The following is a 57,671-nucleotide window of genomic DNA, read 5'->3' as shown; positions in this document are numbered from 1 at the left end:
CTCGCCATAGCTTAACTGCTTCTTTCCCCATCACAAAATCGGATAGTGGAATGGCGTTGAGAGTGATAAAAAAAGTTGAAGATTTACAAAGATTTTTGGTTGTTGCGAGGTGCGTAACTTGATGCAAAACAAGTATTTTCCCCTATGACCACTTTTGTGGTGTGGTTTTTATTGATTTAAATCAAAGAATCAAGGGTGTTCGAGGGGTATATATACACTCAAGCAACAATGGTTTTACCAATTGGCCGGAAAGTGGCTGGTTAGAAGCGAATATAAAGAGCCTAGGGAGGCATCAAATGATTACAGGTATCCAGATTACTAAAGCTGCAAACGACGACCTGCTGAACTCATTCTGGCTGCTCGACAGCGAGAAAGGTGAAGCACGCTGCCTGTGTGCAAAAGGCGGTTTCAAAGAAGATGACGTGGTTGCCGTGAGTGCGCTGGGCGACATCGAATACCGTGAAATTCCGGTTGAAGCAAAACCAGAAGTCCGCGTAGAAGGTGGTCAGCACCTGAACGTGAACGTTCTGCGTCGTGAAACGCTGATGGACGCCGTTGAGCACCCGGAAAAATACCCGCAGCTGACCATCCGTGTGTCTGGCTATGCAGTACGCTTCAACTCTCTGACGCCGGAACAGCAGCGCGACGTTATCGCGCGTACTTTCACCGAAAGCCTGTAATTTCTCAGGGGTGGGAAAACGTGGCGTTGGGGTAACCCAGTACTCATGACAAATCCCCCGCAGGGTGCCTGCGGGGGATTTTTTTTATCTGGACTGCTCGCGTCCCACCAGAAGAGTGGTGAGGGTGAAGGAAAGCACTAGCGCGATGGCAACGCCGGAAATCGCAAAGATAAAGTACGGGCCAATATAGGCGGGCAGGCTGAAAATGCTCGACAAAATATAGCCATACAGCCGCACGCCGAAGAAAGCAATAAACGCGGAAGCCAACGAACTTGCTACCGTAGCGGCGATAAACGCTTTCTTGTAGCGGGTGAGTACGCCAAACAGCGCCGGTTCCGTAATGCCCAGCAGTGCGGAGATAGCAGCGGAGAGCGTGACCGTGCGGTTGTCTTTATTCAGACGCCAGATGGCGAAGGTCGCCCCGGCAATGGCCATGTTGGCCATGAACATCATTGGCATCAGCATGTCATAGCCGCGGTCGCTGAAGTTTTGCAGCGCGATGGGGGTCATCGCATGATGCATCCCGGTGAGGATCGCCACCGGACGAATAGCGCCCACCACCAGCCCGGCAAAGCTTGCCGACACGCCAAACAGCCCTTCGATAAACCACGCCAGCATTTTACCCAGCCAGATTCCAATAGGCCCAATTACCACCAGCGCGGCCAGCGCGGCGAGAAACAGCGTCAGCGTGGGGGTAAAGACGGTTTTCAATACGTCGGGCATGATCCTGTCGACCGCCTGGTGAATGTATTTCAGCGCCAGGATGGAGAAAATCACCGGGATAACGCTGGAGGCGTAGTTGAACACCGATACCGGAATGGCGTTAAACAACCACAACGCGGAGGCGGCATCGGCCTGATGTGCAGCCAGCGCTTTCGCGGCGTCGATAAGCGTAGGGTACATCAAGCAGGCGGCGACGGCGGCGGCCAGATATTCGTTGGTTTTAAAGATCTTCGCCGCCGAGACGGCAAGGAAAAACGGCAGGAAATAAAATACGCCGCTGGCAATGAGATCGATGATCATTACCGTATCGCTTTTGGTCGACACCACTTTTAGCGCAATCAGCCCGGCAAGCAGACCTTTGATCATCCCGGCGCCAGCGATGGCGGGGACTATCGGGCCGAATACGCCGGAGACGGTATCCATAAACAGCGAAACCAGGCTTTTGCGTTCTTTGCTTTTCCCGCTGGTGGCTGCCTGGTTGTTAGCGCCGAGGGCTTCCTGCAGCGCTTCATACCAGCTGTTCACCTTCGGGCCGATAATGATCTGAAACTGATCGCTTTGCAACTGAGCGCCGAGTACGCCGGGCAACTGCTTAATTTCATCCTGCGCCACTTTATTATCATCAATTAAATCAAAGCGCAGCCGGGTCATACAGTGCCAGACTTTATTGATATTCTCCTGCCCACCTACCAGTCGAATAATCCTGCTGATAGCCTCTTGCGTCCCCATAATGGCTCCTGCGGTAAGTTTGTTGTTTTGTTTGTCTCGCTGAATGGTAAGTAAGCGCATCAATAAAAACAAACCAATAAAATATGATTTCAATCACAATTTGCCTTTATAAGGCTCTTATATCGCTACTTGTGATTAAATTGGTTCGTTTTTTTATTGGAAATAAACCCCTTTTTAAACCAAAAAATATATTTAATAAAAAGGTTTACCGAACCGCAAAAATAGAGTGAAGATAATGCCAGTCTTATTATTATTTTCCCAGGGAGCCTTCAGTGAAACCCACGCTGATTACTGCGATTGACTGTTTTATCACACGCCCTGACCGTCACAATCTGGTGACGGTACGGGTGACGACCGACAGCGGCACCGTCGGCTACGGCTGCGCCACCTTCCAGCAGCGCCCGCTGGCGGTGAAAACCATGGTCGATGAATATCTACAGCCGCTGCTGGTGGGGCGCGATGCGAATAATATCGAAGATCTCTGGCAGATGATGAACGTCAACGCCTACTGGCGCAACGGTCCGGTAATGAACAACGCCATCTCCGGCGTGGATATGGCGTTATGGGACATCAAGGCCAAGCTGGCCGGCATGCCGCTGTACCAATTGCTGGGTGGAAAATCACGCGATGCCATCTCGGCCTACACGCACGCCAGCGGCGAAACGCCGGATGAACTGTTTATCTCGGTGGATAAGCTGCTGGAGCAGGGTTATCGCTACATCCGCTGCCAGCTCGGCTTTTACGGCGGTACGCCGCGTGAAATGCAGACGCCAGAAAATCCAACGCCGGGCGCCTGGTTCGATCAGGATGAGTACATCCGCAACACGGTAGAGATGTTCCGCCTGCTGCGTGCGCGCTATGGCCACCGCTTTCATATTCTGCACGATGTCCACGAGCGCCTCTTCCCGCAGCAGGCGCTCCAACTGGCGAAGCTGCTGGAACCTTATCAGCCGTGGTTTATCGAGGACATTTTACCGCCGCAGCAGAGCGCGTGGCTGGCGCAGATTCGCCAGCAAACCTGCGTGCCGCTGGCGATGGGGGAGCTATTTAATAATCCGGCGGAATGGCATGACCTTATCGTTAACCGGCAGATTGATTTTATTCGCTGCCATATTTCGCAGATTGGCGGCATCACCCCGGCATTGAAGCTGGCGGTACTGTGTCAGGCCTTTGGCGTACGTCTGGCATGGCATGGCCCTGGCGACATGACGCCTATCGGCGTGGCGGTGAATACGCATCTGAATATTCATCTGCACAACGCCGCGATTCAGGAATTTATTCCGCGCGCCATCGCCACGGATGCGGTCTTCCCTGGCGGGCCGGTGGTGAACAACGGCTTTATCTATCCACCAATGGAACCGGGTATTGGCGTCGGTTTTGATGAAGCGCAGGCGCTGGCGCATCCAGTGGTCTATCGCCCGCACGAGTGGACGCAAAGCCGTCTGCCGGACGGAACGATGCATACACCGTAACTAAGCCTGCGGCTGCTGGCGAAAAGCGAGGTTGTCGCGGTTATGGGGGATAACGTAGGTGCAGGAGTAGTTGATATCGACGATGTCGCTGATCTCATACACCTGCCCGCCGTCGAGGATCCCCCGGTTATTGATGTGCATGGCCGGGCTGCCTTTTTTACAGCCAAGAAGGGCGGCCTGCTCACGGCTGACGCTAATCGCCCGGTAGCTGGTCAGCAGGTGGGAAATCGGGTAACCCTTCTCCAGTACATACTGCTGTAGCGAGCGTTCAATGACCTCCTGGTTCAGGTCGCTGAACATCGTCGCGGGCATCCGCGAGACTTCAATTTGCGTGGCGACGTTATCGACAAAGCGCAGGCGGCAGAACTGCCAGATAAAATCGTCGTCGGTCAGGCCGAAAATCTGCCGGTCTTCTCGCTCGGGGCGCTTCTTGTGCAGGCTGATCATCCGGTAACGCATCTGGTCGAAGCGTTTTTCGGTGATCGAGTTATAGACCAGTGGATTGCCGCGCGTCTGCTCGTTAATCCAGATGCCAGAGCCCTGCACAATGCGCACTACACCAATGCTGGCGAGTTTTTCCAGCGCCTGGCGGATGGTGAATCGCGATACGCCGTACTCTTCGGCCAACTGACGCTCCGGCGGTAGCTTACGCGGCCCATCACCCGGCTGCTGGTAAATTTTGCTGAGGAGGTCCTGAGTCACGAACTCTTTTTTCTTCATGGCCGCTATCCCTTACCCGTCGATATAAAAATGCCGGGAATAGGTCCCGGCGTTAGTTTTACTCTTCGGTGCTTTGTTCACCGGTCCCGCTGCCGCTAGGCTTGCGGCGCTTACCGACGTTTTTGGCATCGCGGTGACGCACTTTCACGCGCGGTTTATCTTTGTCTTTCGCTTTTTTCTGCTCGGCGCGCTTCGCCAGCACTTTCTTCGACGGCTTGCCGGTCATCTTCTCGCTTGGCGCTCGAGTGGTCGGGCGCAGCCCATCGATAACGCGAGACTTCAGCGGCTCTTCGATGTAGCGGCCAATTTTCAGCATCAGCAGGTGATCGTGCGTTTCCACCAGTGAAATCGCCGTGCCTTTCCGACCCGCGCGGCCGGTACGACCGATACGGTGCAGATAGGTATCGGCGCCGCGCGGCATATCGAAGTTAATCACATGGCTGACGTCGGGGATATCAATCCCGCGTGCGGCAACGTCGGTGGCAACCAGAACGTTTACGCGGCCGTCGGTCAGACGTTTGATGCCTTCGTTACGCTTAATCTGCGGCATTTCGCCTTCGAGATAACAGTTGTTAATTCCAGCCTGACGCAGAATTTCAGCCAGTTCATGCACGCGCTCACGCTTACGCACAAACACGATGGTGCGGGTGGCGTCTTCCTGCTTCAGCAGGTGCTTCAGCAGCTCAACTTTATGTTCGAAGTTATCGGCACGATAGTACCACTGGTGAATCTTCTTACGTTCGCGGGTTGACGGCGTGGCGGATACTTCAACCGGATCTTCCAGCAGACGCTCGGCAAAGTCCTTGATCGCTTCGCCTTCCAGCGTGGCGGAGAAGAGCAGCGTCTGTTTGCGCCAGCGAGTTTCGCCAGCGATGTGTTCGATATCCTGGGCAAAACCCATGTCCAGCATGCGGTCTGCTTCATCGAGGATCAGCGTCTCAACGGCCCGGCAGTCGAAGTTTTCTTCTTTGATGTACTGCAGCAGACGACCGGTGGTGGCGACCACGATGTCCTGGTTTTCGCTGAACACTTCGGCATGGTTCATATATGCCACGCCGCCGGTGATGGTGGCGATGTCCAGATGGGTATTTTTGGCCAGTTCGCGGGCATGATCGGCGACCTGCATTGCCAGTTCACGCGTCGGCGTGAGGATCAGAATACGCGGCGGTCCGGATTTTTTACGCGGAAAGTCGAGCAGGTGCTGCAACGCAGGCAGCAAATACGCCGCTGTTTTACCGGTGCCGGTTGGCGCAGAACCGAGAACATCACGTCCATCGAGCGCAGGCGGAATGGCGGCAGCCTGAATGGCAGTCGGGCGTGTAAAGCCTTTGCTCTGGAGGGCATCCAGCAGGCTTTCGTCAAGTTCAAGTTCGGAAAAAGTCGTTACAGTCATGATTACCTCTGTGTGAGGCGCTGATTATAGACGTTACGGCTCTAATCTTCATCTGTTTGTGCGGCTATCTGTTCTCGGGTATTGTTCATAGCCGAATAGTTATCTGGTTTGGCCCGCAAGGTTACTTATGACGTCTGATTCTAAATCCGCGCTGCGTCGCAACGGATTTACCTTTAAAAAGTTTTTTGTCGCCCACGACCGCTGCGCCATGAAGGTCGGTACTGACGGCATTTTACTCGGTGCCTGGGCGCCGATCGCCCGCGTCAGCCGGGTTCTGGATATCGGCGCGGGTAGCGGGCTGCTGGCGTTAATGCTAGCGCAGCGCACCGATGAGAATGTCACTGTGGATGCCGTAGAGCTGGACGAGGATGCTGCCGCACAGGCGCGGGAAAACGTGGCTGAATCACCGTGGGCCGATCGTATTTCGGTGCATACGGCCGATATTCAGCAGTGGGTGGCCGGGTTGACGACGCGCTATGACCTGATCGTCAGTAATCCACCTTACTACGAGCAGGGCGTTGAATGCGCTACGCCGCAGCGCGAGCAGGCGCGTTATACTACCACGCTCGATCATCAGGCTCTGCTGGCCTGTGCGACGGATGCCATCACCGAAGACGGCTTCTTCTGCGTTGTGCTGCCGGAAAATATCGGCCAGACCTTTACACAGCAGGCCCTGTCGATGGGCTGGCATTTGCGCCTGCGCACCGACGTCGCGGAAACCGAAGTCCGTTTACCGCATCGCGTTCTGCTGGCGTTCTCGCCGCAAGGCGGGGAGTGCTATAGCGACAGGCTAACGATCCGTGGGCCAGAGCAGCAGTACTCAGAAGGCTACGCCGCACTGACCCAGGCGTTCTATTTATTTATGTGAACCAGCGGTGAGAGGATTGACGGCCCGGAGTCCGCAAGCAGCTCCGGGTAGTCGAGCGTATAATGCAGCCCGCGGCTCTCTTTACGCATCATCGCGCAGCGCACGATCAGTTCTGCGACCTGCACCAGGTTGCGCAGCTCCAGCAAATTATTGGAGACGCGGAAACGTGAATAATACTCGTCCAGCTCCTGCTGAAGCATGGTGATGCGGCGCAGAGCACGCTCCAGCCGCTTGGTGGTGCGAACGATGCCGACGTAGTCCCACATAAACAGCCGTAGCTCGTGCCAGTTGTGCTGAATCACAACCAGTTCATCGGAGTTTTCCACGCGGCTTTCATCCCAGGCAGGCAGCGTGTCAATCTGACGGGCATACGGCATGCGTTTGAGAATATCTTCTGCCGCAGACCAGCCGTATACCAGACACTCCAGCAGTGAGTTAGAGGCCATACGGTTGGCACCGTGCAGGCCGGTGTAGCTTACCTCTCCGATGGCGTACAGGCCGTCGACATCGGTACGACCATAGTCATCGACCATCACCCCGCCGCAGGTGTAGTGCGCGGCCGGGACAATCGGCACCGCTTCCTGAGTCAAATCGATGCCCAGACCCAGCAGCTTCTCATAAATCATCGGGAAGTGCTGGCGCACAAAGGCTTCCGGTTTATGACTGATGTCCAGATACATACAATCAACGCCCAGACGCTTCATCTCATGGTCGATAGCGCGGGCGACAATATCACGCGGCGCAAGCTCAGCGCGTTCGTCGAAGTCCGGCATAAAGCGGCTGCCATCCGGGCGCTTAAGGTGCGCACCTTCGCCTCGCAGGGCTTCGGTGAGCAGAAAATTGCGCGCCTGCGGGTGATACAGCGCGGTGGGGTGGAACTGGTTAAACTCGAGGTTGGCCACGCGGCAGCCTGCGCGCCAGGCCATGGCGATACCGTCGCCGGATGAGATATCCGGATTGGTGGTGTACTGATACACCTTTGACGCGCCGCCCGTTGCCAGTACCACCGATTTTGCCGAGCAGGTTTCTACCTTCTCTTTATTGCGGTCCCAGATCCACGCGCCAACAACGCGACGGGTTCCCGGCAGGCCGATTTTATCTGAAACAATCAGGTCGACGGCGTTGCAGCGTTCCAGCACGCGAATGTTCGGATGATTCATTGCCTTACCGACCAGCGTATTTTCGACTTCGCGCCCGGTAGCGTCGGCGGCGTGCAGAATCCGGCGATGGCTATGACCGCCTTCGCGGGTCAGATGGTAGCTCTCTTCGCCGTTCGCCTGAACCTGGGTGTCAAACAGCACGCCCTGGTCGATAAGCCACTGCACGCAGTGTCTGGCGTTACTGGCCACAAACGAGACAGCCTGGCGATCGCAGATGCCCGCGCCGGCAATCAGCGTATCCTCAACGTGCGAGTCCACGCTGTCGGTTTCATCGAAAACGGCGGCAATGCCCCCTTGTGCGTAAAAGGTTGAGCCTTCGCTTATCGGGCCTTTGCTCAGGACGATCACCTGGCTGTGCTCAGCAAGACGCAGCGCCAGTGAAAGACCGGCAGCCCCGCTACCGATAATCAATACATCACAGGAGTGTTCTGGGAGTGAGTTCATCATGATTGTTTAATTTACTAAACACGGTATGGGCAGATTAGCACCATAAAAGCGACATGGGCAGGGTTTTTTTTGATCTTATGTTGTAATGACTAAACATCTTGTGAGGGGACGCGCGGCTCAAGGGGATAAAAAATCTGAATAAACGCAGGGACTATCACCGCTATTTATGATGAAAAAAAGCCCGGGTTACGTTACTCTTCAGTCGATTTGCGTTTTTATTTCGCAACTTACACATCTGTTAACATCGGCAGACTTATAATGACAGACAATGAACGGTCTGCTGCGAAACAAAAAACAAAGCGTAACGGAACTTTACGAAAATCGAACGCTCTAAGCTTATGCTTGCTCATAATGCAGTGTTGGAGTGGCATTCTGATTACGCATGGGAATAGGGTTTGGGGAGACATTACCTCGGATGAGTGAGCAGTTAACGGATCAGGTTCTTGTTGAACGGGTCCAGAAAGGAGATCAAAAGGCTTTTAACCTCCTGGTCGTCCGCTACCAGCATAAGGTTGCGAGCCTGGTTTCCCGCTATGTGCCATCCGGCGACGTGCCGGATGTCGTACAAGAGTCTTTTATTAAGGCCTATCGTGCGCTGGATTCGTTCCGGGGAGATAGTGCTTTCTATACGTGGCTGTACCGCATTGCGGTGAACACAGCTAAAAATTACCTGGTTGCTCAGGGGCGTCGTCCGCCGTCCAGCGATGTAGACGCGAACGAGGCCGAAAACTTTGAAAGCGGCGGCGCTTTGAAAGAAATTTCGAACCCTGAGAACTTAATGTTGTCAGAAGAACTGAGACAGATAGTTTTTCGCACCATTGAAGCGCTTCCGGAAGATTTACGCATGGCAATTACCTTGCGGGAGCTCGATGGCCTAAGCTATGAAGAGATAGCGGCTATTATGGATTGCCCGGTCGGTACGGTTCGTTCACGTATCTTCCGAGCGCGAGAAGCTATCGATAACAAAGTTCAACCGCTTATCAGGCGTTGACGGAAGCGGGATACTGGAAAAGGTATTAGGCATGCAGAAAGAACAACTTTCCGCCTTAATGGATGGTGAAACGCTGGATAACGAGCTGTTGACTGAGTTAACACGCTCGGCAGAGCTGCAGGAAACCTGGGAGAGCTATCACCTCATTCGTGACTCGCTGCGTGGCGATACGAGTGAAGTGCTTCACTTTGATATCTCTTCTCGCGTGATGGCCGCCATCGAAAATGAGCCCGTTCGGCAACCGACCGCGCCGCTCATCCCTGAAGCCCAGCCAGCACCTCATCAATGGCAAAAAATGCCGTTCTGGAACAAAGTTCGTCCCTGGGCCAGTTCGCTCACCCAAATGGGCGTGGCCGCGTGCGTTTCGCTGGCTGTTATTGTCGGCGTTCAGCACTATAATGGGCAACCGGACTCCTCTCAGCCTGAGTCACCGGTGTTTAATACGCTGCCGATGATGGGCAAAGCCAGCCCGGTCAGCCTGGGCGTACCTTCGGAGGCATCCGCAGGTAACGGTCAGCAGCAGGTTCAGGAACAGCGCCGTCGTATTAATGCTATGCTGCAGGATTATGAATTGCAGCGTCGCTTGCATTCAGAACAGCTTCAGTTTGAGCAGGCACAAACTCAGCAAGCGGCTGTTCAGGTGCCAGGCTATCAAACTCTAGGAACGCAATCGCAGTAATGAAGCAACTTTGGTGTGCCATGTCACTTGTGGCTGGTAGCCTGTTCTTCTCCGCAAACGCCTCGGCTGATGTATCGTCCGGGGCGTTGTTGCAGGAAATGAATCTGGCCAGTCAGTCACTCAACTACGAGCTGTCGTTCGTCAGCATTAATAAATCCGGCGTTGAATCGTTACGCTATCGGCACGTGCGTCTGAACGGTCAGCCGCTGGCTGAGCTGTTGCAAATGGACGGCCCGCGTCGGGCAGTGGTCCAGCGCGGCAACGAAATCAGCTACTTTGAGCCGGGCCTCGATCCCTTCACGCTGAACGGCGACTATATTGTCGATTCCTTGCCTTCTCTGGTGTATACCGACTTCAAACGTCTGGCGCCGTACTACGACTTTATCTCCGTCGGGCGCACGCGCATTGCCGATCGCATGTGTGACGTCATTCGCGTCGTGGCGCGTGACGGGACGCGTTACAGCTACATCGTCTGGATCGACAGCGAAAGTAAGCTGCCAATGCGGGTCGATCTGCTGGATCGCGATGGCGAAACGCTTGAGCAGTTCCGGGTGATTGCGGTTATCACCGGCGAACAGGTTAGCGGTATTATGCAGGGGCTGGCGAAAGCGAGCCTGCCGCCGCAGCTGTCGGTGCCAACCAGCAACAACGTCGCGCTGAACTGGTCCGCGAGCTGGGTACCGCAGGGCTTTAAAGAGGTTTCCAGCAGCCGCCGTACGTTGCCGAGCGTCGATAGCCCGGTAGAGTCTCGTCTCTACTCAGATGGCCTGTTTAGCTTCTCCATTAATATCAACCGCGCGGCGGCCAATAGCAGCGATCAAATGCTGCGTACCGGGCGTCGCACGGTCAGCACAACGGTTCGCAACCAGGCCGAAATTACCATCGTTGGCGAACTGCCGCCGCAAACGGCGAAGCGCGTGGCGGACGGCATTCAATTCAAGGGTGCGCCGCAATGATTAAAGAGTGGGCCACCGTCATCGCGTGGGACAACGGCGTGGCGCAGGTGAGCTGTGATGTCAAAGCTTCCTGCAACAGCTGCGCCTCGCGTGCGGGCTGCGGCAGCCGGGTGCTGAACAAGCTCGGGCCGCAAACCAGCCACACCATCTCTGTACCCAGCGCGCAGCCGCTGGTGGCCGGGCAAAAGGTTGAGCTGGGTATCAGCGAAAGCAGCCTGCTCGGTTCCGCCATGCTGGTATATATGTCACCGCTGCTTGGGCTGTTTGTGGTCGCGGCGCTGTTTCAGGTGCTGTTCGGTAGCGATATCGCCGCGCTGTGCGGCGCGGTGCTTGGCGGTGTGGGCGGTTTTTTGGTTGCCAAAGGCTTCTCGCCGCGGCTGGCCGCCCGGGAAACCTGGCAGCCGGTGATTATCAGCGTGGGGCTCCCGCCCGACCTGGTCCGCACGGTATCGCCCTCCGAAATGAGCCAGTGATTACACTGGCTTTATTTTTTTGGAACGCTGCTCGCAGGAAGCGCTATGCTTGCGGGAAGAGCATTTCCTGGTTACGCGGTTGTAGTGTAGAATGCGGCGTTTTCGAACGACAATAATGTCAGGCTCCGTACCGCGGCCTCAAAGTATTCGTAAGGCATAAATATTTTAATATATGAAGAATATACGTAACTTCTCCATCATTGCACATATCGACCACGGTAAATCGACGCTGTCTGACCGCATTATTCAGATTTGTGGCGGCCTTTCCGACCGCGAAATGGAAGCCCAGGTTCTGGACTCAATGGATCTGGAACGCGAACGTGGCATTACCATCAAAGCGCAAAGCGTGACGCTGGACTTTAAATCAGCCGACGGGGAAACCTATCAGCTGAACTTTATCGACACCCCGGGCCACGTCGACTTCTCCTATGAGGTTTCCCGTTCCCTCGCGGCCTGTGAAGGCGCACTGCTGGTGGTTGACGCCGGGCAGGGCGTAGAAGCGCAGACCCTGGCGAACTGCTATACCGCTATGGAAATGGATCTGGAAGTCGTGCCGGTTCTGAACAAAATCGACCTGCCGGCCGCCGATCCTGAGCGCGTAGCGGAAGAGATTGAAGACATCGTTGGCATCGACGCGACCGATGCCGTTCGCTGCTCGGCGAAAACCGGCGTCGGCGTGACCGACGTGCTGGAACGCCTGGTACGCGACATTCCGCCGCCGGAAGGCGATGCGGAAGGCCCGCTGCAGGCGCTGATTATCGACTCCTGGTTCGATAACTACCTGGGCGTGGTTTCGCTGGTGCGTATTAAAAACGGCACCATGCGTAAAGGCGACAAAATCAAAGTGATGAGCACCGGTCAGGTCTATAACGCCGACCGACTGGGCATCTTCACGCCAAAACAGGTTGACCGTACCGAGCTGAAATGCGGCGAGGTAGGTTGGCTGGTGTGTGCGATTAAAGACATCCTTGGCGCACCGGTTGGCGATACCCTGACCCAGGCGCGTAACCCGGCAGACAAACCGCTGCCAGGCTTTAAAAAAGTGAAGCCGCAGGTTTACGCCGGTCTGTTCCCGGTAAGCTCTGACGACTACGAAAACTTCCGCGATGCGCTCGGTAAGCTGAGCCTCAACGATGCCTCCTTGTTCTATGAACCGGAAAGCTCAACCGCGCTGGGCTTCGGCTTCCGCTGTGGCTTCCTCGGTCTGCTGCACATGGAGATCATTCAGGAACGTCTGGAACGTGAATACGACCTGGATCTGATCACCACCGCGCCGACCGTCGTCTACGAAGTTGAAACCACGGCGAAAGAAACTATCTACGTTGATAGCCCGTCCAAACTGCCGCCGCTGAACAACATCTACGAATTGCGTGAGCCAATCGCTGAGTGTCACATGCTGCTGCCGCAGGCGTACCTCGGTAACGTGATTACCCTGTGTATCGAGAAGCGCGGCGTACAGACCAACATGGTTTACCACGGTAACCAGGTGGCGCTGACCTATGAAATCCCGATGGCGGAAGTGGTACTCGACTTCTTCGACCGTCTGAAGTCGACTTCTCGCGGCTATGCGTCGCTGGACTATAACTTCAAACGCTTCCAGGCCTCTGACATGGTGCGCGTTGATGTCCTCATCAACAACGAACGTGTCGATGCGCTGGCGCTGATTACCCACCGCGACAACTCCCAGAGCCGCGGGCGTGAACTGGTCGAGAAGATGAAAGATCTGATCCCTCGCCAGCAGTTTGATATCGCGATCCAGGCGGCCATTGGCACGCACATCATCGCGCGTTCAACGGTGAAGCAGCTGCGTAAAAACGTTCTGGCGAAATGCTACGGTGGCGATATCAGCCGTAAGAAAAAGCTGCTGCAAAAACAGAAAGAGGGTAAAAAGCGCATGAAGCAGATCGGTAACGTCGAGCTGCCGCAGGAAGCGTTCCTTGCCATTCTGCATGTTGGTAAAGACAACAAATAATCTCTAAGGAGTTGGCATGGCGAACATGTTTGCCCTGATTCTGGTGATTGCCACACTGGTGACGGGCGTCCTGTGGTGCGTAGATAAATTTATCTTCGCCCCTAAACGGCGGGAACGTCAGGCGGCGGCGCAGGTTGCCACCGGCGAAGCGCTGGATAAAAAGACGCTGAAAAAAGTCGGCCCGAAACCGGGCTGGCTGGAAACCGGCGCGTCGGTCTTCCCGGTACTGGCTATCGTGCTGATCGTCCGTTCATTCATTTATGAGCCGTTCCAGATCCCTTCCGGTTCGATGATGCCAACGCTGCTGATCGGCGACTTTATTCTGGTGGAAAAATTCGCCTATGGAATTAAAGATCCGATCTACCAGAAGACGATTATTGAAACGGGCCATCCGAAGCGCGGCGACATCGTCGTGTTTAAATACCCGGAAGATCCTCGCCTTGACTACATCAAGCGCACCGTGGGCCTGCCGGGAGATAAGGTCACCTACGATCCGATCGCCAAGCAGGTCACCATTCAGCCAGGCTGCAGCTCCGGCCAGGCGTGCGGTAATGCGCTGCCGGTGACCTATTCCAACGTTGAGCCGAGTGATTTTGTACAGACCTTCTCCCGCAGCAACGGCGGAGAAGCCACCAGCGGCTTCTTCGAAATGCCGCAGGGTGAGCGTAAAGCCGATGGCGTGCGTCTGGATCAACGTCAGGAAACGCTGGGTGACGTTAACCACCGGATCCTGACCGTGCCTATCGCTCAGGACCAGGTTGGGATGTACTACCACCAGTCCGGTCTGCCGCTGGCAACCTGGATCGTCCCGCCGGGGCAATACTTCATGATGGGTGATAACCGCGATAACAGCGCGGACAGCCGTTATTGGGGCTTTGTGCCGGAAGCGAACCTGGTGGGTAAAGCGACCGCTATCTGGATGAGCTTCGAAAAACAAGAGGGCCAGTGGCCGACCGGCGTGCGTTTGAGCCGCATCGGTGGCATTCACTAATCCTCTGTTCGTCTTCACGCAGCGGCCTGGTGTGCGCTGCGTGAATTATTTAGTTTTAATCTATTCAAACTAACGACATCCCTTGTCGTTGCGTATAGAATATCCCCCCGAAGTTTCGGATGTCTCTTATGGGAGACACGGCACACGAAACCGCGTTGGTTTTCCTCAGGTCTGTTTCGTGTGCTGCATTTTTGACGCATTTATTTATTTTGGTATCGCATGAACCCCATCGTAATTAATCGGCTTCAACGGAAGCTGGGCTACACTTTTCTTCATCAGGAGCTGTTGCAACAGGCGTTAACGCACCGCAGTGCCAGCAGCAAACATAACGAACGCTTAGAGTTCCTGGGCGATTCCATTTTGAGTTACGTGATTGCGAACGCGCTCTACCACCGCTTCCCGCGCGTGGATGAAGGCGATATGAGCCGTATGCGCGCGACGCTGGTTCGCGGTAACACGCTGGCTGAAATTGCCCGTGAGTTCGAGCTGGGCGAATGCCTGCGCTTGGGGCCGGGCGAGCTGAAAAGCGGTGGCTTCCGTCGGGAATCCATTCTGGCGGATACGGTTGAAGCGTTAATCGGCGGGGTGTTCCTCGACAGCGATATTCAAACTGTCGAGAAGCTAATCCTCTCTTGGTACCAGACGCGTCTGGACGAAATCAGTCCGGGCGATAAGCAAAAAGATCCAAAAACACGCTTGCAGGAGTATCTGCAAGGCCGCCATCTGCCGCTGCCGTCCTATCTGGTGGTTCAGGTGCGTGGGGAAGCACACGATCAGGAATTTACTATCCACTGCCAGGTTAGCGGCCTGAGTGAACCGGTGGTCGGCACAGGTTCCAGCCGTCGCAAGGCGGAACAGGCTGCCGCCGAACAGGCGCTGAAAAAGCTGGAGCTGGAATGAGCGAAGAAAAAACTTACTGCGGATTTATTGCCATCGTCGGACGTCCGAACGTGGGCAAATCCACACTGCTGAACAAGCTGCTCGGGCAGAAGATCTCTATCACCTCCCGTAAAGCGCAGACGACGCGTCACCGTATTGTCGGTATTCATACTGAAGGCGCGTACCAGGCTATCTACGTTGATACCCCGGGTCTGCACATGGAAGAGAAACGCGCGATCAACCGTCTGATGAACAAAGCTGCCAGCAGCTCCATCGGCGACGTTGAGCTGGTGATTTTCGTCGTGGAAGGCACCCGTTGGACGCCGGATGACGAAATGGTGCTGAACAAGCTGCGCGAAGGCAAAGCGCCGGTGATTCTGGCGGTGAATAAGGTCGATAACGTACAGGAAAAAGCGGATCTGTTACCGCACCTGCAGTTCCTCGGCAGCCAGATGAACTTCCTGGACATCGTGCCTATCTCTGCAGAGAGCGGCCTGAACGTGGACACCGTGGCCGGAATCGTGCGCAAGCATCTGCCGGAAGCGACCCATCACTTCCCGGAAGATTACATCACCGACCGTTCCCAGCGCTTTATGGCCTCTGAAATCATCCGTGAAAAACTGATGCGTTTCCTTGGCGCAGAGCTGCCGTACTCGGTGACCGTTGAAATCGAACGCTTCGTCTCTAACGAGCGGGGGGGTTATGACATCAACGGCCTGATCCTGGTTGAGCGCGAAGGGCAGAAAAAGATGGTGATTGGCAATAAAGGCGCCAAAATCAAAACCATCGGTATTGAAGCCCGTAAAGACATGCAGGAGATGTTCGAAGCGCCTGTTCACCTGGAGCTGTGGGTGAAAGTGAAATCAGGCTGGGCGGATGACGAGCGCGCGCTGCGCAGTCTCGGTTACGTCGACGATCTCTGAGAATAACCCCGATGGAGGGCTGGCAGCGCGCTTTTGTTCTGCATAGTCGCCCCTGGAGCGAAACCAGCCTGATGCTGGACGTCTTCACGGAAGAGTCGGGCCGCGTGCGCCTTGTGGCGAAAGGCGCACGTTCCAAACGCTCCAACCTTAAAGGTGCGCTTCAGCCCTTTACCCCCCTGTTAGTCCGTTTTGGCGGTCGTGGCGAAGTGAAAACGCTGCGCAGCGCCGAAGCCGTTTCGCTGGCGCTTCCCCTTAGCGGCATCACGCTATACAGCGGTCTGTACATCAATGAACTGGTGTCGCGGGTGCTTGAGCACGAAACCCGCTTTTCCGAGCTGTTTTTTGACTACCTGCACTGCATCCAGGCGCTGGCTGGCGCCGCGGGTTCGCCTGAACCGGCGCTGCGCCGCTTCGAGCTGGCGCTGCTGGGGCATTTGGGCTACGGCGTTGACTTCCTCCACTGCGCTGGCAGCGGGGATGAGGTCGAAGACACCATGACCTATCGCTACCGTGAAGAGAAAGGCTTTATTGCCAGCGTCGTGATCGATCACAATACCTTTACCGGGCATCAGCTAAAAGCGCTGGCCAGTCGTGAATTTCCCGACGTGGACTCGCTGCGCGCCGCGAAACGCTTTACCCGTATGGCACTAAAGCCGTATCTTGGGGGGAAGCCGTTGAAGAGCCGAGAATTATTCCGGCAGTTTATGCCTAAGCGTTAACTTATATTGCCTCATGCGCTTTGCTTCTGTAGAGAGAGGGCTGCGTGAGGGGAAAGATCGCAAAAATAAAAACACGAGGATTGTCATGGCTGAATTACTGTTAGGCGTCAATATTGACCACATTGCCACCCTGCGTAACGCGCGCGGCACCGCCTATCCCGATCCGGTTCAGGCGGCATTTATCGCCGAGCAAGCCGGTGCGGATGGCATCACCGTGCATTTACGTGAAGATCGCCGCCACATCACCGACCGCGACGTGCGCATTCTGCGCCAGACGCTGGACACTCGCATGAACCTGGAGATGGCGGTTACCGAAGAGATGCTGACCATCGCCTGTGAAACCAAACCGCATTTCTGCTGCCTGGTGCCGGAAAAGCGTCAGGAAGTGACCACCGAAGGCGGTCTGGACGTTGCCGGTCAGCTCGACAAAATGCGCGATGCCTGCAAACGCCTGGCCGACGCCGGTATTCTGGTGTCGCTGTTTATCGATGCCGATAACGCACAGATTAAAGCCGCTGCCGACGTTGGCGCGCCGTATATCGAAATTCACACCGGCTGCTATGCCGATGCCACCACCGATGCGGAACAGGCAAAAGAGCTTGAGCGCATCGCGAAAGCGGCGACCTATGCCGCCAGCCTGGGGCTGAAAGTGAACGCCGGCCATGGCCTGACCTATCACAACGTCAAAGCCGTCGCGGCGCTACCGGAGATGCACGAGCTGAACATTGGTCACGCGATCATTGGCCGCGCGGTCATGACCGGCCTGAAAGAAGCGGTTGCCGAGATGAAACGCCTGATGCTGGAAGCGCGCGCGTAATGGCGATTCTGGGGCTCGGAACCGATATCGTCGAAATCGCCCGTATTGAAGAGGTCATTGCCCGTAGCGGCGATCGCCTTGCACGCCGGGTGCTCAGCGATAACGAATGGGCCATCTGGGAGACGCACCAGCAGCCGGTGCGTTTTCTGGCTAAGCGCTTTGCGGTCAAAGAAGCGGCCTCAAAAGCGCTGGGTACCGGTATTCGTAACGGCCTGGCGTTTAACCAGTTTGAAGTTTACAACGATGAGATGGGTAAACCGAAGCTGAGGTTATGGGGTGAGGCAAAGCTGCTGGCAGAGCGAATGGGCGTGGCGCATATGCATGTGACGCTCGCCGATGAGCGCCACTACGCCTGCGCGACGGTGATCGTCGAAAGCTAAATTTTATCCGCGTGGTGCAGCACGACGAACTTGTCCCACAGCTGTTCTTCCGTCTCAGGATGTGCCGGATCCTTCAGGATTGTATTCGGGATCGGGCACACTTTCTGACAGGTTGGCGTATCGTAATGGCCGACGCACTCGGTGCAGCGATCGCTGTTGATCTCATAGATGCTATCACCCATCGAAATGGCCTGATTTGGGCATTCCGGTTCGCACATATCGCAGTTGATACATTTTTTGGTGATTAACAGCGCCATCAGGAATTTCTCAGAAACAAAATAAACAGGGCGCGCATTATACGCTCATTTTCCACTCAGGCCATACCTTTTCTGCGGTAATCGCACCGCCGATCACACCAGCTTTTTCACTAGCGCTTCGCTGTGGCGAATACGCTCCGGTGCATTTTCCAGATCCTGCTGAACCAGCCCCATAAACAGCAGGTCGGTTAGCATCATCTGCGCGCTGGTGGAAGAGATGGCAGCGCTGCGCGTTGCCTGCTCTTCGGCAATGGTATACAGGCAGTGGGTTGCGCGCTGTTGTAAGGTATTTGGTGAAAAGCCGGTAATGGCCAGCACCTTGCCACCCACCCGCAGCGTTTCATCGGCGGCGAGATTGATTTCGCGTCGGGCGCCGGAGTAGGACACTGCGAGTAGCAGATCGTCCTGGGTCATCGCCTGGACGGTGGCCAGTAGGGCGTGCATGTCCAGCTCCGCCACGGCGTTAAAGCCAATTTTCATCAACTTCCAGCTAAAGTTGCGCGCCACCAGCCCCGATGCGCCAATGCCGGTCAGGACGATACGTCGCGCGTTACGCAGCAGGTTAACGGTCTCCAGCAACTTGTCTTCGCTGTTGACGTCCAAAGAGGCGTGCATCGCCGCCACGTTGTCCTTAATCAGCTTCTCACCCACCAGGCGCAGCGGATCGTCGCCGCAAATCTGGTTATGTACCGCGACCGAGTGGGGATTCGCGTTGCTGGCCAGCGCTTCGCTCAGCGCCAGCTTCAGCGCGGGGAAGCCTTTAAAACCCAGCTTCTGGGCGAACTTCACGACGCTGGACTGGCTGACACCCGCCTGGCTTGCCAACTGCTGTGAGCTTAAGTGACGCGCCAGATCCGGCTGCACCAGAATAAAATCCGCCAGCTTACGGTCGCTTTGCGCCAACTGGGGGTAACGCTGACGGATACTGATTAAACAATTCATAACAACCTCATGGACGCGATAACTCTGCTGCGCCAGAGCAGCAATCTGCTCGTCGGAAAGAATTATGTATTCTATTATAACGGAATATACCGAATTAAATATTCCATGTGTCGGTAAAAACGCAACTCTTTTCGTGCACCAGCGTCGTTGAGCCGCCGTTTGGCGAAAGCGGGCGGGCAATCTGCTAGTCTGTGGGCTTGCTCAGTGAGGAATACAGGAGGCTTCTTTGACACGCAATTCTCGCCGCGTGGTGTTTTTCGATCTCGACGGCACGCTGCATCAGCAGGATCTGTTTGGCGCGTTCATCCGCTATCTGCTGCGCCGTCTGCCGCTTAATGCGCTGCTGGTGCTGCCGCTGCTGCCGTTTATCGGCATCGCAATGCTGATCAAAGGCCGCGCGGCCCGCTGGCCGATGAGCGTTCTGCTGTGGGGCTGCACCTTCGGGCGGCGCGAAGCGACGCTCAACGCGCTGGAAGCGAGCTTTATTATCTGGTTTCGTGCCACGGTCACGCCGTTCCCGAGGGTACAGGCGCGTTTGGATAGCTATCTCCAGCATCAGGATGCTGACGTCTGGCTGATTACCGGGTCGCCGCAAACGCTGGTGGAGCGGGTCTACGCTGACGCTCCCTGGATGGCTCGGGTGAATCTTATCGGCAGTCAGATGCGGCGCGCTTGTGGTGGACGCGTGCTGTCGGTACGCTGCCTGGGGCATGAGAAGGTGGCGCAGTTAGAGCTGCGTCTGGGCGCACCGCTGCGCTTATACAGCGGATACAGCGACAGTAAACAGGATAACCCGCTACTCTTTTTCTGTGAGCATCGCTGGCGCGTAACCCCGCACGGCGAGCTGGAGCAGCTGGAATAGCGGCGCTGCGCTTTGATGGATATTGTGTATAATGCGCCGCGTTTTATCACCTGGAGTCCCGACGTTGTCTGACATTGAACAGAACCATGAATACTGGATGCGCCATGCGCTGGTGCTGGCTAAACGCGCCTGGGAAGAAGGCGAGGTGCCGGTTGGCGCGGTGCTGGTGCATAACAATCAGGTGATTGGTGAAGGCTGGAACCGCCCGATCGGCCGTCACGATCCTACCGCGCACGCGGAGATTATGGCGCTGCGGCAGGGGGGGCTGGTATTGCAGAACTACCGTTTGATTGACACGACGCTGTACGTCACGCTGGAGCCCTGCGTGATGTGTGCAGGCGCAATGGTCCACGGCCGAATCGGCAGTCTGGTGTTCGGTGCCCGCGACGCTAAAACCGGCGCGGCTGGGTCGCTGATTGACGTGCTGCATCACCCGGGAATGAATCACCGCGTTGAGATGACGGAAGGGGTGCTGGCCGATGAATGCTCGGCGATGCTAAGCGATTTCTTCCGCCACCGCCGCCAGCAGCAGAAGGCACTGAAGCAGGCGGCGAAAGCGGCAAATCTGCCGGCGGAATAACTTATTTATGCTTCGACATTAAGAATGACAGCGCGTCGCTGTGGTTCGGCGTCGGCATAAAGGAAAACAGGCCGTAGTGATTACGGTTTAGCTCATCCGGCGAGACCGCCGGATAGGCCTCGGCAATCGCCATCTGTTCGGTGGCCTTCTTCTCTTTTTCCTGCAAATAGCCTACCAGGCTTATCTGATATTTACGGATATTCTCGACGTAGGCGTAGGCCTCGTGGCCGCGCGCGTAGCCGTAGGTCAGCTTGCTGTACCAGGGTTTCTGGCTCAGCAACGGCAGGCGTTGTTTGACATCAGCCCAGCTATCCGGATTCCCCTTCTGTTTCGCCGTTAGCGCACGGGCATCGAGCATGTGGGCATAGCCCATGTTGTAGGCCGCCAGCGCAAACCAGATTTTTTCTTCCTGCGGCACGCTGTCCGGCACTTTGGTCATCATATCCTGTAAATAACGCATGCCGCCGCTGATACTCTGTTCCGCGTCGGTACGGTCGCTCAGGCCTAAACTTTGCGCGGTATTTTTCGTCAGCATCATCAGCCCACGCACCCCGGTGGGGGAGGTGGCCTGCGGGTCCCAGTGCGACTCCTGGTAGGAAATGGCCGCCAGCAGCTTCCAGTCGATTTCGCTGGCATGCTTCTCAAACAGCGGCCGCAGGTCTGGCAGCACGTTATCCACCGCGCGCAGGAATGAGCGGGTATCCACATAGTCGAAATCATCGCCGTGGCCGAGATACTTCTCTTCAAGGCGAGCCAGCGCCCCGTCTTCATTCATATTATTGAAGAAGTCGAGCATGGCCGCGGAGAGCGTGTTGTCGTTGTCTTTCAGACTAAACCAGGTGACGGGCTGTTCGTCAGTGACGTCGAGGGCAACCGCCAGCTCTGGATGGACGCGCTGGAACAGACCGATAGCGACAGAATCGGCGATGGTGTAGCTGAGCTTGCCATCGATGACCGCCTGCATCAAATCTACCGAGCCGCGCTTTTCGTCTACGTTCCAGCTGAGCTCAGGAAACGTCTTCTCTTTTAAGCTTTGCAGATCGTTGATGACGACCTGGCCCGGCGCGACGGTAAGCTGCCCGGCGGTGAGGGTACCCAGGCTGCGGGGACGCGGGCTGCCGACGCGATAAACCAACTGCTGCGACACGGAATAGTAGGTGGGGCCGGCCTGGTAGTTCTGCACGCGCTCGCTGTTGTAAACCAGCCCCGCGGCCAGCATATCGGCGTCGCCGTGGTCCAGATCGTCAAAGAGCTGGCTAATGTTCTGGCGAACGGTGATTTTCAGCTTAACGCCAAGGTAGTCGGCGAACTGCTGGGCCAGCTCATAATCGAGGCCGTAGTCTTTGCCGTTGACCGTGGTGTAGGTCAGCGGCGACAGTATGGTACTGACGCGCAGCTCCCCCCGCTCCTGAATGGCGGCGATGCGATTCTCTGGTTTGCCAAACCAGGGGATTGAGGGCCAAAGGGCCGCTGCCAACAACAGCGTTACAACGCCGATCAGCAGATAATTAATCTTTAGTTTTTTCAAATAGTTAATTCGCTTTGATACCAGTTTGTTTCCCTGATAACGATGCGGGTTGCTATAGAATGAGCGGCATTTTGCTTAAGATTGCGCCAGTTGGCAACTGATTCGCGAGTCGCGTCACACCGAATGTTAAAGATGGACGATGATTTTATTTCCACGCAAACGGTTTCGTCAGGCCGCAGGATTCTCTATAATAGCCGCCGTTCTCCCCCATTGCGCACACTGAAAGCTGAGAAGACGAGAGACTTATGATGGAAATTCTGCGTGGTTCGCCTGCACTGTCTGCATTTCGTATTAACAAACTGCTGACGCGGTTTCAGGCAGCCAACCTCCCGGTAAGCAATATATACGCCGAGTATGTCCATTTTGCCGACCTGGACGCGCCGCTGACCGAAGATGAGCGGGCCCGACTTGAGCGATTGTTGCAGTATGGCCCAAGCCTGAACAGCCATACCCCTACCGGTAAACTGCTGCTCGTCACTCCCCGCCCTGGCACTATCTCTCCCTGGTCTTCCAAAGCTACCGACATCGCACATAACTGCGGCCTGAATCAGGTGCTGCGGCTGGAACGCGGCGTTGCCTACTATGTTGATGCCGCGAGTCTGACCGCTGAGCAACTCGGCGCGGTGGCGGCAGAACTGCACGATCGCATGATGGAGAGCGTATTTGACTCGCTGCAGGATGCCGAAAAACTGTTTGCTCATCACCAGCCTGCACCGGTTGCCAGCGTGGATCTGCTGGGGCAGGGCCGTCAGGCGCTGATTGATGCCAACATTCGTCTTGGCCTGGCGCTGGCGGACGACGAAATTGACTACCTGCAGGATGCGTTCACCAAGTTGGGTCGCAACCCGAACGACATCGAGCTGTACATGTTCGCCCAGGCGAACTCCGAGCACTGTCGTCACAAGATTTTTAACGCCGATTGGATTATCGACGGTAAACAGCAGCCGAAGTCGCTGTTTAAGATGATCAAAAACACCTTTGAAACCACGCCGGATCACGTGCTGTCTGCCTATAAAGACAACGCCGCGGTGATGGAAGGCTCTGAAGTCGGCCGCTACTTTGCCGACCACAAAACCGGACGCTACGATTTCCATCAGGAGCCCGCGCACATCCTGATGAAGGTAGAAACCCATAACCACCCGACGGCTATCTCTCCATGGCCGGGCGCGGCAACCGGCTCCGGCGGGGAAATTCGCGATGAAGGCGCTACCGGCCGCGGCGCGAAGCCAAAAGCGGGGCTGGTGGGGTTCTCCGTTTCTAACCTGCGTATCCCTGGCTTTGAACAGCCGTGGGAGGAAGATTTCGGCAAACCGGATCGTATCGTGACCGCGCTGGATATCATGACCGACGGCCCGCTGGGCGGCGCAGCGTTCAACAACGAATTCGGTCGTCCGGCGCTGACCGGTTACTTCCGTACCTACGAAGAAAAAGTGAACAGCCACAACGGCGAAGAGCTGCGTGGTTATCACAAGCCGATCATGCTGGCGGGCGGGATCGGCAACATCCGCGCCGATCACGTCCAGAAAGGCGAGATCGTGGTAGGTGCGAAGCTGATCGTGCTCGGTGGCCCGGCGATGAATATCGGCCTTGGCGGCGGTGCGGCCTCTTCAATGGCTTCCGGCCAGTCTGACGCCGACCTCGATTTCGCGTCCGTACAGCGCGACAACCCGGAAATGGAACGCCGCTGTCAGGAAGTGATCGACCGCTGCTGGCAGCTGGGCGATGCCAACCCGATTCTGTTTATTCACGACGTGGGCGCAGGCGGTCTGTCTAACGCCATGCCGGAACTGGTGAGCGACGGTGGACGCGGCGGGAAATTCCAGCTGCGCGACATCCTGAGCGATGAGCCGGGCATGAGCCCGCTGGAAATCTGGTGTAATGAATCCCAGGAACGCTACGTGCTGGCGGTAGCCGCTGACCAGCTTCCGCTGTTCGATGAGCTGTGTAAGCGTGAACGCGCGCCGTACGCGGTCATCGGTGAAGCCACCGAAGAGAAGCACCTGACGCTCAGCGACAGCCACTTCGACAATCAGCCAATCGACATGCCGCTCGACGTTCTGCTCGGCAAAACGCCGAAGATGACTCGCGATGTGCAGACGCTGAAAGCGAAAGGCGAAGCGCTTGCCCGTGAACACATTACGATTGCCGATGCGGTGAACCGCGTGCTGCACCTGCCAACCGTGGCAGAGAAAACCTTCCTTGTGACCATTGGCGACCGTACCGTCACCGGCATGGTCGCGCGCGACCAGATGGTCGGCCCGTGGCAGATCCCGGTAGCCAACTGCGCGGTGACCACCGCCAGCCTCGACAGCTACTACGGCGAAGCGATGTCTATCGGTGAGCGTGCGCCCGTTGCGCTGCTGGACTTCGCGGCTTCCGCCCGTCTGGCGGTAGGCGAAGCGCTGACTAACATCGCCGCGACCCAGATTGGCAACATCAAACACATTAAACTCTCGGCAAACTGGATGTCGGCGGCAGGTCACCCTGGCGAAGACGCGGGGCTGTACGAAGCGGTGAAAGCGATCGGCGAAGAGATGTGTCCGCAGTTGGGTCTGACTATTCCGGTGGGCAAAGACTCCATGTCGATGAAAACCCGCTGGCAGGAAGGCAACGAGCAGCGCGAAATGACCTCGCCGCTGTCGCTGGTCATTTCCGCCTTTGCCCGCGTGGAAGACGTGCGTCACACCATCACGCCGCAGCTGGTCACCGAAGATAACGCCCTGCTGCTGATTGACCTTGGTAAGGGCCATAACGCGCTGGGTGCGACCGCGCTGGCGCAGGTCTACCGTCAACTGGGCGATAAACCGGCCGACGTGCGCGACGTTGCGCAGCTGAAAGGCTTCTACGAGGCGATTCAGGCGCTGGTTGCGCAGCGTAAGCTGCTGGCCTATCACGACCGTTCCGACGGCGGCCTGCTGGTGACCCTGGCGGAGATGGCCTTTGCCGGTCATTGCAGCGTGGAAGCTGACGTGGCAACGCTTGGCGACGATCGTCTGGCGGCGCTGTTCAACGAAGAGCTGGGCGCGGTGATTCAGGTTCGTGCCGCTGACCGTGAAGCGGTAGAAGCGATTCTGGCGGCCAACGGCCTGGCAGACTGTGTACACTTCCTCGGTAAAGCCGTTGAAGGTGACCGCTTCACCCTGACTGCCAACGGTCAGCCGGTATTCAGCGAAAGCCGCACTACGCTGCGTATGTGGTGGGCTGAAACCACCTGGCAGATGCAGCGTCTGCGCGATAACCCAGAGTGTGCCGATCAGGAACACGACGCGAAAGCGAACGATAACGACCCGGGCCTCAATGTGAAGCTCACCTTTGATATCGCAGCTGACGTGGCGGCGCCTTACATTGCGACCGGTGCGCGCCCGAAAGTGGCCGTGCTGCGTGAACAGGGCGTCAACTCGCACGTGGAGATGGCGGCCGCCTTCCACCGTGCGGGCTTTGATGCCATTGACGTCCATATGAGCGACCTGCTGGCCGGCCGTACAGGTCTGGCTGACTTCCAGGCGCTGGTGGCCTGCGGCGGTTTCTCCTACGGTGACGTGCTCGGTGCGGGCGAGGGCTGGGCGAAATCCATTCTGTTCAACAACCGCGTGCGCGATGAGTTTGCCACTTTCTTCCATCGCCCTCAGACGCTGGCGTTGGGCGTGTGTAACGGCTGTCAGATGATGTCTAACCTGCGTGAACTGATCCCGGGCAGCGACCTGTGGCCGCGCTTTGTTCGTAACCATTCTGACCGTTTTGAAGCGCGCTTCAGCCTGGTCGAAGTGGCCAGCAGCCCGTCACTGCTGCTCGCCGGGATGGAAGGCTCACGGATGCCGATCGCCGTTTCTCACGGTGAAGGCCACGTGGAGGTTCGCGATGGTGCACACCTTGCTCAGCTTGAGAGTAAAGGTCTGGTCGCGCTGCGCTTCGTTGACAATTTCGGCAAGGTGACCGAAGCCTACCCGGCGAACCCGAACGGTTCCCCGAACGGTATTACGTCGGTCACCAACGAGAGCGGCCGCGTGACCATAATGATGCCGCACCCGGAGCGCGTGTTCCGCACCGTGGCTAACTCCTGGCACCCGGAAAACTGGGGCGAGGACAGCCCGTGGATGCGTATTTTCCGCAATGCGCGTAAGCAGCTCGGCTAAGACTCACGTTTAACGAATCAAGCCCCTCCTGGTGAGGGGCTTTTTTATCTGCAGGCCGGATAAAGACATTTACGCCGCCATCCGGCAATGTGCGTCGTTCCGCCCGATCAAGAGTGTCGGCAAACCCCGACATTGGTGATGTTATGATGTCGCCAAAAGGAGACATTTAATTCAATGATTTATATGTACTTTTTTGTGATTGATTTTAAGTGTTGCTAATTGGCGACAGTATTACCAAAACCCGCCCAGTGAACTCTCCAGGGTGATTGGTGTATTTTTCATATTTATCAGTGTGTTAATATATTGTTTTGAAATGTGGCACGCATCGTGCATAATAATAACCAGTGGCTCATTCACCTTCTTATGTCAGCCCCTTCGGGACGTGCTACATAAACTTAGAATGACGCACAACAAGGTGCCTGCCGTCCAGCAAATGATAATAGCGCTGCTTTATCAACCATCGGGCGAAACGTTGAGTTAGGCACCGCCTTATTCCATAACAAAGCCGGGCTTATGCCCGGCTTTGTTATTTCTGGCCTTTCCCTCGTCGATATCCTCAGTTAGCATTCCAGTAAGTTGATTCACTGAGATACCTCTTTTGAAACGCCCCTCACTTTCTCCACGCTCGCTTCGCCAACTGGTGACGCTCGCTTTCCTGCTGATTCTGCTGCCGCTGCTGGTGCTGGCATGGCAGGCCTGGCAAAGCTTGAATATGCTCAGCGCGCAGGCCGAACAAACCAACCGCACGACGCTGATTGATGCCCGCCGCAGCGAAGCGATGGCCAACGTGGCGCTGGATATGGAGCGCAGCTATCGCCAGTACTGCGTGCTCGACGATCCGACGCTGGCGAAGGTGTATCAGAATCAGCGTAAACGCTATAGCGACATGCTGGAGGCGCACGCGGGCGTGCTGCCCGACGACACGCTCTACCAGCGGCTACGGCAAAATCTTCACGATCTGACAACCCTACAATGCACCAACAGCGGCCCGGAAAAGCAGGCGGTGGCGAAACTTGAAGCGTTCTCCAGCGCCAACGGTGAGCTGGTGCAGGCCACCCGCACCGTGGTTTTCTCCCGTGGGCAGCAGCTACAGCAGGCGATCGCTGAACGCGGCCAGTTCTTCGGCTGGCAGGCGCTGGTGCTGTTTCTGGTGAGCCTGGCGATGGTGCTGCTGTTCACCCGAATGATTATCGGCCCGGTGAAGGGCATTGAGAGTATGATCAACCGTCTGGGCGAGGGACAGTCGCTGGACGGCGAGGTGATGTTCCGTGGGCCACGTGAGCTGCGTTCTGTTGGCCAGCGTATTATCTGGCTTAGCGAGCGCCTGTCGTGGCTGGAGTCACAGCGCCATCAGTTTCTGCGTCATCTTTCCCACGAACTGAAAACACCGCTGGCCAGCATGCGTGAAGGCACCGAGCTACTGGCGGACCAGGTGGTAGGGCCGCTCAGCGCCGAACAAAAAGAGGTGGTCGCTATCCTGGATAGCAGCAGCCGCAACCTGCAAACGCTGATTGAACAGCTGCTGGACTACAACCGCAAGCTGAGTGAGACGGCCGTTCGCATGGAGTATGTTGCGCTGGCGCCGCTGGTGGATATGGTGGTTTCCGCGCACAGCCTGCCGGCACGCGCTAAAATGATGCACACGCAGGTCGATTTACAGGCGGCAGGCTGCCTGGCAGAGCCCACGCTATTAATGAATGCGCTGGATAATCTGTACTCGAATGCGGTGCACTATGGCACTGAATCCGGTAACATTTATCTCCGTAGCCGCCGGGAAGGTTCGCGTGTCTCTATTGATGTCATCAATACGGGCACGCCAATCCCGGACGCAGAAAAATTAATGATTTTTGAGCCCTTCTTCCAGGGCAGCCATCAGCGCAAAGGTGCGGTGAAAGGAAGCGGCCTGGGATTAAGCCTGGCGCGCGACTCGGTGCGGAAAATGCACGGCGAGCTGCATCTTCTCGACTCCCGTGAGGGTAACGTCTGTTTTCGCATTGAGCTTCCGGCACCAGGGCTCGAAAAAACAACCACATAAATCGATATCGAGTGACTATGCCCCAACTATTAGCACGTACCGGTCGACGGCTCCGCCGGTGGCGTAGCGGCCTGATTGGCGTTGCCTGCCTGATGCTGTCGGGCTGCAACGCCACGCTGCTGCCGCATCATAACGGCGGCAGCGGCGAGGGCAGCGAGCCGCGCCAGCAGGTGGCGGATTACCAGTCGACCGACTGCGATGATATCTGGTCGCTAAACGGCGACACCGCTGAAAATAACCCGCTTTACTGGCTGCGCGGCATGGATTGCGCCGATCGTCTGTCGGCGACGCGCGCGCGCGCCGAGGCCAGCGCGCAGGCTGCCGATCGCTGGCAGGGAGCGCTCAAGCGCGGCATCCTGTTGGCGAACGCGAAAATCACCCCGGCAGAACGCCGCCAGCTGGTGGGCGACATCGATGCGTTAAGCTCGCAAATTCCTTCGCGTATTCGTCCGCTTTACCAGGTATGGCGAGATGGGCAGGCGCTACAGCTGTCGCTCTCTGAAGAGCGTTTGCGCTACAGCAAACTGCAGGAAACCAGCGACGGCCAGCTCGATGCGCTGCGTCAGCAGCAGCAGCAGCTTCAGGCCGAACTGGAGCTCACTACCCGTAAACTGCAAAATCTGACGGATATTGAGCGTCAGCTCTCCAGCCGCAAGCCGGGGGCGGATATCTCGCACCCAGCGGCATCTGATGAGGATAAAAATGAGTAACCGTAAACCCGCGCACCTGCTGTTGGTCGACGACGATCCCGGCCTGTTGAAGCTGCTGGGCATGCGTCTGACCAGCGAAGGTTATCGGGTGGATACCGCAGAAAGCGGCCAGCAGGGGCTGCGCGTGCTGGCAAAAGAGCGCATCGACCTGGTGATCAGCGATCTGCGCATGGACGAAATGGACGGCATGCAGCTGTTCAGCGAAATTCAGAAAGTGCAGCCGGGGATGCCGGTGATCATCCTTACCGCCCACGGTTCGATTCCGGACGCGGTCTCTGCCACCCAGCAGGGGGTGTTCAGCTTCTTAACCAAGCCGGTAGATAAAGACGCGCTCTATAAGGCCATCGACGAAGCGCTGGAGCGCACGTCGCCGGCGAACGATGAGCAATGGCGAGAAGCGATTGTGACCCGCAGCCCGCTGATGCTGCGTCTGCTCGAGCAGGCACAGATGGTGGCGCAGTCGGACGTGAGCGTGCTGATTAACGGCCAGAGCGGTACCGGGAAAGAGATTCTGGCGCAGGCGATTCACAACGCCAGCCCGCGCCGAGCCAAGCCGTTCGTGGCAATTAACTGCGGCGCGCTACCGGAGCAACTGCTGGAGTCTGAACTGTTCGGCCATGCGCGCGGGGCGTTTACCGGCGCGGTCAGCAACCGCGAAGGGCTGTTCCAGGCGGCCGAAGGCGGCACGCTGTTTCTGGATGAAATTGGCGATATGCCCGCACCGCTGCAGGTGAAGCTGCTGCGCGTGCTGCAGGAGCGCAAAGTCCGCCCGTTAGGCAGCAACCGCGATCTGGACATTAACGTGCGGATTATCTCCGCGACCCACCGGGATCTGCCGAAGGCGATGGCGCGCGGCGAGTTTCGCGAAGATCTGTTCTACCGCCTGAACGTGGTCAATCTCAAGCTCCCGACGCTTGCCGAGCGTACCGAGGACATTCCGCTGCTGGCCAACTACCTGCTGCGCCAGGCGGCCGATCGGCATAAGCCGTTTGTCCGCGCCTTTTCCACCGATGCCATGAAGCGGTTGATGGCGGCCAACTGGCCGGGCAACGTGCGCCAGCTGGTCAATGTGATTGAGCAGTGCGTGGCGCTCACCTCTTCGCCGGTCATCAGCGATGCGCTGGTGGAGCAGGCGCTGGAAGGTGAAAACACGGCGTTGCCGACCTTCGTTGAGGCGCGCAATCAGTTTGAACTCAACTACCTGCGTAAGCTGCTGCAAATCACCAAGGGCAACGTCACTCACGCCGCGAGAATGGCGGGCCGCAACCGTACCGAATTTTACAAGCTGCTGTCGCGTCATGAACTGGATGCCAACGACTTTAAAGAGTAGCACCGTACATACGAGTGATTTATGATACGGTGAGCAACCGGTTACGCGATAAAAACGACAGGAACACCATGAAAAAGATTGATGCGATTATTAAACCCTTCAAACTGGATGACGTACGTGAAGCGCTGGCGGAAGTTGGCATCACCGGTATGACGGTAACGGAAGTGAAAGGCTTTGGTCGCCAGAAGGGCCACACCGAACTGTACCGCGGCGCGGAGTACATGGTGGACTTTCTGCCGAAGGTGAAAATTGAAATCGTGGTGACTGACGATATTGTTGATACCTGCGTCGATACCATTATCCGTACCGCGCAAACCGGCAAAATCGGCGACGGTAAAATCTTCGTCTTTGACGTAGCGCGCGTTATTCGTATCCGTACCGGTGAAGAGGATGACGCGGCAATCTAATCCGCAAAACTCATCCTGGGATGTAGGCCGGATAAGCGCAGCGCCATCCGGCGTAACCTGCGCAGCTTGCCGGATGGCGGCATCAATGCCTTATCCGGCCTACTGCCTTAATCACTCGTCGGTCTGTGCTAAAGGTATGCTGGACGAACGCATCAGACGTTTCAACGCAACCGCCACCACGATTAGCGCCACGCAGCCCAGCGTCCATTCCCCCATTTGCGAGAAAAAATGCCCGTAGGCGTCGATAGCCGTTTCGCTAATCTGCGACTCGGTCGTTTTCTGCGCCACTACGCCTGCCAGCCAGTTGGCTACCGAGCCGGTAGCTAACATGTAGATGCCGGTCAACACGCCGGTGACGCCGGGCAGATTGAGGCGGGTAATTTGCGCCATCGCCACCGGGTCGATAAACAGTTCAGCAAAGCCCATCAGCGCCAGGCCGGCAATCATCATCCCCATCGACGCTTGGCCGTGTAGCTGTGCGCCACGCGCGTTCAGGGCCAGCAGCATAAAGCCTGCGGCCATCAATGCCAGACCAAAGGCAAACTTCAACCATACCCGCAGCGTCGAACTGATGCCGCCTTCCGGACGAGCCAGCCAGGCCAATGCCACACCGGCGGACATCACCGCAATGGCGTTAACCGACTGGAAGAGGGCGGTAGGCACCTCAATATTCAACCAGCGGCGGTTGACGAAGCGATCGATAAACAGGCTGATAGAGCTGCCACCCTGCTGGGCCAGCACCCAGAACAGCGTACCGGTTAGCATCAGCAAAACGATTTGCCACAGCGCGCGGCGCTGCTGCGGGAAGCGCAGCATGATGCGGGCGACAATTACCGCCGCGGCGGCGCAGACGATGCCCAGTAAATAACCCGCCGCGTCATTCTCCAGCAGCAGCGTGAAGCACACAGGCGCAAGGCACAGCATTAACAGCAGCCAGCCCCAGGCTGGCAGGGCAAACTTTACCTCACGCAGCGCCGGGCGGTTCACTCCTTGGGTATGACGGAAGTGGCGGTGACCGCTTAAAAAGACCAGCAGGCCAACAAACATGCCCACGCCCGCCAGTGCAAAACCGACGTGCCAGCCGTACCACTGCGCCGCCAGACCGCAGGCGATGGGCGCGGCGATGGAGCCGATATTACCCGCCGCGTACAGCAGCGAGAAACCACCGTCGCGACGCTGGTCGTCGGGCGCATACAGCTCGCCGAGCAGACAGCTGATATTGGACTTAAACAGGCCGTAGCCGCAGATAATAATCGCCAGCGCCAGATACAGACTCCAGATTGCGTCAGACTCGATGCCGAGCACCACGTGGCCGAACGTCATCAGTATCGCACCGGCAATCACTGCCGTTCGGTTACCGAGCAGGCGGTCGGCGAGCCAGCCGCCCAGAATAGGGGTTACATAGACCAAAGAGGCGTAAGCGCTGAAAAGATTGATGGCGTGGCTGTCGTTAAAGCCGAGCTGGTGGGTGAGATAAAGGATGAGGAGGGCACGCATGCCGTAAAAGCTGAAGTATTCCCAGATTTGAATCGCCACGATGTAGTAGATCGCGCGCGGTTGTGAGGGTGTTTTCATGTGAACTCCTTGCGGCGTGAAAAAAGGGAAGCGGCAAGCCGCTTCCCTTACTGCTTTTATTATTTCGTGTTGTTTTCTTTCAGCACTTTTACGGTATAGCGACCGTCAGCCTGGCGATAGGCGCCGTGGATGTCGGTTTCGAAGCCCGGATAATGTGCGCCGATTTCACACAGCATCTGCAGGAACTCGAGCACCGGACGGCTCTGCTCGGTGATTTTCTCACCCGGCATCACCAGCGGTACGCCCGGAGGATACGGCAGGATCATGTTGGCGTTAACGCGGCCCACCATCTCTTCCAGATAGATCTCTTCGGTTTCACCGTGCAGCTCTTTCTGGAAGGCGGCGTATGGGGTCATTTCCATTTCCGGCAGCACTTCAAACGCGCGGAACATCAGGTCCGGCAGGTTGTGATGCTCAACCAGTTTATGAATGTTCTGCGCCAGCTCCTGGATACGCATGTTTTCATAAAACTCCGGCGCTTCGCGGTACAGCGCTGGCAGGATGTTTTTCACGCGTAGGTTCAGGTCGAACGCGCGTTTAAACTCGGTCAGCGCACGCAGCAGACTCAGCGCTTTGGTTTTATCGATACCGATGCTGAACAGGAACAGAAGGTTGTACGGACCGGTTTTCTCAACGATGATGCCGCGTTCGTCGAGGTATTTCGCGACCAGGCTTGCCGGGATACCGAACTCGTCCATGGTGCCGTCTTTCTTCATCCCCGGTGTCAAAATGGTGACTTTTATCGGGTCGAGGTACATGTGCTCGTTATCGATATTTTTGAAGCCGTGCCATGCGCTGTCAGAGCGCAGCGGCCAGCATTCAGGGCCATCGATATGTTCCGGCTGCCAGACATCGAAGAACCAGCCTTCAGACTCGCCTTTCAGACGCTTAATCTCTTTACGGAACTTAATCGCACGTTCGATAGAACCGTTAATCAGGCGTTTACCGGCGTTGCCTTTCATCATCGCCGCGGCGGTTTCGGTGGAGGCCACGATACCGTAGTGCGGAGAGGTGGTGGTGTGCATCATGTAGGCTTCGTTGAAGGTTTCTTCGTTCACGTCACCTTTCACATGAATCATGGAAGCCTGGGAGAACGCCGCCAGCAGCTTGTGCGTAGACTGCGTTTCGTAGATCACTTTACCTTCCACACGGCCGCCGCTCATCCCGCATTTCCCTTCATAAATCGGCGAGAAGTTGGTGTAAGGCACCCAGGCGGAGTCGAAGTGGATGGACTTCACGTCCAGCGTTTTCTTGATGAAATCGGTGTTGTAGAGCAGACCGTCGTAAGTGGAGTTGGTGATAACGGCATGCACCGGCCAGCTGGCATTCGGCGTGGCTTTTACGCGTTTTTCAATCGTGGCGCGCTGGAACTCGCTCTGCGGAATACCGCCCAGAATGCCGTAGGCGTTACGGGTTGGACGGAAGTAGATCGGCGTAATATCGCTCATCATCATCAGATGGGTCAGCGATTTATGGCAGTTACGGTCAATCAGTACGGTGCTGCCCGCCGGCGCGGAGTACATACCAACGATTTTGTTGGCCGTGGAGGTGCCGTTGGTGACCATATAGCTGCGTTCGGCATTAAAGACGCGGGCAATATACTCTTCCGCTTCTTTGTGTGGGCCGGAGTGGTCCAGCAGTGAACCCAGCTCGGAAACGGAAATGGAGATATCGGACTTCATGGTGTTCGGGCCAAAGAAGTCGTAGAAAATGCTGCCGACCGGGCTTTTCTGGAAAGCGGTACCGCCCATATGACCTGGCGTACAGAAGGTGTATTTGCCTTCGCGAACGTATTTGAACAGCGCTTTGGTCAGCGGCGGCATGATGGTATCGATGTACTCATCGGTGTTCTGGCGGATTTTCGCGGCGATATCGTCGGCGGCGCCCAGCGCATACTCGAAGAAGCGAACCTGCATGCGCAGATCGTTCAGACTCACGTCGAGAGTGGAGTAGCTATTAGCAAAAGCGTATACCGGCATGTACTCGTTCATCGCGCTGATTTCTTCGCACAGTTCGAGATTGTATTTATCCCAGTCGAAGATCACGCCGCACAGGCGGGCGTTATTTTCAATCAGCTTCAGCAGGTCTTCACGGTCATTCGGGTAGACAATCTGGAAGTTCAGGCCTTCTAGGGCGCGATGAAGTTCACGAATAGGCTCTTCTTTAAAATAGACGCCCATGTGGTTCATGATAGCAATAACATTCATAGTCATAGTCATGTTTCCAGGTAAAGGAGGCCCTTCCCACCGCGTTAGCGGCAGGGGAGGAAGGGCCTGTAGAAATAGGAGGGGCTAGCGGTTAGTGCGCTTCAGCCGGATTGTTTTCGTTGTCATTGTGCTGACGCTGGTGCATTTTGCGGCCGTAGAACATCAGGATGACCAGGCTGACGATAAAGGTGCCGGACAGCTCGAAGGAGTTGGCGCCCATCAGCGCGATGAAGCAGAATGCGCAGCCGAGCACAGAGCACACCAGGCTTGCTGAGTTACGGATGTTGAAGCCTTCGAAGCGAATCAGGTCAACGCAAGAGTAGAAGTACGGCAGCATGGTCAACAGAACGGCGATACCGGTCAGCTCACCGAACAGGTCGGAGGCTTTACCCCCGCTGGAGTTCATGATGGTGATGATAACCATCAGCGCGGTCATTTTAACGGCGGCCAGCAGCAGACCTTTTTTCGGAATACCGTTGCTATCAACTTCACCGTACACTTTCGGGAAGTTGCCATCGTTGGCCGCGCGCACCCCGGCCTGACCAACCAGCATCATCCAGGAGCCCAGCGAAGTCAGGCACGCAAAGGCGGTGAAGGCAGAAACCAGCGGCGCGGCCCAGCCGCCCAGAATGGTGGAGGCGCTGATGGCGAACGGTGCACCGGACGCTGCCATGACGGAAGCCGGGTACATACCAGAGATAACCTGCGTTGCCGCAATATAGATAACACCGGCGATTGCGGTTCCCAGCATAGTGGCCAGCGGCACGGTACGTTTCGGGTTTTTCACCATACCGGTGCTGACGGCGGCAGATTCCACGCCGACAAACGCCCACAGGCACAGCAGAATACTTTTAATCACCGCGTGTGGATCGGTGCTGGTAGAGGTGTTCCAGTTTGCATGGTAGGTGGCCATATCAAACCAGTGCCAGCCCACCACGGCGGTCAGAACTACCGGGATCAGCACCAGGAAAAGGCCAATAGTGGTCAAACGGCTAACCCAGGCTCCCCCCAGCATGTTGACAAAGGTAAAGACCCACACGATAGCGATACAGGCAATGCCTGCCGGAATAGGATCGTTTAATACCGGGAAGAACGTGGATAAATAAGAGACGGCGGTAATCCCGATAGCCAGGTTACCAATCCAGTTGGCGTGATAATAAAGGACACCAGTCTGGAAACCAAATGCCGGTGATAATTCACCCGCGTAGGCAATTGGCCCACCCTGTTGAGGGTTTTTTGTTGCCAGTCGCGCATAAACATAAGCCAGGGACATTGCCCCGATAATAGAAATGACCCAACCCCAAATAGCAATACCGCCAATGCTGGCGAGGTTCGCTGGTAATAACGCAATACCGCTCCCCATCATATTCCCGGCGACGACGCCGGTACAGGCGAATAGCCCGATCTTTTTGGCAGAACTCATGTTCTTTTCTCCTGAACAGTATTTTTAAGATCGGATCGCGAGGTGAGCTATGGCGAGCGATCCGACCAACTGGCGACCATGTTACTGAGCGGAATAAGGGAAGTCCTAAAGTAAAAGTGAAATAAACACAAACTTGAAAAAGATGAGGTTTTTAGCTTTTGACATTAACATGTCAGGATAAAAACTTTATATCACGAAAAGATAAATTATTAGTAATTACAAGTAGGTATGTGATTTTATTTTTGGAGGGAGATGTTGCCATCTGGTAACAATAAATACCTTATGGCAACATCAATATTACATTTTTGATTGCTTTAGTTAACCGTAAAAATAACCCAATGTCGTTCGCTATGATTCTTTAGGTAGGAAGGTTTGCAGATACGGAACAATTTTTTCTATCGATGTTTGGAATACGCCATTTTCAATCCAGTACAGCGTATTGTCGCCGGGGCGTAAATTAAACGCGGTAATATAAGCATCGGCTGCAAGACGATTCTCGCCTTTCATTTCGTATACCTTTCCTAATATCACGTAGTTCAGCCATGACATTTCCAGATCGATACTTTTATTAATCGCTTCATAGGCGCTATCGATGTTCCCTGTCCCCAGTGCATTAATTGCCTGAATACGGAACAGGATGCCGCTATTTTGCATTTCCGGCATTTTTTCGACTTTGTCTAATTCTTTACTGAGCGCCAGCAGCTGTTGGCTATCAAAAGGCTGCTGAGAATGGCGTAATACATCAACCATTGCCTTCTGCGCGTAGCCGTAGGCAAAATCTGGTGACTGCTTAATAATGCTATCCAGCAATGAGCTGGCTTTGGTTAATGATGGCGCATCGCCGTCAGAAATCAGCAGCAGCGCCTGATAAAACTGCGCCAGCGACAGCGGCCGTGTGAGATCCAGATGCGCCAGTTGCTCCTGTACTTGCTCTGGCCACGGCTGGGTTAGCGCGGTGGAAAGGCTATCGAACAGATCGCGTTGAATGGAGACCAGGTTGCTGTCGGTGACGAAATAGCGCTTATCAAGCATGGTCGAGCCGTCGGCGTTATCGACCAGCAGCACCGACATAAAGCACTGCTGCGCGCGGTAATGGCGCTGGTTCACAAAGCTAATGGTCAGCGTTTTCCCCGAACTGCTGGGCTCGTTAACGTTATAGTTGGTTTTGTCGTGCACCATAAAGGTGGAGTAAGTGTTCAGCGATGTGGTGATCAGCGTTCCCAGCCCAATAGCGTAGGCCTGCTGTGATGCCCAGTTATTGCATGACACCCCTGGCTCGAAGCGCACATCAATATCGCGCGGGTTGAGCAGCAGGTGCGAGCGCGTAATCTGTGGATGCGGACGAACGACGGTCAGCAGCACCATGGCAATCAGCACGCCCAGCGACAGTAAAAAGGCGCACTGGGTCCAGAAGCTGGAAAACCAGCGACGCTGGGCTCCTGGCTGCGTCACAGCAGCGGGCGTATTTTCTGGGGCGGGAAGGGGCTGCGCTGTGGGTACGGTTGCTGTTGCGGTAGGGGATGTTGCCGGCGGCGGGATATCGGCACCCGTGTCGGTTTCATCGAGCCAGGTCACTTCTGCCGTCAGCTGATAGCCGCGTTTCGGGACGGTTATAATGTATTCAGCGTGACCATCATCGCCGCTGCGAAGCGACTTGCGTAGTTCAGAAATGCTCTGGGTGACCACGTGGCTGGTCACCATGTTGCGCATCCAGATATTATCGATCAGTTCATCACGGCTCAGCACTTCACCCGGATGCTGGGCAAAGTACATCAGCAAATCGATTAATCGAGGTTCCAGGGTGAGCTGTTGTCCAGGGCGGCTGATTTGATTAATAGAGGGTGCGATCAGCCATTCCCCAACGCGTACGACCGGTTGTTGCATATAAATGAATCGCCAAAGGATAAAAAATAGGATAGAGGCCTAATCATAACACAATTAACTACCCGTTTTTTTGACCTCAGCGAGCGTTGGCAGGGAGAGGCAGGCGGGCAATCATGCCCGCCTGGAAAGAAATAATTACAGAACTTTGTGCGGCCCGAAGCATTCGTAATGAATGCGTTCGGCGTTGATGCCCTGTGCCACCAGCTGTTTCGCGGCGTGTTGCATAAAGGCTACCGGGCCACAGAGATAGAACTGCATCTGCGGGTCCTGCAGACTTTCTGCCAGCGGGGCCAGCGTCATCAGGCCTTCGCTATCAAAGGCACCTGCCTCGCGATCGGCGTCGGTTGGCGTGCGATACCACACATGCGAGCGGAAGTGCGGCAGCGCTGCGCCGTGGGCCTTCACTTCATCCGCAAAGGCGTGAACTTCACCGTTTTCCGCCGCGTGGAACCAGTTTACCTGCGCCGGATGGTGGCGTTTGGCCAGACTATCCAGCATCGCCAGCATCGGCGTCTGGCCGACGCCGCCGGAAATCAAGGTAACCGGCGTCTGCGCGGAAACATTCAGGAAGAAATCGCCGGCAGGTGCAGCCAGATGGATAACATCGCCTTCTTTTGCCGCGTTATGCAGCCAGTTTGAAACCTGGCCGCCGTTTTCGCGTTTTACCGCAATGCGGTAACCCTTACCGTTCGGGCTGCGCGTCAGTGAATACTGACGAATTTCCTGGAATGCAAAATCTTCCGGCTTCAGCCAGACCGCCAGATACTGCCCCGGCTGATAATCCGCGACGGGCTCACCGTCTACCGGTTCCATTTCGAAGCTGGCGATCAGCGCGCTTTGCGGGATTTTTTTGACGATGCGGAAAGCACGAGTGCCTTCCCAGCCGCCGGTTTTGTTGGCGTTGTCCTGATAGATCTCCGCTTCACGCTGGATAAACACGCCGGCCAGCACGCCGTAGGCTTTACCCCATGCGTCCAGCACTTCCTGACCCGGGCTGAACATCTCATCCAGCGTCGCTAACAGATGAGCACCGACAATGTTGTACTGCTCTGGCTTAATCTGGAAGCTGGTGTGCTTCTGCGCAATTTTCTCCACCGCTGGCAGCAGAGCCGGCAGATTTTCAATATTACTGGCATAGGCGGCAATCGCGTTGAACAGCGCTTCACGCTGATCGCCGTTGCGCTGGTTGCTCATATTGAAAATCTCTTTCAGCTCCGGATTATGGGTAAACATCCGGTCATAAAAGTGGGCGGTGAGCTTCGGGCCGGTTTCAACCAGCAGCGGGATGGTGGCTTTCACGGTCGCGATGGTTTGAGCATCTAGCATGGCAGGTTTTCCTTACGTGTTATCTATTGTTGCATGTTAAATGCATCTTATAAAAATAACCCTTCTTTGTAAATGGTTCTTTGTGACAATGCATCATCGCGGTTACAACATGAATTATTCGCATCACAATCCTGAAAAGAAATCCGTTTACCTTATCAAGTGCTTTATTCCTCAAGCCCTTGTGCAGCCTGAAGGTAAACGTTTGCGTAATTTCGTTTGTCAAGACCTGTTATCACAGAACTAATCAGTTATACTGTGGGCCGTTGTCCAACAGGACTGCCTTTTTCAGGCCAAAATTTTATTGTTAGCTGAGTCAGGAGATGCGGATGTTAAAGCGTGAAATGAACATTGCCGATTATGATGCCGAACTGTGGCAGGCTATGGAGCAAGAAAAAGTACGTCAGGAAGAGCACATTGAACTGATCGCCTCCGAAAACTACACCAGCCCACGCGTTATGCAGGCGCAGGGCTCTCAGCTGACCAACAAATATGCTGAAGGTTATCCGGGTAAGCGCTACTACGGCGGCTGTGAATACGTCGATATCGTTGAACAGCTGGCTATCGACCGCGCGAAAGAACTGTTCGGCGCCGACTATGCTAACGTTCAGCCGCACTCGGGTTCTCAGGCTAACTTTGCTGTCTACACCGCGCTGCTGCAGCCGGGCGATACCGTGCTGGGTATGAACCTGGCGCAGGGCGGCCACCTGACTCACGGCTCTCCGGTTAACTTCTCCGGCAAACTGTACAACATCGTGCCTTATGGTATCGACGAGTCCGGCAAAATTGACTACGAAGAAATGGCCAAGCTGGCGCAGACCCACAAACCGAAGATGATCATCGGCGGCTTCTCTGCTTACTCCGGCGTAGTCGATTGGGCAAAAATGCGTGAAATCGCCGACAGCATCGGCGCTTACCTGTTCGTTGACATGGCGCACGTTGCGGGTCTGATTGCCGCAGGCGTTTACCCGAACCCGGTTCCGCATGCTCACGTTGTGACCACCACGACCCACAAAACCCTGGCGGGTCCGCGCGGCGGCCTGATCCTGGCGAAAGGTGGGGATGAAGAGCTGTACAAAAAACTGAACTCTGCCGTGTTCCCAAGCGCGCAGGGCGGCCCGCTGATGCACGTGATTGCCGGTAAAGCGGTAGCGCTGAAAGAAGCGATGGAGCCGGAGTTCAAAGTCTACCAGCAGCAGGTTGCGAAAAACGCCAAAGCGATGGTGGAAGTGTTCCTGAACCGCGGTTACAAAGTGGTGTCTGGCGGGACTGAAAACCACCTGTTCCTGCTGGACCTGGTGGATAAAAACCTGACCGGTAAAGAAGCTGACGCTGCCCTGGGTCGCGCTAACATCACCGTGAACAAAAACAGCGTGCCGAACGATCCGAAGAGCCCGTTTGTGACTTCCGGTATCCGCATCGGTTCTCCGGCTATCACTCGCCGCGGCTTCAAAGAAGCGGAAGCGAAGGAGCTGGCTGGCTGGATGTGTGACGTGCTGGATAACATCAATGATGAAGCCACCATCGAACGCGTGAAAGCAAAAGTGCTGGATATCTGCGCTCGCTTCCCGGTTTACGCATAAGCGCTAATCGTCAGATGTAAAAAAGGCCGCGAATGCGGCCTTTTTTTATGCCCGATGGCGCTACGCTTATCGAGCCGACATGCTGCGCAGGCCTGATAAGGCGAAGCCGCCACCAGGAAAAAAGCTAGCGCCGATCCAGCGAAATTTTCCCCGGCCCGACAATGGCCAGCAGCAGGAACGCCCCCGCGATACTGATGTTCTTATAGAAGTTAATCATATTCGCCATCACCGCATCGCCGGTCATATCCCAGTAATGGTGGCCTATCACCGCCGTCCCTAGCGTATAGAACAGAAAGATAATCGCCAAAGGACGAGTGAAGAAGCCAAGAATGATCAGAATAACGGCCGGAACTTCCATCACAATCGCGATAATCGCCGCCAGCGCGGGCATCGGCGTACCGATTGACGCCATGTACTGCACCGTGCCGTCGTAGTGAAGCATTTTGGGGTAACCGGAGAGAATAAACAGCAGCACAATGGCGATACGGGCGATTAGCAGCAGCAAATCGCGTGAGGCGCCAAAGTCGAGATAGCGAAGCGAGTTCATGGCCGTTCCTTAGTGTAAGTATGTATGTTTTAAACGTAATACATAATTTTGTGACTTGCCACACAGGAACGAGAAATCAGTCATTTGGCTGTTGGTTGAGTCAACAACGTCGATAGACCTCCTTTCCGTAGGGAAAGGAGGTCTGAACGTGTTAAAGCGACTTCAATGCAACGCTTTCATCACACAGCGCGGTTTCACTGACCGATCGTCCCGATTGGATAAGCTTGCGCAGTACGCGTACGTCGCGCCCGTTATTCAGCGCGACGGCACCGACCAGTACGCCTTCGCGCAGCTGGAACCAGATGGCTTGATGCGCATTCGGATCGCCACGACACAGCCAGCTGTCGCCGTGCATGTCGCCGATAAACTGCAGGTTATCGCTGTACTGATCGGTCCAGAACCAGCTCGGCCCGGCGGCGGGCGGAGGCAGGTTGAGCATCGCTGCCGCTGCCGTCTGCGCCTGAAGGTTTGCATTTTCCCAGCTCTCGATGCGGCGCAGCGAACCGTCGGGCTGGCGCGTTAGCGCCACGTCACCGGCGGCGAAAATCGCCGGATCGGCGGTGGAGCAGGCGGTATCAACGATAATGCCGTTAGCTGCCTCCAGACCGGCATCGCGGGCCAGCGCATCATTCGCCACGATACCGATACCGTAAATCACCGCATCGGCCAGCAGCGTCTCGCCGTTTTGCAGCGTCAGCGAGAGAAACTCTCCCGCTTCGGCGTGTTCAATGCTGCTGTTGAGTAACACCCGCACGCCCGCCTGCTGGTGGCGGGCAAGCAGGTAATCGCGCACCGGAGCAGGGGCGTTGCGGCCCATTACCGACGACGCCATCTCGACCACAGCCACCTGGCAGCCGCGCTGGGTGGCGCTCGCCGCCAGCTCCAGGCCAATCGTGCCCGCACCGACGATCGCGATTGCCTTACCCGGCTGTAGTACGTCGCGCAGGCGTTCGGCATCGCCAGCGTGGCGCAGCGTAAAGCAACGCTCGCCCAGCTTATCCAGCAGCGGCAAAGGCCTGGCCGCTGCACCGGTAGCCAGCAGCAGCTGCGACCAGCGGTAGGTTTGCCCATCGGTGAGCGTTAGCGTACGCGAGGCGCGATCAATCTCGCGAAGCGTCACGCCCAGATGCAGCTGCACGTTATGTTCCTGCCACCAACTGGCGGGCAGCACCGGCTGAAGCTGCGGATTTTCGTCCAGCAGCATGGCTTTTGACAGCGGCGGGCGCTCGTAGGGCAGATGCGCCTCGTCAGAAAAGAGGTGTAACGGCCCGTTAAACCCTTGCTGGCGCAGCGCGGCAGCGGCCATTGCCCCCGCCTGACCGCCGCCAATGATGGCAATAATGTGTTCACTCATAACGACTCCTTACAGATCCAGACCAGCGGCGACGTGGCGGATCCCTCGGATCCCCAGCCCGGCGTCGGCGTTGATCATCACGCCGCTTAAGGTGCGGTTGTTACGACGCGATGCCAGCATCACGTATGGCCCGGTAAAGTCGGCTGGGTCGGGGAAGAACTGGAGCGGCAGAATGGCGGCGATTTTCTCCGGCGTCAGCGATTGCATAATCGAGGTATCGCTTTGCCCCAGCGCCTGTGGGCCGCGCAGATCGGTCGCCATACCGCACGGACCGACACCGTTCACCCGCACCTTCGGCGCCAGCTCGTAGGCTAACTGGCGAATCAGCCCGGTGGCGGCATGTTTCGAGGCGGTATACAGCGGCCCGCCGCCGCCCGGATACCACGCGGCGTTGGACAGGGTAAAGATGATGCTGCCTTCGCTGGCGATAAGCGCCGGGGCGCAGGCTTTCGCACCCAGCAGATAGCCCAGCACGTTAACGTTAAACAGTTCGTGAAAGCCGCTCTCCAGCGCCTCAGCAGAGGTGTTCACCAGCGTTGCGTTATGATCCCAGATGCCCGCATTGCCAATAAAACAGTCCAGTTTGCCAAACGCGGTGAGGATTTGATCGACCGCGCGCTGATAGTCGGCGTAGCAGGTGACGTTGCCTTCCACCGCCAGCACATGTTCGCCAAAACGCTGGCGCAGGCTGGCGACTTTGGCTGGTGACAGTTCGAGCGTGGCGACCTTCGCGCCTTCTTCAATAAAGCGCTCGACCAGCGCCAGACCGAGGCCGGAGCCGCCGCCGGTAATGAAAACCACGTTGTCGCGTAAATCGCTCATCGGGCGTCCTCTGGAATATCAACAAATACATCGCTACCTTCCACGTAAACCGCGTAGGTGGTCAGCGGATCGGTGGCAGGTAAGCACAGCGCTTTACCGGTTTTCAGGCAGAAGCTGGCCGCGTGCAGCGGGCATTCCACCGTGGCATCGTCTTCCAGATAACCTTCGGACATCGAGGCGTTACCGTGGCTACAGCGATCGTTAATGGCATAAAACTCGCCGCCAACGTTGAACAGGGCGATGACGGGCGAGGTTTCCAGCCGGAGGGCTTCACCATCCGGCAGCTCCGTGGCGGAGCAGGCAAATACACGGCTCATCAGAACAGTACACTCAGGTTATGGGAGGTGATCACCGCTTGATCCAGCACGATCTCGCGTGCCAGTAAGCGCCACTCATCGCCGGGCAAACGACGGACTTTGTCCACGCGCGTGCCGACGTAAAACGTCTCGTCCCGCTCTTTTTGCGCGCGATACAGCAGATAGTTGAGGCGCACGGCGAACACGTCGGGCACGTCGGTTTCGCTGATTTGTAAGTTGCTAATCAGATGACGGGTACGCGACGGCGGTTCTTCCGCCCAGGCCATGCCGGTTTCCAGCCGCGCGATGCGGCGCTCAAGCTGGTCTTTGTTGTCGTTGAAAATCCAGGTGGTCGGCGGCTGTACGCCTTTGCGACGGTCGCGCGTCTGGGCGTTCACCGTGGTACGCATGGTGTAGCGAATGTCATCATCCAGCTGCGCCAGCCAGTCGCGAAACTGCCAGTCGTCCAGCAAACGCGCTTCTTCATACAGAAACTGGCTGATGCGATGATGCAGCTCAAGAGAAACTAAAGCGCTCATTTCATCACCTCCTGCTGGTAGGCGGCGGTTTTGTCGTGCACATCCTGCCAGCTTTCGCTGCTGAGCAGATCGGCCCAGCGCTGATACATGCCGCGCGCGGCGGTTTCCGAAAAGATGTAGTTGGTGATGCCCGGAATGCCGTCTTCGCGGCGCTTTTCCTAGCCTAAGCCCATTTCGAGGCACAGGTTAGTGTTGCGCGCCCGGTGGCCCTTCAGCAGTTTTTGAATCTCGCACCAGTTTTCCGAGTCGTCCTGTTCAAGGAATCCGGCCGGACCAAAGGCGCGGGTAGCGCTGTTTTCAAATGCGGCTTTCACCTCGTCGGAGGCGGCTTTATCGGTAATACAGAACGCCCACACTTCAACCCGATCCGGCCCGCGCGGGTGCCAGACGCGCAGCGTGGCGGTGCCGTTCAGCCAGGAGAGGGTGGGGAAAATGTTGTTGTGACCGGCAAGACGCAGGGCGCGAACTTTGCCCAGACGCTGTTCGGCCTCTTCGTAGGTGTCGCGGTAGTAGCTGGAGACTTCGCCGTCGACCCACACGTTGGCATCGGGGTTTTCAGTAAAGAAGAAACCGCTGCCGTGGCCGTCCTGGCCGAACTGTAGCGCATCTTTGGCGGTTTCCCACACCGGGCGGGTGGTCTGACCGTCGCCGAGGCGCTTATCGCTGCCGTCGTCTTTCGCCCCCAGCACCTGCACCGCAGAAGCATGGCTGAACAGCGCGTGATACTGGTCGCTGGCAAACTGTTCGGCGGGGAATTTCCAGTTGCAGTCGATGGTCCACTTCTGGACGCCTCCGACGATTTCGGTGCCGCCTTCACGGCGGTCGAGCACGCCATCGAGATACCAGGCGATGTCGCCGAGATAATCGCCAAGCGTGGGTGCGGTGGTGTCCCAGTTGCCGAAAATCAGCCCTTTATAGCTCTCGACGCATGGCACTTCGTTTAGCCCCCAGTGGGATTTGCATAAACCTTGCGGATAAGCGCGTGGCTCCAGCGGGACGTCGATCAGCTCGCCGTTAATGCCGTACGACCAGCCGTGATACGGGCAGGTGAAGGCGCGGGTATTGCCGCAGTCGGCGTAGCTGACGCGCATCGCGCGGTGGCGGCACTGGTTGAGAAACGCTTTGATGCTGCCGTCTTTCTGGCGAACCACCACCACCGCATCCTCGCCCATGTAGGTGTTAAAAAAATCACCGGGTTTGGGAATTTGGCTTTCGTGGGCGAGAAACAGCCAGCAGCGGCCAAAGATACGTTCCAGCTCAAGCTGATAGATGTCAGGATCGGTGTAAATGCGTGGCGTGACACGACCGTTTTGGGTGTCGACCAGCTGGTAGACGTCAGTAGGGTTTTTTATGGTCATATTTTTAATCCTGCGGGGTAAGAGGTATTGACCTTTCCATTTTTGTGTCATTCTTATGTTGCTTGTGGGTTATCGATATGTGAAATAGATAATTTCTACCAGCTGAGACGTTTTTTCGATGACAAGGAGGAGAGATGGAACTGAGGCACCTACGCTACTTCGTCGCGGTGGCGCAGGCGTTAAACTTCACGCGCGCCGCCGAAAAACTGCATACCTCACAGCCTTCTCTGAGTAGCCAGATACGCGATCTGGAGCAGTGCGTGGGCGTGTCGTTGCTGGAGCGCGATAAGCGTAAAGTGACGTTAACGGTCGCCGGCGAGTGCTTTTTGCAGGATGCACAGGCTATTCTGGATAACGCGGAACAGGCCAAGCTGCGCGCCCGGAAGGCGGCGCAAAGCAATGACCATCTGGCGATTGGTTTTGTCCCCTCCGCCGAAGTGAACCTGCTGCCAAAGGTGCTGCCGGTGCTGCGTCTGCGCCGGCCGGATACCCATATTGAGCTGGCGAGCCTTATCACGACCCAACAGGAAGAGAAGCTGCGCAGCGGCGAACTGGATGTCGGACTGATGCGCTACCCCATTCACGGCCAGGATATTGAATCGATCGAGCTGTTTCATGAACCGCTGGTGGTGGTGCTGCCGGTTGGTCATCCGCTGGCTAATGAGCACAGCATTTCTGCCCAGCAGTTGCACGGTATCAATTTTGTTACCACCGATCCCGACTATTCCGGTGAACTGTCGTCGGTGGTGAAAACATGGTTTGAGAAAGAGCATAGCCAGCCAAATATCGTGCAGGTCGCGACCAATATTCTGGTGACGATGAATCTCGTTGGTATGGGGCTGGGCGCGACTTTGATACCCGGTTATATGAATAATTTTAATACCGGGCAGGTGGTTTTTCGGCCGATTAAAGGCGATGCGCCGACGCTGGCGCTGCTGATGGCGTGGAAAAAAGGCGAGCTGAAGCCCGCCCTGCGTGATTTTATTGAACTGGCTCAGCGGCCGCTATTACCAACGGAAGGCTAGCGTGTGTGTCGGCGCGGACCTGAGGCATTATGTCCGATAGGTTTGAGTTCTATAAGGTGATGTGCATCACAATTTTCTGCTAACCGTGAACGTTAGTTCTCTCCTGAATGTGGGATGAGTCATTAGACTATGTCCTCCAATCCGGGAGGACCCATGGCATTGCACTCCACGCGCTGGCTGGCGCTCAGTTACTTCACCTACTTTTTTAGCTACGGTATTTTTCTGCCTTTCTGGAGCGTGTGGCTCAAAGGCGCAGGACTTTCTCCCGAAACTATCGGTCTTCTGCTCGGCGCCGGCCTGGTGGCCCGTTTTCTCGGTAGCCTGCTGATTGCGCCGCGCGTCAGCTCACCCTCGCGGTTGATTAGCGTGCTGCGAATTCTGGCGCTGATGACGCTGGTGTTTGCGCTGGCCTTCTGGGCGGGCAGCCACGTAGCGTGGCTGATGGTGGTGATGATTGGCTTTAACCTCTTTTTCTCGCCGCTGGTGCCGCTCACCGACGCGCTGGCCAATACCTGGCAAAAACAGATAACCATGGACTACGGGCGGGTGCGCCTGTGGGGATCGATAGCCTTTGTGATTGGCTCGGCGCTGACCGGAAAGCTGGTCAGTCTGTATGATTATCATGTCATTCTGTTGATGCTCAGCCTGGGCGTGGCCTCTATGCTGTTAGGCATGCTGCTGACGCCGTCGGTGATGCCGCTCGGCGAGTCGCGCCATCAGGAATCAGTGGGCTGGCCTGCCTGGCGCTCGCTGGTCACGCAAAACTGGCGATTCCTCGCCTGCGTCAGCCTGCTGCAAGGGGCGCACGCGGCGTATTACGGCTTCAGCGCTATTTTCTGGCAAGGGGCGGGCTATTCGGCATCGGCCGTGGGCTATCTGTGGTCGCTGGGGGTGGTGGCGGAAGTCGTTACCTTTGCGCTCAGTAAAAAGGTGTTTCGCCGCTTTAGCGCGCGGGATCTGCTGCTGCTTTCCGCCATTTGCGGCGTGATTCGTTGGGGGCTGATGGGCTGGACGACCAGCCTGCCGTGGCTGATCCTGATTCAGATTTTGCACTGCGGTACCTTCACCGTTTGTCACCTGGCGGCGATGCGCTATATTGCCGCACGCCAGGGCAGCGAAGTGATCCGTCTACAGGCGGTGTATTCTGCGGTGGCGATGGGCGGCAGCATTGCGGTGATGACCATGTTTTCGGGCTACCTTTACCAGCATCTGCATCAGGGGCTGTTCTGGGTCATGGCGCTGGTCGCGCTGCCTGCGATGGTCCTGCGGCCGAAAGCGGTGGCCCGCTAGGTCTCCAGTATCTGGCAGATACGCTGCTGCTGGTGCTCGCTGAGCGACTGTTCGGCGTGAATCAGCGGCGGTGAAAACAGCGGCAGTACGATGGCATAGGGTGAAATCACCAGCGTGCTGTCTTTTGGCGCCCCTTCTTTCTGGAAGGTATGTGCCGCCAGATATTTCACGTTGAGCGGCAGCAGGGTCAGCTCCCGTAGCTGCTGCTCAATTTCTTGTTCCAGCGTCGGATTATCTCCGGTGAGCAGTACGACCTGTTTTTCATGCAGCTCGCTTTCCTGCATCAGCCCCGCACCAAAAATGATCGCCACGAGCGCGGCTTCGTCATCGCTGAAGCGCAGGGTATAACTCGCCTCAAAGTCGGCCAGCGCCGTGCGGGTGGTGCGAATAAGCCGCGGATACAGACGGTGGATCTCTTCAGGGAGATGATGATCGATCCCGATCTCAAACACGCAGCGGTTAAGCGCCTGCGACAGATGCACGTAAAGTTGGTTATGTAATCCGCGTTCATCGGTGAACCGGCATCCGGCCACCTGCTGGAAACGATCCACCATGTGGACGATCGCAAGGTGAAGCTGCCGTGCCCGATCGCGCCCTTCCTCGTGAGGATTGGGGATCTTCAGCAGCATAAACAGCAGCGCCAGAAAATGCTGTTCGTAAGGATGGGGTATTTGCATCACCCGCCGCTGCCAGTGGTGAACGATGTCCGCCGCCATGTGAAACTCGTCGGTTGGCTGGGTCCAGGCGCTTTGCTGCGGATTGAAAACCGGGCTGATACCCTGATGGTGTTGCAGCAGACAGTATTGTAAGTACAGACGTAAAAACTGACCGTCACGATGTTCAAACTCGCGTTGCAGGCCACGCGCGCAGCGGTTAACCAGTGCCTGGAGGTTGGTTTCATCATACAGCGTGCGGGCAATCTTCAGCTGTTTCAGCTGCGTTTTGATCGCCGGTGTAAAATGTTCAGCGACGAAGCGTGGACATAAACGCAGCGCGCGCCGCAACCAGTGCAGCAGGCACAGGCGAAGGTTAAGGGCTGTGCCTTCAATCCGATAGCTGCCGTCCGCCTGAGTGGCGATTGCCAGACGATGATAACGCGCGATCTCCTCGCCGGTGTCGACGATATCTTGCCGGGCGGTTAAAACATCGACATTATTGATTGCGCCAATGTATTCCGCAGTCATGGTTTGCCCGGGGAGATACAGCATCAGCAGCGCCTGGCAGCGGCGCTGGGGACTGGAAAGCACAGATGGCGGTTCAAGTACGGTCATCATCTGCGGGCATCCAGTGAAATTAATTAGGATAAGAATAGACAATAGATCGCGGCGACCATGGCGCTTTCGCTAAGGAATGCTGGCGGCGCTCACAGAATTTTTCACTGAGGAACGGATGAAGAGAGTGAAACAATGCGTGGTTATGGTGTTTCTTGCGCTTTTATCATTAAGCGCCCGGGCGCACCCGCATAGCTTTATTTCCATCACTAATCAGCTGCTGGTCAGCGACGGGCAACTGACGGGCATGAAAATGCGTTGGGTGATGGATGAACTGACCTCGGCTGACCTGCTGTATGACGCAGGTAACGCAAAACCGGGCGACGAGGTGTGGAAAAAGCTGGCGGCGGAGGTCATGGCGAACGTCCTCGGGCAGCACTATTTCACCGAATTCTGGCATAACGGTAAAAAGGTTAAGTTTGAGAATCTACCCACCGACTATGGTCTGGCGCGCCAGGAGCATCAGGCGGTGCTGACGTTTACGCTGCCGCTGGCTACGCCGCAGCCGCTGGCCGGGCAGACCTATACGTTTTCGACGTTCGATCCAACGTACTATGTTGATATGCATTACGAAAAAGACAGCGATGTTGCGTTTGCCGCCGATGTCAAAGGCGCCTGTCGGGTGACGGTCCACACGCCGCAGCCTAATGAAGAAATGCTCTCCTACGCCCAGTCGCTGGATAAAGAAGATGCGCCGGAAGAAGATATGGAGCTGGGTAAACAGTTTGCGCAGAAGGTCACCGTACAATGTCAGTGATTTCCGTTAACCGACGCCCGGCGCGTCATTGGGCTCAGCTCTGGCCGCTGGCGCTGTTTTTACTTGCCGCCGCCGTCGGGCTGCTGTGGCTGTGGCAGGCCTGGCCGCAGGTGATGTTGAAAAGCGTGGTCTGGCAGCGCGAAGTGAACCAGCAGATGAGCAGCCTGCTGAAAGCGGTCGTGGCAAATCCGACTCAGGCCGGTGGCACATTGCTGCTGTTCAGCTTTATCTATGGCGTGCTGCATGCGCTGGGGCCAGGGCATGGCAAAGTGGTGATCACCACCTGGCTGGCGACACACCCGTCAAAACTCAAATCAAGCATTGGCCTGACGCTCGCCTCCTCATTATTACAAGGGGTCGTGGCGATAGCGTTGGTGGTTATTGTGCTCACCGTATTACGGCTTCCGGCGCGGCAGCTGCATCTCAGCAGTTTCTGGCTGGAGAAGGGGAGCTATGCGCTGGTGGGCGTTCTGGGGCTGCTGCTGTGCTGGCGGGCGCTGAAGAAGCTGCGCGTGCTGCTGCGTAAACCTAAATTTACCGCCTTCACGCCGCATCATGTCCACCACGAGAACTGTGGCTGCGGGCATCAGCATCTGCCCGACCCTCAGCAGCTTGAGCAGGGGGATGACTGGCGTGCCCGGCTGATGATTATTTTGTCGATGGGGATGCGTCCGTGCTCTGGCGCCATTATGGTTCTGCTGTTCAGTAAGGTGATTGGCGTCTTTGCCTGGGGTGTGGCTTCGGCGCTGGCCATGGCGGCCGGAACATCGTTGACTATCTCGTCGCTGGCGCTATTGGTACACGGTTTTCGCACGCTGGCGGTGAAGCTCAGTGGCCATAAAACGCCGGCGCTGTGGCGGCAGATTGGCTGGACGACGCTGGCATTAGCGGGGGGCGTGGTTTTACTGACGGCGGCGGTGGTGATGTGGATGAGTGCGGTGCCGGTAGGCAGAGGGCTCAGGCCATTTTAAAAGCCGGATGGCGGCGACGCCTTATCCGGCCGATCTCTGATGCCCGGTAAGCGAAGCGCCACCGGGCATGGCTGACTTAGCGCTTCAGCGCTTCGCTCAGCTCATCGCGCATGTTCGCCAGCATCGCTTTCACGACGCGCGGGTTACCCGCAACGATGTTGCCGGTCATCATGTAGTTGTGGCCGCCAACGAAGTCGCAGACCAGCGCGCCTGCTTCACGTGCGATCAGCTCGCCTGCGGCGAAGTCCCACGGTTTCAGGCCGATTTCGAAGTAGCCGTCAACGCGCGCGGCGGCCAGGTAGGCCAGATCCAGCGCAGCGGAACCGGAACGACGGAAGTCCGCGCATTCGGTAAACATTTTGCCGAGGATGTTCATGTAAGCGGTCGCGTGCTGCTTGGCTTTGAACGGGAAACCGGTGGCGATGATGGTGCCATCCAGGTCGCGAGCATTGCTGCCGCGCAGACGGTAACCGTTGAGCTGTGCGCCCTGGCCGCGGGTGGCGGTGAACAGTTCGTTGCGCATTGGATCGTAAACCACGGCGACTTCGGTACGGCCTTTAATGCGTACGGCGATAGAAACAGAGAAGTGTGGCAGACGTTTGATGAAGTTGGTGGTGCCATCCAGCGGATCGATAACCCATTGAACATCCAGATCTTCGCCAACATGTTCACCGCTTTCTTCGGTGATAATGGTGTGTTGCGGGTAAGATTTGCGAATGGTGTCGATAATGACAGCTTCGGCTGCTTTATCTACGTTGGTCACGAAATCATTGCTGCCTTTCTGGCTCGCTTCAACAGCTTCTGGCGTTTCGTAGTTTTTGGCAATCAGGTTACCCGCCTTGCGCGCTGCGCGCACGGCGATGTTCAGCATCGGATGCATCAGGTTACTCTCACTGGATGTTAAAGAACGGGAAAACGGCGCATATCATAGCAGCGAATTCGGATTCTGTCTCAGCTTTATGGTAATATGGACGAATAATCTTTAGACGAAGAATGACAATGCTGCAAAATATCCGAATCGTGCTGGTCGAAACCTCCCACACCGGCAATATGGGCTCCGTTGCCCGTGCTATGAAAACCATGGGTTTAACGAACCTGTGGCTGGTCAACCCGCTGGTAAAACCGGACTCTCAGGCCATCGCCCTGGCGGCCGGTGCGAGTGATGTGATCGGCAATGCGCAAATCGTCGATACCCTCGATGAAGCGCTGGCCGGCTGTAGCCTGGTCGTTGGGACCAGCGCGCGCTCCCGCACGCTGCCGTGGCCGATGCTCGATCCGCGCGAATGCGGCCTGAAAAGCGTGTCTGAAGCCGAGCATGCGCCGGTAGCGCTGGTGTTTGGCCGCGAACGTGTGGGCTTGACTAACGACGAGCTGCAGAAATGCCACTATCACGTAGCCATTGCCGCGAACCCTGAGTACAGCTCGCTGAACCTGGCGATGGCGGTGCAGGTTATTGCCTACGAAGTGCGCATGGCCTGGCTGGCGGCACAGGAAAGCGGCGAAGCGAAAGTGGAACACGAAGAGACGCCGTACCCGCTGGTAGACGATCTTGAGCGGTTCTACGGCCACCTCGAGCAGACGCTGCTGTCGACCGGCTTTATCCGTGAGAACCACCCGGGGCAGGTGATGAATAAGCTGCGTCGTCTGTTTACCCGCGCCCGTCCGGAAAGCCAGGAGCTGAACATCCTGCGTGGGATTCTGGCGTCGATTGAACAGCAGAATAAAGGCAAGTAACCGCGTTAATGCCGGATGGCGCTTCGCTTATCCGGCCTACAAATCGTGCAGCCTGTAGGCCGGATAAGCGAAGCGCCATCCGGCAAATCAATACCGCACGGAACGCCAAATACCTGACTAAATTACTCAAGTAAATAGTTGACTGATTTAGTCGGGAATGTCAGACTTGGCCCTGCTATGCAATACCCACACAATTATTAAAACCCCGGGCAGGGGCGAGTTTGAGGTTAAGTAAGACATGAGACTGACATCTAAAGGGCGTTACGCCGTGACCGCGATGCTGGACGTTGCACTCAACTCCGAAGCGGGCCCGGTGCCGTTGGCTGATATTTCTGAACGTCAGGGAATTTCGCTCTCCTACCTGGAGCAGCTGTTTTCCCGTCTGCGTAAAAATGGCTTAGTATCCAGCGTACGCGGACCTGGCGGCGGTTATCTGCTGGGTAAAGAAGCAAACCACATCGCAGTGGGTGAAGTGATTAGCGCAGTGGACGAGTCCGTTGACGCCACCCGCTGTCAGGGGAAAGGTGGCTGCCAGGGCGGCGATAAATGTTTGACCCACGCACTCTGGCGCGATCTGAGCGACCGTCTGACCGGTTTCCTGAACAATATCACCCTGGGTGAACTGGTGAACAACCAGGAAGTTCTGGACGTGTCCGGTCGTCAGCATTCGCACGACACCTCCCGCACGACCCGCGTCCAGGACGCTATCGACGTTAAGTTACGCGCATAATCCACCTGTCCTGCCGTGTGCCGCGAAAGGCGCACGCCGTAGGGCCGGTTATAGATAAAAATGAGATTTCAGAGTCAGGCCGGGACACCCTCCCGTCAACGCGGTCGTACATCCAGCCGGTTGCCTGACTCCTTGCATTGAGTGATGTACGGAGTTAAAGAGCAATGAAATTACCGATTTATCTCGACTACTCCGCAACCACGCCGGTGGACCCGCGTGTTGCCGAGAAAATGATGCAGTTTCTGACCCTGGACGGGACCTTTGGTAACCCGGCCTCGCGTTCACACCGTTTCGGCTGGCAGGCTGAAGAGGCGGTAGATATCGCCCGTAACCAGATTGCCGACCTCGTGGGCGCCGACCCGCGTGAAATCGTCTTTACCTCTGGTGCGACGGAATCTGACAACCTGGCGATTAAAGGTGCAGCCAACTTTTATCAGAAAAAAGGCAAGCACATCATCACCAGCAAAACCGAACACAAAGCCGTGCTGGACACCTGTCGTCAGCTGGAGCGCGAAGGGTTTGAAGTCACCTACCTCGCCCCGCAGCGCAACGGCATTATCGACCTGAAAGAACTCGAAGCGGCGATGCGTGACGACACCATTCTGGTTTCCATCATGCACGTTAACAACGAAATCGGCGTAGTGCAGGATATCGCGACCATCGGCGAAATGTGCCGTGCGCGTGGCATCGTCTATCACGTTGATGCGACCCAGAGCGTGGGCAAACTGCCTATCGACCTGAGCCAGCTGAAAGTGGACCTGATGTCCTTCTCCGGCCATAAAATCTACGGCCCGAAAGGTATCGGCGCGCTGTATGTGCGTCGTAAACCGCGTATCCGTATCGAAGCGCAGATGCACGGCGGCGGTCACGAGCGCGGTATGCGTTCCGGCACCCTGCCTGTTCACCAGATCGTCGGCATGGGCGAAGCGTACCGCATCGCCAAAGAAGAGATGGAAACCGAGATGGCGCGTCTGCGCGGTCTGCGTAACCGTCTGTGGAACGGCGTGAAGGATATGGAAGAAGTTTACCTGAACGGCGATCTCGAGCAGGGCGCACCGAACATTCTCAACGTCAGCTTCAACTTTGTTGAAGGCGAATCGCTGATTATGGCGCTGAAAGACCTGGCGGTTTCCTCCGGTTCTGCCTGTACTTCCGCAAGCCTTGAGCCATCCTACGTGCTGCGCGCGCTGGGCATGACCGATGAGCTGGCGCACAGCTCCATTCGTTTCTCTTTAGGTCGTTTCACTACCGAAGAAGAGATTGACTACACCATCAATCTGGTTCGCAACTCCATCGGCCGTCTGCGCGACCTTTCCCCGCTGTGGGAAATGTTCAAACAGGGCGTGGATCTGAACAGCATTGAATGGTCACATCATTAATCGGTACCCATAAGGAGAATTCACCATGGCATACAGCGAAAAAGTCATCGATCACTATGAGAACCCGCGTAACGTCGGTTCTTTCGATAACAGCGACGACAGCGTCGGCAGCGGCATGGTCGGTGCACCGGCCTGCGGCGACGTGATGAAGTTGCAGATTAAAGTCAACAATGAAGGTATCATTGAAGACGCGCGTTTCAAGACCTACGGCTGCGGTTCTGCCATTGCTTCCAGCTCCCTCGTGACCGAGTGGGTAAAAGGGAAATCCCTGGACGAAGCACAGGCGATTAAAAATACCGATATCGCAGACGAGCTTGAACTGCCACCAGTGAAAATTCACTGTTCTATTCTGGCAGAAGACGCGATTAAAGCCGCCATTGCGGATTACAAAAGCAAACGTGAAGCAAAATAATTAAGAGTTGAGGTTTTTATGTCGATTACCTTAAGCGACAGTGCAGCAGCGCGAGTCAATACCTTCCTGGCAAACCGCGGTAAAGGGTTTGGTCTGCGCCTGGGCGTCAGAACGTCCGGTTGTTCAGGTATGGCCTATGTACTGGAATTTGTTGACGAGCCGGCGGCAGAAGACACCGTATTCGAAGACAAAGGCGTGAAGGTGGTCATCGACGGCAAGAGCCTGCAATTTCTTGATGGCACGCAGCTCGACTTCGTGAAAGAAGGTCTGAACGAAGGGTTTAAATTTACTAACCCGAATGTGAAAGACGAGTGCGGTTGCGGCGAAAGCTTTAACGTCTAGATTTGAGTCCTGCCAACCCCACCATAGTTTCACCGCTGTGCGTGGGGTTTGTTTTAAATAGTTAACCCTGAGATCGTCATGGATTACTTTACTCTCTTTGGATTGTCAGCCGGTTATCACGTAGACACTCAGGCCCTCGCGGCACGCTTCCAGGACCTGCAGCGTCAGAATCACCCCGACCGTTTTGCTAGCGCCAGCGCAGCTGAACAGCTTGCGGCGGTCCAGCGTTCTGCGACCATCAATCAGGCCTGGCAAACGCTGCGTCACCCGCTGACGCGCGCCGAATATTTGCTCTCCCTCCACGGTTTCGATCTTGCCAGTGAACAGCACACCGTACGCGATACCGCGTTCCTGATGGAACAGCTGGAGCTGCGCGAAGAGCTCGACGAGATTGAACAGGCGAAAGACACCGATCGTCTGGAAGGGCTTCTCAAGCGTATCAAATCGATGTACAGCCAACGCCAGAAGCAGATGGTGGCGGAACTTGATTCACAGACGTGGGACGCGGCGGCGGATACCGTCCGTAAACTGCGTTTTCTCGATAAACTCCAAAGCAGCGCTGAATTACTCGAAGAAAAGCTGCTCGATTTTTGATTCTGGAAGCTTAACATGGCCTTATTACAAATTAGTGAGCCGGGTCTGAGCGCCGCACCGCACCAGCGTCGTCTGGCGGTGGGCATTGACTTAGGCACCACCAATTCCCTGGTGGCTACCGTGCGTAGCGGTCAGGCAGAAACGCTGGCCGACAATCAGGGGCGTCACCTGCTGCCTTCCGTTGTGCACTACCAGGAGCAGGGGCACGTGGTCGGTTATGATGCGCGCAGCAACGCCGCGCAAGATCCCGCTAACACCATTAGCTCCGTAAAACGCATGATGGGCCGCTCGCTGGCGGATATCCAGGCGCGTTACCCACACCTGCCGTACCAGTTCCAGGCAAGCGAAAACGGCCTGCCGATGCTGGTGACCAAGGCCGGTGTACTGAACCCGATCCGCGTCTCGGCCGATATCCTCAAAGCGCTGGCGGCTCGTGCCACCGAAACGCTTGAAGGCGAGCTTGATGGCGTGGTGATTACCGTTCCAGCTTACTTCGACGATGCACAGCGTCAGGGCACCAAAGACGCCGCGCGTCTGGCGGGCCTGCACGTGCTGCGTCTGCTGAACGAACCGACCGCCGCGGCGATTGCCTACGGCCTCGATTCTGGTCAGGAAGGGGTGATTGCCGTCTACGATCTGGGCGGCGGTACTTTCGATATTTCTATTCTGCGCCTGAGCCGCGGCGTGTTTGAAGTGCTGGCCACCGGCGGCGATTCCGCGCTGGGCGGCGATGATTTCGACCACCTGTTGGCCGACCATATCCGCGAACAGGCGGGCATTGCCGATCGCAGCGACAACCGCGTACAGCGCGAGCTGCTTGACGCCGCCATCGCCGCCAAAATCGCCCTGAGCGATGCCGACCGCGTGACCGTTGAGGTCGCTGGCTGGAAAGGTGAAGTGACCCGCGAACAGTTTAACGACCTGATTTCCGCGCTGGTGAAGCGTACGCTGATGGCTTGCCGCCGCGCGCTGAAAGACGCGGGCGTGGAAGCCGAAGAGGTGCTGGAAGTGGTGATGGTCGGCGGTTCTACCCGCGTGCCGTTAGTGCGCGAGCGCGTTGGCGAATTCTTCGGCCGTACGCCGCTTACCTCGATTGACCCGGATAAAGTCGTCGCGATTGGTGCGGCGATTCAGGCCGATATTCTGGTCGGCAACAAGCCGGACAGCGAAATGCTGCTGCTCGACGTGATCCCGCTCTCTCTCGGCCTCGAAACCATGGGTGGCCTGGTAGAGAAGGTTATCCCGCGTAACACCACCATTCCGGTGGCGCGAGCGCAGGAGTTCACCACCTTTAAAGACGGCCAGACCGCGATGTCCATCCACGTGATGCAGGGTGAGCGCGAACTGGTGCAGGACTGCCGTTCACTGGCGCGCTTTGCGCTGCGCGGTATCCCGGCGCTGCCGGCTGGCGGTGCGCACATTCGCGTGACCTTCCAGGTGGACGCCGACGGCCTGCTGAGCGTCACCGCCATGGAAAAATCCACCGGCGTTGAGTCGTC

Annotated in this window: 52 protein-coding genes and 1 pseudogene (1 of these 53 cut by a window edge); 33 read left to right on the top strand and 20 right to left on the bottom strand. The window is 56.5% G+C overall.

Annotation, left to right across the window (positions count from 1 at the left end):
- Positions 1–296 precede the first annotated feature (296 nt).
- Positions 297–680 (top strand): autonomous glycyl radical cofactor GrcA, encoded by a 384-nt coding sequence (grcA, locus tag V6942_RS15665; protein ID WP_106924042.1) that lies wholly within the window; start codon positions 297–299, stop codon positions 678–680.
- An 84-nt stretch (positions 681–764) separates the two neighbouring features.
- Here the strand turns inward: grcA and V6942_RS15660 are convergent, their stop codons facing one another.
- On the bottom strand, positions 765–2,132 hold the full coding sequence (locus tag V6942_RS15660; RefSeq protein ID WP_106924043.1) for a PTS transporter subunit EIIC: 1,368 nt from the start codon (positions 2,130–2,132) through the stop codon (positions 765–767).
- A 272-nt stretch (positions 2,133–2,404) separates the two neighbouring features.
- Here V6942_RS15660 and V6942_RS15655 point away from each other — a divergent pair, with 272 nt between their 5' ends.
- The gene (locus V6942_RS15655; RefSeq protein WP_106924044.1) at positions 2,405–3,604 is read left to right on the top strand and encodes an enolase C-terminal domain-like protein; all 1,200 of its coding nucleotides are present in this window, start codon (positions 2,405–2,407) and stop codon (positions 3,602–3,604) included.
- On the opposite strand, the gene V6942_RS15650 is transcribed toward V6942_RS15655, so the two are convergent.
- Complete coding sequence (locus tag V6942_RS15650) at positions 3,605–4,324, bottom strand: GntR family transcriptional regulator (RefSeq protein WP_182930172.1); 720 nt, start codon at positions 4,322–4,324, stop codon at positions 3,605–3,607.
- Positions 4,325–4,382: 58 nt separating this feature from the next.
- A complete protein-coding gene (gene srmB, locus V6942_RS15645; protein ID WP_106924046.1) occupies positions 4,383–5,717 on the bottom strand; it encodes an ATP-dependent RNA helicase SrmB in 1,335 nt (444 codons plus the stop codon).
- Positions 5,718–5,844: 127 nt separating this feature from the next.
- Between srmB and trmN the strand changes: the two genes are divergently transcribed.
- Positions 5,845–6,585 (top strand): tRNA(1)(Val) (adenine(37)-N(6))-methyltransferase TrmN, encoded by a 741-nt coding sequence (gene trmN, locus V6942_RS15640; RefSeq protein WP_106924047.1) that lies wholly within the window; start codon positions 5,845–5,847, stop codon positions 6,583–6,585.
- Here trmN and nadB read toward each other — a convergent pair.
- Entirely contained in the window at positions 6,570–8,189 is a 1,620-nt protein-coding gene (gene nadB / locus V6942_RS15635; protein ID WP_106924433.1) for an L-aspartate oxidase, read from the bottom strand. The two genes, trmN and nadB, sit on opposite strands and share 16 nt — an antisense overlap.
- Before the next feature lie 418 nt (positions 8,190–8,607).
- Here nadB and rpoE point away from each other — a divergent pair, with 418 nt between their 5' ends.
- The 11 genes from rpoE to acpS all read left to right on the top strand — a co-directional run bounded on the left by rpoE (position 8,608) and on the right by acpS (position 17,972).
- Complete coding sequence (gene rpoE, locus V6942_RS15630; protein WP_106924048.1) at positions 8,608–9,183, top strand: RNA polymerase sigma factor RpoE; 576 nt, start codon at positions 8,608–8,610, stop codon at positions 9,181–9,183.
- Positions 9,184–9,214: 31 nt separating this feature from the next.
- Positions 9,215–9,862: an anti-sigma-E factor RseA gene (gene rseA, locus V6942_RS15625; RefSeq protein WP_106924049.1), complete on the top strand. Its 648-nt coding sequence runs from the start codon at positions 9,215–9,217 to the stop codon at positions 9,860–9,862.
- Positions 9,862–10,818, top strand: coding sequence for a sigma-E factor regulatory protein RseB (gene rseB, locus V6942_RS15620; RefSeq protein WP_106924050.1), 957 nt, complete (start codon positions 9,862–9,864; stop codon positions 10,816–10,818). The genes rseA and rseB overlap by 1 nt, the downstream gene beginning before the upstream one ends.
- Positions 10,815–11,291 carry a SoxR-reducing system protein RseC gene (rseC, locus tag V6942_RS15615; protein ID WP_106924051.1) on the top strand — a complete coding sequence of 159 codons (477 nt, stop codon included), beginning with the start codon at positions 10,815–10,817 and terminating at the stop codon, positions 11,289–11,291. Before rseB ends, rseC begins: the two co-directional genes overlap by 4 nt.
- A 172-nt stretch (positions 11,292–11,463) precedes the next feature.
- Positions 11,464–13,263 carry a translation elongation factor 4 gene (gene lepA, locus V6942_RS15610; protein ID WP_106924052.1) on the top strand — a complete coding sequence of 600 codons (1,800 nt, stop codon included), beginning with the start codon at positions 11,464–11,466 and terminating at the stop codon, positions 13,261–13,263.
- Positions 13,264–13,279: 16 nt separating this feature from the next.
- Positions 13,280–14,254: a signal peptidase I gene (gene lepB, locus V6942_RS15605; RefSeq protein WP_106924053.1), complete on the top strand. Its 975-nt coding sequence runs from the start codon at positions 13,280–13,282 to the stop codon at positions 14,252–14,254.
- A 219-nt stretch (positions 14,255–14,473) separates the two neighbouring features.
- Positions 14,474–15,154 (top strand): ribonuclease III, encoded by a 681-nt coding sequence (gene rnc / locus V6942_RS15600; RefSeq protein ID WP_064543445.1) that lies wholly within the window; start codon positions 14,474–14,476, stop codon positions 15,152–15,154.
- On the top strand, positions 15,151–16,056 hold the full coding sequence (gene era / locus V6942_RS15595; protein ID WP_106924054.1) for a GTPase Era: 906 nt from the start codon (positions 15,151–15,153) through the stop codon (positions 16,054–16,056). Before rnc ends, era begins: the two co-directional genes overlap by 4 nt.
- Positions 16,057–16,067: 11 nt before the next feature.
- On the top strand, positions 16,068–16,775 hold the full coding sequence (gene recO, locus V6942_RS15590) for a DNA repair protein RecO (RefSeq protein ID WP_333501450.1): 708 nt from the start codon (positions 16,068–16,070) through the stop codon (positions 16,773–16,775).
- A gap of 85 nt (positions 16,776–16,860) precedes the next feature.
- Entirely contained in the window at positions 16,861–17,592 is a 732-nt protein-coding gene (pdxJ, locus tag V6942_RS15585) for a pyridoxine 5'-phosphate synthase (RefSeq protein ID WP_035891302.1), read from the top strand.
- Entirely contained in the window at positions 17,592–17,972 is a 381-nt protein-coding gene (acpS, locus tag V6942_RS15580; protein WP_333501449.1) for a holo-ACP synthase, read from the top strand. The genes pdxJ and acpS overlap by 1 nt, the downstream gene beginning before the upstream one ends.
- Here acpS and V6942_RS15575 read toward each other — a convergent pair.
- Entirely contained in the window at positions 17,969–18,229 is a 261-nt protein-coding gene (locus V6942_RS15575; protein WP_106924057.1) for a YfhL family 4Fe-4S dicluster ferredoxin, read from the bottom strand. The genes acpS and V6942_RS15575 overlap by 4 nt on opposite strands.
- A gap of 93 nt (positions 18,230–18,322) precedes the next feature.
- A complete protein-coding gene (locus tag V6942_RS15570) occupies positions 18,323–19,171 on the bottom strand; it encodes a MurR/RpiR family transcriptional regulator (protein ID WP_106924058.1) in 849 nt (282 codons plus the stop codon).
- Between the two features lie 226 nt (positions 19,172–19,397).
- On the opposite strand from V6942_RS15570, the gene yfhb reads away from it, so the two are divergent.
- Positions 19,398–20,033, top strand: coding sequence for a phosphatidylglycerophosphatase C (gene yfhb / locus V6942_RS15565; protein ID WP_333501448.1), 636 nt, complete (start codon positions 19,398–19,400; stop codon positions 20,031–20,033).
- Positions 20,034–20,064: 31 nt separating this feature from the next.
- A complete protein-coding gene (gene tadA, locus V6942_RS15560; RefSeq protein ID WP_106924060.1) occupies positions 20,065–20,613 on the top strand; it encodes a tRNA adenosine(34) deaminase TadA in 549 nt (182 codons plus the stop codon).
- 1 nt (position 20,614) lies between these two features.
- Here tadA and mltF read toward each other — a convergent pair whose 3' ends face one another.
- Positions 20,615–22,141 carry a membrane-bound lytic murein transglycosylase MltF gene (gene mltF, locus V6942_RS15555; RefSeq protein WP_106924061.1) on the bottom strand — a complete coding sequence of 509 codons (1,527 nt, stop codon included), beginning with the start codon at positions 22,139–22,141 and terminating at the stop codon, positions 20,615–20,617.
- Positions 22,142–22,386: 245 nt separating this feature from the next.
- Between mltF and purL the strand changes: the two genes are divergently transcribed.
- The 5 genes from purL (at position 22,387) to glnB (ending at position 30,756) form a co-directional block, all read left to right on the top strand.
- Positions 22,387–26,274 carry a phosphoribosylformylglycinamidine synthase gene (purL, locus tag V6942_RS15550; RefSeq protein WP_333501447.1) on the top strand — a complete coding sequence of 1,296 codons (3,888 nt, stop codon included), beginning with the start codon at positions 22,387–22,389 and terminating at the stop codon, positions 26,272–26,274.
- Between the two features lie 598 nt (positions 26,275–26,872).
- Positions 26,873–28,309 (top strand): two component system sensor histidine kinase QseE/GlrK, encoded by a 1,437-nt coding sequence (gene qseE / locus V6942_RS15545; RefSeq protein ID WP_333501446.1) that lies wholly within the window; start codon positions 26,873–26,875, stop codon positions 28,307–28,309.
- A 17-nt stretch (positions 28,310–28,326) separates the two neighbouring features.
- Positions 28,327–29,019, top strand: a complete 693-nt coding sequence (gene qseG, locus V6942_RS15540) for a two-component system QseEF-associated lipoprotein QseG (protein ID WP_182930177.1) — start codon at positions 28,327–28,329, stop codon at positions 29,017–29,019.
- Positions 29,012–30,349: a two-component system response regulator GlrR gene (gene glrR / locus V6942_RS15535; protein ID WP_182930178.1), complete on the top strand. Its 1,338-nt coding sequence runs from the start codon at positions 29,012–29,014 to the stop codon at positions 30,347–30,349. The genes qseG and glrR overlap by 8 nt, the downstream gene beginning before the upstream one ends.
- A 68-nt stretch (positions 30,350–30,417) precedes the next feature.
- Entirely contained in the window at positions 30,418–30,756 is a 339-nt protein-coding gene (gene glnB / locus V6942_RS15530) for a nitrogen regulatory protein P-II (protein ID WP_002914032.1), read from the top strand.
- 111 nt (positions 30,757–30,867) lie between these two features.
- Here the strand turns inward: glnB and dtpD are convergent, their stop codons facing one another.
- From dtpD to hmpA, 5 genes are all read right to left on the bottom strand, one after another.
- Entirely contained in the window at positions 30,868–32,331 is a 1,464-nt protein-coding gene (gene dtpD / locus V6942_RS15525; RefSeq protein WP_333501445.1) for a dipeptide permease DtpD, read from the bottom strand.
- Between the two features lie 59 nt (positions 32,332–32,390).
- Positions 32,391–34,538: a lysine decarboxylase CadA gene (cadA, locus tag V6942_RS15520; RefSeq protein WP_106924434.1), complete on the bottom strand. Its 2,148-nt coding sequence runs from the start codon at positions 34,536–34,538 to the stop codon at positions 32,391–32,393.
- Between the two features lie 91 nt (positions 34,539–34,629).
- Entirely contained in the window at positions 34,630–35,961 is a 1,332-nt protein-coding gene (gene cadB, locus V6942_RS15515) for a cadaverine/lysine antiporter (protein ID WP_106924068.1), read from the bottom strand.
- Positions 35,962–36,309: 348 nt separating this feature from the next.
- Positions 36,310–37,845: a lysine decarboxylation/transport transcriptional activator CadC gene (gene cadC, locus V6942_RS15510; protein WP_333501444.1), complete on the bottom strand. Its 1,536-nt coding sequence runs from the start codon at positions 37,843–37,845 to the stop codon at positions 36,310–36,312.
- Between the two features lie 135 nt (positions 37,846–37,980).
- Positions 37,981–39,171, bottom strand: coding sequence for an NO-inducible flavohemoprotein (gene hmpA, locus V6942_RS15505; RefSeq protein ID WP_182930182.1), 1,191 nt, complete (start codon positions 39,169–39,171; stop codon positions 37,981–37,983).
- Between the two features lie 326 nt (positions 39,172–39,497).
- Here hmpA and glyA point away from each other — a divergent pair, with 326 nt between their 5' ends.
- Entirely contained in the window at positions 39,498–40,751 is a 1,254-nt protein-coding gene (gene glyA, locus V6942_RS15500) for a serine hydroxymethyltransferase (RefSeq protein ID WP_106924071.1), read from the top strand.
- A gap of 124 nt (positions 40,752–40,875) precedes the next feature.
- Here glyA and V6942_RS15495 read toward each other — a convergent pair whose 3' ends face one another.
- From V6942_RS15495 to hcaE, 6 genes and pseudogenes are all read right to left on the bottom strand, one after another.
- Positions 40,876–41,298, bottom strand: coding sequence for a DoxX family protein (locus tag V6942_RS15495; protein WP_106924072.1), 423 nt, complete (start codon positions 41,296–41,298; stop codon positions 40,876–40,878).
- Between the two features lie 151 nt (positions 41,299–41,449).
- Positions 41,450–42,652, bottom strand: a complete 1,203-nt coding sequence (gene hcaD, locus V6942_RS15490; protein ID WP_182930183.1) for a phenylpropionate dioxygenase ferredoxin reductase subunit — start codon at positions 42,650–42,652, stop codon at positions 41,450–41,452.
- A gap of 9 nt (positions 42,653–42,661) precedes the next feature.
- Positions 42,662–43,474, bottom strand: coding sequence for a 3-phenylpropionate-dihydrodiol/cinnamic acid-dihydrodiol dehydrogenase (gene hcaB / locus V6942_RS15485; RefSeq protein WP_106924074.1), 813 nt, complete (start codon positions 43,472–43,474; stop codon positions 42,662–42,664).
- Positions 43,471–43,791 (bottom strand): 3-phenylpropionate/cinnamic acid dioxygenase ferredoxin subunit, encoded by a 321-nt coding sequence (gene hcaC / locus V6942_RS15480; RefSeq protein WP_151217675.1) that lies wholly within the window; start codon positions 43,789–43,791, stop codon positions 43,471–43,473. The genes hcaB and hcaC overlap by 4 nt, the downstream gene beginning before the upstream one ends.
- On the bottom strand, positions 43,791–44,309 hold the full coding sequence (gene hcaF, locus V6942_RS15475) for a 3-phenylpropionate/cinnamic acid dioxygenase subunit beta (RefSeq protein WP_230121801.1): 519 nt from the start codon (positions 44,307–44,309) through the stop codon (positions 43,791–43,793). Before hcaF ends, hcaC begins: the two co-directional genes overlap by 1 nt.
- Positions 44,306–45,667: pseudogene (gene hcaE / locus V6942_RS15470) on the bottom strand (3-phenylpropionate/cinnamic acid dioxygenase subunit alpha). The gene hcaF and the pseudogene hcaE overlap by 4 nt, the downstream one beginning before the upstream one ends.
- Positions 45,668–45,801: 134 nt before the next feature.
- Between hcaE and hcaR the strand changes: the two are divergent.
- Both hcaR and V6942_RS15460 read left to right on the top strand, forming a co-directional pair.
- Entirely contained in the window at positions 45,802–46,692 is an 891-nt protein-coding gene (hcaR, locus tag V6942_RS15465) for a DNA-binding transcriptional regulator HcaR (protein WP_106924078.1), read from the top strand.
- Positions 46,693–46,845: 153 nt separating this feature from the next.
- Positions 46,846–47,982 (top strand): 3-phenylpropionate MFS transporter, encoded by a 1,137-nt coding sequence (locus tag V6942_RS15460; protein ID WP_333501443.1) that lies wholly within the window; start codon positions 46,846–46,848, stop codon positions 47,980–47,982.
- On the opposite strand, the gene csiE is transcribed toward V6942_RS15460, so the two are convergent.
- The gene (gene csiE, locus V6942_RS15455; protein WP_106924080.1) at positions 47,979–49,256 is read right to left on the bottom strand and encodes a stationary phase inducible protein CsiE; all 1,278 of its coding nucleotides are present in this window, start codon (positions 49,254–49,256) and stop codon (positions 47,979–47,981) included. The two genes, V6942_RS15460 and csiE, sit on opposite strands and share 4 nt — an antisense overlap.
- 115 nt (positions 49,257–49,371) lie before the next feature.
- Here csiE and V6942_RS15450 point away from each other — a divergent pair, with 115 nt between their 5' ends.
- Positions 49,372–50,010 carry a DUF1007 family protein gene (locus V6942_RS15450; protein ID WP_106924435.1) on the top strand — a complete coding sequence of 213 codons (639 nt, stop codon included), beginning with the start codon at positions 49,372–49,374 and terminating at the stop codon, positions 50,008–50,010.
- Positions 50,001–50,981 carry a nickel/cobalt transporter gene (locus tag V6942_RS15445; RefSeq protein ID WP_333501442.1) on the top strand — a complete coding sequence of 327 codons (981 nt, stop codon included), beginning with the start codon at positions 50,001–50,003 and terminating at the stop codon, positions 50,979–50,981. The genes V6942_RS15450 and V6942_RS15445 overlap by 10 nt, the downstream gene beginning before the upstream one ends.
- Positions 50,982–51,057: 76 nt before the next feature.
- On the opposite strand, the gene suhB is transcribed toward V6942_RS15445, so the two are convergent.
- Positions 51,058–51,861, bottom strand: a complete 804-nt coding sequence (gene suhB, locus V6942_RS15440; RefSeq protein ID WP_106924082.1) for an inositol-1-monophosphatase — start codon at positions 51,859–51,861, stop codon at positions 51,058–51,060.
- Between the two features lie 119 nt (positions 51,862–51,980).
- Here suhB and trmJ point away from each other — a divergent pair, with 119 nt between their 5' ends.
- From trmJ to hscA, 7 genes are all read left to right on the top strand, one after another.
- Entirely contained in the window at positions 51,981–52,715 is a 735-nt protein-coding gene (trmJ, locus tag V6942_RS15435; RefSeq protein ID WP_106924083.1) for a tRNA (cytosine(32)/uridine(32)-2'-O)-methyltransferase TrmJ, read from the top strand.
- Positions 52,716–52,953: 238 nt separating this feature from the next.
- Positions 52,954–53,445, top strand: a complete 492-nt coding sequence (iscR, locus tag V6942_RS15430) for a Fe-S cluster assembly transcriptional regulator IscR (RefSeq protein ID WP_064543514.1) — start codon at positions 52,954–52,956, stop codon at positions 53,443–53,445.
- Positions 53,446–53,609: 164 nt separating this feature from the next.
- Entirely contained in the window at positions 53,610–54,824 is a 1,215-nt protein-coding gene (iscS, locus tag V6942_RS15425) for a cysteine desulfurase (RefSeq protein ID WP_106924084.1), read from the top strand.
- A gap of 25 nt (positions 54,825–54,849) precedes the next feature.
- The gene (iscU, locus tag V6942_RS15420; protein ID WP_004866383.1) at positions 54,850–55,236 is read left to right on the top strand and encodes a Fe-S cluster assembly scaffold IscU; all 387 of its coding nucleotides are present in this window, start codon (positions 54,850–54,852) and stop codon (positions 55,234–55,236) included.
- An 18-nt stretch (positions 55,237–55,254) separates the two neighbouring features.
- A complete protein-coding gene (iscA, locus tag V6942_RS15415) occupies positions 55,255–55,578 on the top strand; it encodes an iron-sulfur cluster assembly protein IscA (RefSeq protein WP_004104506.1) in 324 nt (107 codons plus the stop codon).
- 78 nt (positions 55,579–55,656) lie between these two features.
- Positions 55,657–56,172: a co-chaperone HscB gene (gene hscB, locus V6942_RS15410; RefSeq protein ID WP_333501441.1), complete on the top strand. Its 516-nt coding sequence runs from the start codon at positions 55,657–55,659 to the stop codon at positions 56,170–56,172.
- 15 nt (positions 56,173–56,187) lie between these two features.
- A protein-coding gene (gene hscA / locus V6942_RS15405) for a Fe-S protein assembly chaperone HscA (RefSeq protein ID WP_106924086.1) crosses the window boundary here: on the top strand, positions 56,188–57,671 show its 5' portion. The gene runs 367 nt beyond the window's last position; only the first 1,484 of its 1,851 coding nucleotides appear in the window; its start codon is at positions 56,188–56,190; its stop codon lies off the right edge, out of view.

It is taken from the genome of Kluyvera genomosp. 2, from assembly GCF_036759865.1.
Taxonomy (GTDB): domain Bacteria; phylum Pseudomonadota; class Gammaproteobacteria; order Enterobacterales; family Enterobacteriaceae; genus Kluyvera; species Kluyvera ascorbata_B.
The sequence above is the reverse complement of the archived record's forward strand: the minus strand, read 5'-3'. Positions and strand labels throughout refer to the sequence as shown.

Bases quoted from the DNA above. Each gene is read 5' to 3' on its own strand.
- era (WP_106924054.1), top strand. From the start codon at position 15,151: ATGAGCGAAGAAAAAACTTACTGCGGATTTATTGCCATCGTCGGACGT.
- recO (WP_333501450.1), top strand. From the start codon at position 16,068: ATGGAGGGCTGGCAGCGCGCTTTTGTTCTGCATAGTCGCCCCTGGAGC.
- hcaR (WP_106924078.1), top strand. From the start codon at position 45,802: ATGGAACTGAGGCACCTACGCTACTTCGTCGCGGTGGCGCAGGCGTTA.
- glyA (WP_106924071.1), top strand. From the start codon at position 39,498: ATGTTAAAGCGTGAAATGAACATTGCCGATTATGATGCCGAACTGTGG.
- V6942_RS15445 (WP_333501442.1), top strand. From the start codon at position 50,001: ATGTCAGTGATTTCCGTTAACCGACGCCCGGCGCGTCATTGGGCTCAG.
- cadC (WP_333501444.1), bottom strand. From the start codon at position 37,845: ATGCAACAACCGGTCGTACGCGTTGGGGAATGGCTGATCGCACCCTCT.
- V6942_RS15660 (WP_106924043.1), bottom strand. From the start codon at position 2,132: ATGGGGACGCAAGAGGCTATCAGCAGGATTATTCGACTGGTAGGTGGG.
- V6942_RS15575 (WP_106924057.1), bottom strand. From the start codon at position 18,229: ATGGCGCTGTTAATCACCAAAAAATGTATCAACTGCGATATGTGCGAA.
- V6942_RS15495 (WP_106924072.1), bottom strand. From the start codon at position 41,298: ATGAACTCGCTTCGCTATCTCGACTTTGGCGCCTCACGCGATTTGCTG.
- suhB (WP_106924082.1), bottom strand. From the start codon at position 51,861: ATGCATCCGATGCTGAACATCGCCGTGCGCGCAGCGCGCAAGGCGGGT.
- iscR (WP_064543514.1), top strand. From the start codon at position 52,954: ATGAGACTGACATCTAAAGGGCGTTACGCCGTGACCGCGATGCTGGAC.
- hcaB (WP_106924074.1), bottom strand. From the start codon at position 43,474: ATGAGCGATTTACGCGACAACGTGGTTTTCATTACCGGCGGCGGCTCC.
- rseA (WP_106924049.1), top strand. From the start codon at position 9,215: ATGCAGAAAGAACAACTTTCCGCCTTAATGGATGGTGAAACGCTGGAT.
- V6942_RS15450 (WP_106924435.1), top strand. From the start codon at position 49,372: ATGAAGAGAGTGAAACAATGCGTGGTTATGGTGTTTCTTGCGCTTTTA.
- iscU (WP_004866383.1), top strand. From the start codon at position 54,850: ATGGCATACAGCGAAAAAGTCATCGATCACTATGAGAACCCGCGTAAC.
- trmJ (WP_106924083.1), top strand. From the start codon at position 51,981: ATGCTGCAAAATATCCGAATCGTGCTGGTCGAAACCTCCCACACCGGC.
- hcaD (WP_182930183.1), bottom strand. From the start codon at position 42,652: ATGAGTGAACACATTATTGCCATCATTGGCGGCGGTCAGGCGGGGGCA.
- hcaF (WP_230121801.1), bottom strand. From the start codon at position 44,309: ATGAGCGCTTTAGTTTCTCTTGAGCTGCATCATCGCATCAGCCAGTTT.
- lepB (WP_106924053.1), top strand. From the start codon at position 13,280: ATGGCGAACATGTTTGCCCTGATTCTGGTGATTGCCACACTGGTGACG.
- acpS (WP_333501449.1), top strand. From the start codon at position 17,592: ATGGCGATTCTGGGGCTCGGAACCGATATCGTCGAAATCGCCCGTATT.
- purL (WP_333501447.1), top strand. From the start codon at position 22,387: ATGATGGAAATTCTGCGTGGTTCGCCTGCACTGTCTGCATTTCGTATT.
- hcaC (WP_151217675.1), bottom strand. From the start codon at position 43,791: ATGAGCCGTGTATTTGCCTGCTCCGCCACGGAGCTGCCGGATGGTGAA.
- lepA (WP_106924052.1), top strand. From the start codon at position 11,464: ATGAAGAATATACGTAACTTCTCCATCATTGCACATATCGACCACGGT.
- grcA (WP_106924042.1), top strand. From the start codon at position 297: ATGATTACAGGTATCCAGATTACTAAAGCTGCAAACGACGACCTGCTG.
- V6942_RS15650 (WP_182930172.1), bottom strand. From the start codon at position 4,324: ATGAAGAAAAAAGAGTTCGTGACTCAGGACCTCCTCAGCAAAATTTAC.
- rseB (WP_106924050.1), top strand. From the start codon at position 9,862: ATGAAGCAACTTTGGTGTGCCATGTCACTTGTGGCTGGTAGCCTGTTC.
- cadB (WP_106924068.1), bottom strand. From the start codon at position 35,961: ATGAGTTCTGCCAAAAAGATCGGGCTATTCGCCTGTACCGGCGTCGTC.
- qseG (WP_182930177.1), top strand. From the start codon at position 28,327: ATGCCCCAACTATTAGCACGTACCGGTCGACGGCTCCGCCGGTGGCGT.
- rseC (WP_106924051.1), top strand. From the start codon at position 10,815: ATGATTAAAGAGTGGGCCACCGTCATCGCGTGGGACAACGGCGTGGCG.
- pdxJ (WP_035891302.1), top strand. From the start codon at position 16,861: ATGGCTGAATTACTGTTAGGCGTCAATATTGACCACATTGCCACCCTG.
- iscS (WP_106924084.1), top strand. From the start codon at position 53,610: ATGAAATTACCGATTTATCTCGACTACTCCGCAACCACGCCGGTGGAC.
- V6942_RS15460 (WP_333501443.1), top strand. From the start codon at position 46,846: ATGGCATTGCACTCCACGCGCTGGCTGGCGCTCAGTTACTTCACCTAC.
- hmpA (WP_182930182.1), bottom strand. From the start codon at position 39,171: ATGCTAGATGCTCAAACCATCGCGACCGTGAAAGCCACCATCCCGCTG.
- glnB (WP_002914032.1), top strand. From the start codon at position 30,418: ATGAAAAAGATTGATGCGATTATTAAACCCTTCAAACTGGATGACGTA.
- trmN (WP_106924047.1), top strand. From the start codon at position 5,845: ATGACGTCTGATTCTAAATCCGCGCTGCGTCGCAACGGATTTACCTTT.
- srmB (WP_106924046.1), bottom strand. From the start codon at position 5,717: ATGACTGTAACGACTTTTTCCGAACTTGAACTTGACGAAAGCCTGCTG.
- rnc (WP_064543445.1), top strand. From the start codon at position 14,474: ATGAACCCCATCGTAATTAATCGGCTTCAACGGAAGCTGGGCTACACT.
- nadB (WP_106924433.1), bottom strand. From the start codon at position 8,189: ATGAACTCACTCCCAGAACACTCCTGTGATGTATTGATTATCGGTAGC.
- tadA (WP_106924060.1), top strand. From the start codon at position 20,065: ATGCGCCGCGTTTTATCACCTGGAGTCCCGACGTTGTCTGACATTGAA.
- dtpD (WP_333501445.1), bottom strand. From the start codon at position 32,331: ATGAAAACACCCTCACAACCGCGCGCGATCTACTACATCGTGGCGATT.
- csiE (WP_106924080.1), bottom strand. From the start codon at position 49,256: ATGATGACCGTACTTGAACCGCCATCTGTGCTTTCCAGTCCCCAGCGC.
- rpoE (WP_106924048.1), top strand. From the start codon at position 8,608: ATGAGTGAGCAGTTAACGGATCAGGTTCTTGTTGAACGGGTCCAGAAA.
- glrR (WP_182930178.1), top strand. From the start codon at position 29,012: ATGAGTAACCGTAAACCCGCGCACCTGCTGTTGGTCGACGACGATCCC.
- iscA (WP_004104506.1), top strand. From the start codon at position 55,255: ATGTCGATTACCTTAAGCGACAGTGCAGCAGCGCGAGTCAATACCTTC.
- cadA (WP_106924434.1), bottom strand. From the start codon at position 34,538: ATGAATGTTATTGCTATCATGAACCACATGGGCGTCTATTTTAAAGAA.
- V6942_RS15570 (WP_106924058.1), bottom strand. From the start codon at position 19,171: ATGAATTGTTTAATCAGTATCCGTCAGCGTTACCCCCAGTTGGCGCAA.
- hscB (WP_333501441.1), top strand. From the start codon at position 55,657: ATGGATTACTTTACTCTCTTTGGATTGTCAGCCGGTTATCACGTAGAC.